This window comes from Mesorhizobium sp. 43Arga (genome assembly GCF_053714255.1).
The window spans coordinates 112,864-168,362 of record NZ_JBSKBO010000010.1; the positions used below are offsets into that span (position 1 = coordinate 112,864).

52 protein-coding genes and 2 tRNA genes (1 of these 54 running past the window's edge) are annotated in these 55,499 nt (G+C 63.2%); 18 read left to right on the forward strand and 36 right to left on the reverse strand.

Annotation, left to right across the window (positions count from 1 at the left end; genetic code table 11):
• The 6 genes in view from ACWGS8_RS28275 to ACWGS8_RS28300 are tightly spaced (each overlapping or abutting the next) and all read right to left on the reverse strand, a layout consistent with a single transcriptional unit that may run on beyond the window.
• Positions 1-456 carry the 5' portion of an RDD family protein gene (locus ACWGS8_RS28275; RefSeq protein WP_454584014.1) on the reverse strand. Its footprint begins 408 nt before the window's first position, so the window shows 456 of its 864 coding nt (coding positions 1-456); the start codon lies at positions 454-456; the stop codon falls past the left edge of the window.
• Positions 443-1,456 carry a stage II sporulation protein M gene (locus tag ACWGS8_RS28280; RefSeq protein ID WP_454584015.1) on the reverse strand — a complete coding sequence of 338 codons (1,014 nt, stop codon included), beginning with the start codon at positions 1,454-1,456 and terminating at the stop codon, positions 443-445. Before ACWGS8_RS28280 ends, ACWGS8_RS28275 begins: the two co-directional genes overlap by 14 nt.
• A complete protein-coding gene (locus tag ACWGS8_RS28285; RefSeq protein ID WP_454584016.1) occupies positions 1,453-2,757 on the reverse strand; it encodes a DUF58 domain-containing protein in 1,305 nt (434 codons plus the stop codon). The genes ACWGS8_RS28280 and ACWGS8_RS28285 overlap by 4 nt, the downstream gene beginning before the upstream one ends.
• Positions 2,754-3,710: an AAA family ATPase gene (locus ACWGS8_RS28290; protein WP_454584017.1), complete on the reverse strand. Its 957-nt coding sequence runs from the start codon at positions 3,708-3,710 to the stop codon at positions 2,754-2,756. Before ACWGS8_RS28290 ends, ACWGS8_RS28285 begins: the two co-directional genes overlap by 4 nt.
• Positions 3,697-4,911 (reverse strand): DUF4350 domain-containing protein, encoded by a 1,215-nt coding sequence (locus tag ACWGS8_RS28295; RefSeq protein ID WP_454584018.1) that lies wholly within the window; start codon positions 4,909-4,911, stop codon positions 3,697-3,699. Before ACWGS8_RS28295 ends, ACWGS8_RS28290 begins: the two co-directional genes overlap by 14 nt.
• Positions 4,908-5,591: a DUF4129 domain-containing protein gene (locus ACWGS8_RS28300; protein WP_454584019.1), complete on the reverse strand. Its 684-nt coding sequence runs from the start codon at positions 5,589-5,591 to the stop codon at positions 4,908-4,910. Before ACWGS8_RS28300 ends, ACWGS8_RS28295 begins: the two co-directional genes overlap by 4 nt.
• A gap of 92 nt (positions 5,592-5,683) precedes the next feature.
• Here ACWGS8_RS28300 and ACWGS8_RS28305 point away from each other — a divergent pair, with 92 nt between their 5' ends.
• A complete protein-coding gene (locus ACWGS8_RS28305; protein ID WP_454584020.1) occupies positions 5,684-6,466 on the forward strand; it encodes a hypothetical protein in 783 nt (260 codons plus the stop codon).
• A 627-nt stretch (positions 6,467-7,093) separates the two neighbouring features.
• Here the strand turns inward: ACWGS8_RS28305 and ACWGS8_RS28310 are convergent.
• From ACWGS8_RS28310 to ACWGS8_RS28325, 4 genes are all read right to left on the reverse strand, one after another.
• The gene (locus tag ACWGS8_RS28310; RefSeq protein WP_454584021.1) at positions 7,094-8,773 is read right to left on the reverse strand and encodes a hypothetical protein; all 1,680 of its coding nucleotides are present in this window, start codon (positions 8,771-8,773) and stop codon (positions 7,094-7,096) included.
• Between the two features lie 206 nt (positions 8,774-8,979).
• The gene (locus ACWGS8_RS28315; protein ID WP_454584022.1) at positions 8,980-9,660 is read right to left on the reverse strand and encodes an outer membrane protein; all 681 of its coding nucleotides are present in this window, start codon (positions 9,658-9,660) and stop codon (positions 8,980-8,982) included.
• A gap of 371 nt (positions 9,661-10,031) precedes the next feature.
• Positions 10,032-10,105 (reverse strand) — tRNA-Cys (locus tag ACWGS8_RS28320).
• 99 nt (positions 10,106-10,204) lie between these two features.
• Positions 10,205-10,825 (reverse strand): hypothetical protein, encoded by a 621-nt coding sequence (locus ACWGS8_RS28325; protein WP_454584023.1) that lies wholly within the window; start codon positions 10,823-10,825, stop codon positions 10,205-10,207.
• Between the two features lie 187 nt (positions 10,826-11,012).
• Between ACWGS8_RS28325 and ACWGS8_RS28330 the strand changes: the two genes are divergently transcribed.
• Positions 11,013-11,405, forward strand: a complete 393-nt coding sequence (locus ACWGS8_RS28330; RefSeq protein ID WP_454584024.1) for a hypothetical protein — start codon at positions 11,013-11,015, stop codon at positions 11,403-11,405.
• 117 nt (positions 11,406-11,522) lie between these two features.
• Here the strand turns inward: ACWGS8_RS28330 and ACWGS8_RS28335 are convergent, their stop codons facing one another.
• The 3 genes from ACWGS8_RS28335 to ACWGS8_RS28345 form a co-directional block, all read right to left on the reverse strand.
• On the reverse strand, positions 11,523-11,903 hold the full coding sequence (locus ACWGS8_RS28335) for a cupin domain-containing protein (RefSeq protein ID WP_454584025.1): 381 nt from the start codon (positions 11,901-11,903) through the stop codon (positions 11,523-11,525).
• Positions 11,904-12,086: 183 nt separating this feature from the next.
• Positions 12,087-12,160 (reverse strand) — tRNA-Gln (locus ACWGS8_RS28340).
• Between the two features lie 179 nt (positions 12,161-12,339).
• A complete protein-coding gene (locus ACWGS8_RS28345) occupies positions 12,340-13,272 on the reverse strand; it encodes a lysylphosphatidylglycerol synthase domain-containing protein (RefSeq protein ID WP_454584026.1) in 933 nt (310 codons plus the stop codon).
• Positions 13,273-13,686: 414 nt separating this feature from the next.
• Here ACWGS8_RS28345 and ACWGS8_RS28350 point away from each other — a divergent pair, with 414 nt between their 5' ends.
• Positions 13,687-15,048, forward strand: coding sequence for a Ppx/GppA phosphatase family protein (locus ACWGS8_RS28350; RefSeq protein ID WP_454584172.1), 1,362 nt, complete (start codon positions 13,687-13,689; stop codon positions 15,046-15,048).
• The gene (locus tag ACWGS8_RS28355) at positions 15,048-15,845 is read left to right on the forward strand and encodes an RlmE family RNA methyltransferase (RefSeq protein WP_454584027.1); all 798 of its coding nucleotides are present in this window, start codon (positions 15,048-15,050) and stop codon (positions 15,843-15,845) included. The genes ACWGS8_RS28350 and ACWGS8_RS28355 overlap by 1 nt, the downstream gene beginning before the upstream one ends.
• A 234-nt stretch (positions 15,846-16,079) precedes the next feature.
• Here ACWGS8_RS28355 and ACWGS8_RS28360 read toward each other — a convergent pair whose 3' ends face one another.
• Positions 16,080-17,501 (reverse strand): MFS transporter, encoded by a 1,422-nt coding sequence (locus ACWGS8_RS28360; protein ID WP_454584028.1) that lies wholly within the window; start codon positions 17,499-17,501, stop codon positions 16,080-16,082.
• Positions 17,502-17,596: 95 nt separating this feature from the next.
• The gene (locus tag ACWGS8_RS28365) at positions 17,597-17,746 is read right to left on the reverse strand and encodes a hypothetical protein (RefSeq protein ID WP_454584029.1); all 150 of its coding nucleotides are present in this window, start codon (positions 17,744-17,746) and stop codon (positions 17,597-17,599) included.
• A 39-nt stretch (positions 17,747-17,785) separates the two neighbouring features.
• On the opposite strand from ACWGS8_RS28365, the gene guaB reads away from it, so the two are divergent.
• From guaB to ACWGS8_RS28380, 3 genes are read left to right on the forward strand one after another with little or no spacing between them, the layout of a single operon-like run.
• Complete coding sequence (gene guaB / locus ACWGS8_RS28370) at positions 17,786-19,288, forward strand: IMP dehydrogenase (protein WP_454584030.1); 1,503 nt, start codon at positions 17,786-17,788, stop codon at positions 19,286-19,288.
• Entirely contained in the window at positions 19,239-19,856 is a 618-nt protein-coding gene (locus ACWGS8_RS28375; RefSeq protein ID WP_454584031.1) for a hypothetical protein, read from the forward strand. The genes guaB and ACWGS8_RS28375 overlap by 50 nt, the downstream gene beginning before the upstream one ends.
• Positions 19,857-19,892: 36 nt before the next feature.
• Positions 19,893-20,312, forward strand: a complete 420-nt coding sequence (locus tag ACWGS8_RS28380; protein ID WP_454584032.1) for an MAPEG family protein — start codon at positions 19,893-19,895, stop codon at positions 20,310-20,312.
• A 7-nt stretch (positions 20,313-20,319) separates the two neighbouring features.
• Here ACWGS8_RS28380 and ACWGS8_RS28385 read toward each other — a convergent pair whose 3' ends face one another.
• The 4 genes from ACWGS8_RS28385 to ACWGS8_RS28400 all read right to left on the reverse strand — a co-directional run bounded on the left by ACWGS8_RS28385 (position 20,320) and on the right by ACWGS8_RS28400 (position 25,298).
• Positions 20,320-21,354, reverse strand: coding sequence for an acyltransferase family protein (locus ACWGS8_RS28385; RefSeq protein ID WP_454584033.1), 1,035 nt, complete (start codon positions 21,352-21,354; stop codon positions 20,320-20,322).
• 14 nt (positions 21,355-21,368) lie between these two features.
• Entirely contained in the window at positions 21,369-22,520 is a 1,152-nt protein-coding gene (gene rnd / locus ACWGS8_RS28390; RefSeq protein WP_454584034.1) for a ribonuclease D, read from the reverse strand.
• Between the two features lie 75 nt (positions 22,521-22,595).
• On the reverse strand, positions 22,596-23,840 hold the full coding sequence (locus tag ACWGS8_RS28395; protein WP_454584035.1) for an MFS transporter: 1,245 nt from the start codon (positions 23,838-23,840) through the stop codon (positions 22,596-22,598).
• 225 nt (positions 23,841-24,065) lie between these two features.
• Positions 24,066-25,298, reverse strand: coding sequence for an MFS transporter (locus tag ACWGS8_RS28400; RefSeq protein ID WP_454584036.1), 1,233 nt, complete (start codon positions 25,296-25,298; stop codon positions 24,066-24,068).
• A gap of 121 nt (positions 25,299-25,419) precedes the next feature.
• Between ACWGS8_RS28400 and ACWGS8_RS28405 the strand changes: the two genes are divergently transcribed.
• Positions 25,420-26,178, forward strand: coding sequence for a DeoR/GlpR family DNA-binding transcription regulator (locus ACWGS8_RS28405; protein ID WP_454584037.1), 759 nt, complete (start codon positions 25,420-25,422; stop codon positions 26,176-26,178).
• 133 nt (positions 26,179-26,311) lie between these two features.
• Positions 26,312-28,108: an aspartate--tRNA ligase gene (gene aspS / locus ACWGS8_RS28410; RefSeq protein WP_454584038.1), complete on the forward strand. Its 1,797-nt coding sequence runs from the start codon at positions 26,312-26,314 to the stop codon at positions 28,106-28,108.
• Between the two features lie 118 nt (positions 28,109-28,226).
• Here the strand turns inward: aspS and ACWGS8_RS28415 are convergent, their stop codons facing one another.
• Complete coding sequence (locus ACWGS8_RS28415; protein ID WP_454584039.1) at positions 28,227-29,417, reverse strand: hypothetical protein; 1,191 nt, start codon at positions 29,415-29,417, stop codon at positions 28,227-28,229.
• Between the two features lie 327 nt (positions 29,418-29,744).
• Between ACWGS8_RS28415 and parC the strand changes: the two genes are divergently transcribed.
• Together parC and ACWGS8_RS28425 are read left to right on the forward strand one after the other, a co-directional pair.
• Complete coding sequence (gene parC, locus ACWGS8_RS28420; RefSeq protein WP_454584040.1) at positions 29,745-31,997, forward strand: DNA topoisomerase IV subunit A; 2,253 nt, start codon at positions 29,745-29,747, stop codon at positions 31,995-31,997.
• A gap of 281 nt (positions 31,998-32,278) precedes the next feature.
• The gene (locus tag ACWGS8_RS28425; protein WP_454584041.1) at positions 32,279-33,496 is read left to right on the forward strand and encodes an AI-2E family transporter; all 1,218 of its coding nucleotides are present in this window, start codon (positions 32,279-32,281) and stop codon (positions 33,494-33,496) included.
• Between the two features lie 160 nt (positions 33,497-33,656).
• Here ACWGS8_RS28425 and ACWGS8_RS28430 read toward each other — a convergent pair whose 3' ends face one another.
• From ACWGS8_RS28430 to ACWGS8_RS28440, 3 genes are all read right to left on the reverse strand, one after another.
• On the reverse strand, positions 33,657-34,553 hold the full coding sequence (locus ACWGS8_RS28430) for a DMT family transporter (RefSeq protein ID WP_454584042.1): 897 nt from the start codon (positions 34,551-34,553) through the stop codon (positions 33,657-33,659).
• 126 nt (positions 34,554-34,679) lie between these two features.
• Positions 34,680-35,444, reverse strand: a complete 765-nt coding sequence (locus tag ACWGS8_RS28435; RefSeq protein WP_010915563.1) for an arginyltransferase — start codon at positions 35,442-35,444, stop codon at positions 34,680-34,682.
• Between the two features lie 137 nt (positions 35,445-35,581).
• The gene (locus ACWGS8_RS28440) at positions 35,582-36,052 is read right to left on the reverse strand and encodes an RDD family protein (protein ID WP_454584043.1); all 471 of its coding nucleotides are present in this window, start codon (positions 36,050-36,052) and stop codon (positions 35,582-35,584) included.
• 212 nt (positions 36,053-36,264) lie between these two features.
• Between ACWGS8_RS28440 and sthA the strand changes: the two genes are divergently transcribed.
• Positions 36,265-37,653 (forward strand): Si-specific NAD(P)(+) transhydrogenase, encoded by a 1,389-nt coding sequence (sthA, locus tag ACWGS8_RS28445; protein ID WP_454584044.1) that lies wholly within the window; start codon positions 36,265-36,267, stop codon positions 37,651-37,653.
• A 23-nt stretch (positions 37,654-37,676) separates the two neighbouring features.
• On the opposite strand, the gene ACWGS8_RS28450 is transcribed toward sthA, so the two are convergent.
• The 5 genes from ACWGS8_RS28450 to ACWGS8_RS28470 all read right to left on the reverse strand — a co-directional run bounded on the left by ACWGS8_RS28450 (position 37,677) and on the right by ACWGS8_RS28470 (position 43,044).
• Complete coding sequence (locus tag ACWGS8_RS28450; protein ID WP_454584045.1) at positions 37,677-38,783, reverse strand: hypothetical protein; 1,107 nt, start codon at positions 38,781-38,783, stop codon at positions 37,677-37,679.
• Complete coding sequence (locus tag ACWGS8_RS28455) at positions 38,783-39,400, reverse strand: 5-bromo-4-chloroindolyl phosphate hydrolysis family protein (protein ID WP_454584046.1); 618 nt, start codon at positions 39,398-39,400, stop codon at positions 38,783-38,785. The genes ACWGS8_RS28450 and ACWGS8_RS28455 overlap by 1 nt, the downstream gene beginning before the upstream one ends.
• 14 nt (positions 39,401-39,414) lie before the next feature.
• Positions 39,415-40,986 (reverse strand): substrate-binding domain-containing protein, encoded by a 1,572-nt coding sequence (locus tag ACWGS8_RS28460; RefSeq protein WP_454584047.1) that lies wholly within the window; start codon positions 40,984-40,986, stop codon positions 39,415-39,417.
• 11 nt (positions 40,987-40,997) lie between these two features.
• Positions 40,998-42,077, reverse strand: a complete 1,080-nt coding sequence (locus tag ACWGS8_RS28465) for a toxic anion resistance protein (protein ID WP_454584048.1) — start codon at positions 42,075-42,077, stop codon at positions 40,998-41,000.
• A gap of 319 nt (positions 42,078-42,396) precedes the next feature.
• Positions 42,397-43,044 (reverse strand): alpha/beta hydrolase, encoded by a 648-nt coding sequence (locus ACWGS8_RS28470; protein ID WP_454584049.1) that lies wholly within the window; start codon positions 43,042-43,044, stop codon positions 42,397-42,399.
• 201 nt (positions 43,045-43,245) lie between these two features.
• Here ACWGS8_RS28470 and ACWGS8_RS28475 point away from each other — a divergent pair, with 201 nt between their 5' ends.
• Positions 43,246-44,424 carry an OpgC family protein gene (locus ACWGS8_RS28475; RefSeq protein WP_454584050.1) on the forward strand — a complete coding sequence of 393 codons (1,179 nt, stop codon included), beginning with the start codon at positions 43,246-43,248 and terminating at the stop codon, positions 44,422-44,424.
• A gap of 12 nt (positions 44,425-44,436) precedes the next feature.
• Here the strand turns inward: ACWGS8_RS28475 and ACWGS8_RS28480 are convergent, their stop codons facing one another.
• Entirely contained in the window at positions 44,437-45,513 is a 1,077-nt protein-coding gene (locus ACWGS8_RS28480) for a substrate-binding domain-containing protein (RefSeq protein ID WP_454584051.1), read from the reverse strand.
• A gap of 364 nt (positions 45,514-45,877) precedes the next feature.
• Here ACWGS8_RS28480 and ACWGS8_RS28485 point away from each other — a divergent pair, with 364 nt between their 5' ends.
• A complete protein-coding gene (locus ACWGS8_RS28485; protein ID WP_454584052.1) occupies positions 45,878-46,027 on the forward strand; it encodes a hypothetical protein in 150 nt (49 codons plus the stop codon).
• Between the two features lie 17 nt (positions 46,028-46,044).
• Here ACWGS8_RS28485 and ACWGS8_RS28490 read toward each other — a convergent pair whose 3' ends face one another.
• Both ACWGS8_RS28490 and ACWGS8_RS28495 read right to left on the reverse strand, forming a co-directional pair.
• A complete protein-coding gene (locus ACWGS8_RS28490; protein WP_454584053.1) occupies positions 46,045-46,404 on the reverse strand; it encodes a DUF423 domain-containing protein in 360 nt (119 codons plus the stop codon).
• Positions 46,405-46,439: 35 nt separating this feature from the next.
• Positions 46,440-47,693, reverse strand: a complete 1,254-nt coding sequence (locus tag ACWGS8_RS28495; protein WP_454584054.1) for a multidrug efflux MFS transporter — start codon at positions 47,691-47,693, stop codon at positions 46,440-46,442.
• Between the two features lie 117 nt (positions 47,694-47,810).
• Between ACWGS8_RS28495 and ACWGS8_RS28500 the strand changes: the two genes are divergently transcribed.
• Entirely contained in the window at positions 47,811-48,476 is a 666-nt protein-coding gene (locus tag ACWGS8_RS28500) for a GntR family transcriptional regulator (RefSeq protein WP_454584055.1), read from the forward strand.
• Between the two features lie 102 nt (positions 48,477-48,578).
• The gene (locus ACWGS8_RS28505; RefSeq protein ID WP_454584056.1) at positions 48,579-48,839 is read left to right on the forward strand and encodes a DUF982 domain-containing protein; all 261 of its coding nucleotides are present in this window, start codon (positions 48,579-48,581) and stop codon (positions 48,837-48,839) included.
• 55 nt (positions 48,840-48,894) lie between these two features.
• Here ACWGS8_RS28505 and ACWGS8_RS28510 read toward each other — a convergent pair whose 3' ends face one another.
• Entirely contained in the window at positions 48,895-49,041 is a 147-nt protein-coding gene (locus ACWGS8_RS28510) for a hypothetical protein (RefSeq protein ID WP_019857598.1), read from the reverse strand.
• A gap of 195 nt (positions 49,042-49,236) precedes the next feature.
• On the opposite strand from ACWGS8_RS28510, the gene ACWGS8_RS28515 reads away from it, so the two are divergent.
• Positions 49,237-50,208 carry a glycosyl transferase family 90 gene (locus ACWGS8_RS28515; protein WP_454584057.1) on the forward strand — a complete coding sequence of 324 codons (972 nt, stop codon included), beginning with the start codon at positions 49,237-49,239 and terminating at the stop codon, positions 50,206-50,208.
• Positions 50,209-50,327: 119 nt separating this feature from the next.
• On the opposite strand, the gene ACWGS8_RS28520 is transcribed toward ACWGS8_RS28515, so the two are convergent.
• Complete coding sequence (locus ACWGS8_RS28520) at positions 50,328-51,371, reverse strand: aldo/keto reductase (protein ID WP_454584058.1); 1,044 nt, start codon at positions 51,369-51,371, stop codon at positions 50,328-50,330.
• A gap of 278 nt (positions 51,372-51,649) precedes the next feature.
• Here ACWGS8_RS28520 and ppk2 point away from each other — a divergent pair, with 278 nt between their 5' ends.
• Positions 51,650-52,570 carry a polyphosphate kinase 2 gene (ppk2, locus tag ACWGS8_RS28525; protein WP_044550210.1) on the forward strand — a complete coding sequence of 307 codons (921 nt, stop codon included), beginning with the start codon at positions 51,650-51,652 and terminating at the stop codon, positions 52,568-52,570.
• A 233-nt stretch (positions 52,571-52,803) separates the two neighbouring features.
• Here the strand turns inward: ppk2 and ACWGS8_RS28530 are convergent, their stop codons facing one another.
• The 3 genes from ACWGS8_RS28530 to hemB form a co-directional block, all read right to left on the reverse strand.
• Positions 52,804-53,451, reverse strand: coding sequence for a dihydrofolate reductase family protein (locus ACWGS8_RS28530; RefSeq protein ID WP_454584059.1), 648 nt, complete (start codon positions 53,449-53,451; stop codon positions 52,804-52,806).
• Between the two features lie 191 nt (positions 53,452-53,642).
• Positions 53,643-54,185, reverse strand: coding sequence for a glyoxalase superfamily protein (locus ACWGS8_RS28535; protein WP_454584060.1), 543 nt, complete (start codon positions 54,183-54,185; stop codon positions 53,643-53,645).
• Between the two features lie 254 nt (positions 54,186-54,439).
• Positions 54,440-55,471, reverse strand: a complete 1,032-nt coding sequence (gene hemB / locus ACWGS8_RS28540; protein WP_454584061.1) for a porphobilinogen synthase — start codon at positions 55,469-55,471, stop codon at positions 54,440-54,442.
• Between the last annotated feature and the right edge of the window lie 28 nt (positions 55,472-55,499).

Sequence of the window (55,499 nt, forward strand, 5' to 3'; positions counted from 1 at the left end):
AATCGTCGACAGCGTGTCGGCGACGCCGGCGCCGCCGCGCGCGGCGATAATCGACAGCGGCAGGAAAACCTCGATCTCGCGCATCAGGTTGCGCGCGATGACCTGGTCGATGGTGAGACCCGCGCCGCTGCGCGAGGCGACCCGCACGCCGACGATCCGCTTGCCGGGCGTCGCGGCCCGCCGGCCCGCCTCGAAGGCGATGAAATAGACGTTGCGCAGCAGGAAGATGAAGATGATCCAGACGATGAAGAGCGGCTCCGCCTCCTTCACGCCAAGGCCGCCGAGGCCGAAGATGACGACGAGGGTGACTGCAATAGCGGCAGCGACGATGATCACCACATCGAGCAGGAAGGCCGAAGCCCGCGTACCGGCGTCCGCCAGCTTGACCCTGAGGTCGACACCTTCCGGCGTGATCAGCGGCCTTATCAGCTCGGCAGGGTTCCTAGCCGTTGCCATGCCGCACCATCCGGAACAGATAGAAATAGGCGATCCACAACGCCAGCATGCCGCCGCCAATGGCGTAGCGTGTCGCATCGCTGGTGATCGTCTGCCGGCCGATGCCTTCGAGCAGGCCGGCAAACAGAAGCATCACCATCACGCCGACCATGGCGGTCGCCGCCACCCGCCCGGCCTGGGCTGCGGCCGCCATCCGGGTCAGCTCCCCGGGAAAGGCGATGCGCGTGCCGATCCGCATGCCTGCTGCACCAGCCAGCGCGATGGCGAACAGCTCCGTCGTGCCGTGGATCGACAGCCAGCCGCCGAGCTCGAAGCCCAGCCCCTTGGCCGCATAGACCTGGAACAGCGCGCCCAGCATGCATCCGTTCATCAGGATGATCAGCACGCTCGGCACCGCGAAGGCGAAGCCGAGAGCAAAGGCCAGGATCGCCACCTGCGTGTTGTGGGTGAACAGATAGGCGGCAAAGCCGGACAGGAAATGGCTGGTGCCGCCATCGTAGAGCACGCTGCGCAGCACTTCGGCAGACGAATCCGGGTTGCGCCCGCCGGCAAGGCTGGGTGCGATGATGGCGTCGTACCAGCGCTTGTCGGAGGCGACCAGCCAGTAGCCGGCAATGGCGCCGATCACCGTCAATCCGACCGACACCCAGGTCTCGCGCCACAGATCGCGGATTGCCGCCGGCCAGTCACGCAGGAAGAAATCGCCGACGCGCTGTCTCAGTCCTCGTCGCGCGCCGTAGAGATAGAAATAGCCGCGCAGGCCGAGCGCCTCCAGATAGGCGATCAGCGCGCTGTCGAGCGACGTCGCACGGGCCACCGAGAGCGAGGACAGCGCCGAACGGTAAAGCAGGGGCAGTGCCAGCAGCTCGTCTTCCGAAAGCGTGCGCGGCGCGCGTTTTTCGACCCGAGCCAACAGCGCCTCGAATGCCTTCCAGTCGGCCTCGCGCTCCTGGCGGAAGCTTGCCAGCGACTGGCGTACGGCATCGGCGGGCAGCGTCATAGGAGGTTCTCCTCCTTGAGCTGGATATAACGCTCGACCAGCGCCGGACCGAGGCGCTGGTGGTCGGCCTCGATCACATGCGCGCCCAACAGCCGCAGCCGCCCGATCACCACTTGCCGCTCCCGAAGCAGGCCGCCGGCGGTGACCGCGCGGGCCACATCCCCGGGTTTCGTGGGCTGCAAGTCGGCCAGGGTCTCCAATTCGACATCCTTCATCAGCATGAACAGCACCAGATGCCGCTCGGTCAGCCGGCCGACGGTGCGCAGCATCAGCTCGGCGCTGATCGGGTCGACGAAATCGGTGAAGACGATGACCAGCGAGCGACGGTCTAGCTTGGCGGCCAATGTCGTCAGCGCGAGCGTGAAATTGGTCTCCTCGCTAGAATACTCGATCTCGGCCGCGCGCTTCTGGATCATCGTGAAACTCGGCGAGCCGCGCACCGCGCCGCTCGAGACACGAGGCGTGGCATCGAAGGAGAACAGGCTGACGAGGTCGCCGCCTTTGAGCGCGATGAAGGCCGACAGAAGTGCTGCCGTTACCGCCCGGTCGACTTTCGGCACCCCGTCGACCGGCTCGCACATCAGCCGGCCGCTGTCGATCGCCAGCACGATGTTGTTGTTTTCCTCGACCCTGAACTCGCGCGCCAGAAGCTTGCCGTGGCGGGCGCTGCGCTTCCAGTCGATCATCCGCCGGCCCATGCCAGGCTGATAGTCCTTCAGCGCCTCGAACTCGCGGCCTTGGCCGGCCCGCCTCTGCGCGTGGCCGTCGGCGAGCGCGGAGCGCTGTAGCAAGGTGATCGCCTCGTCGCGCGCGCTGCTGACGTCGGGCAGTACCGCCACCTTGCGGTCCATCGGCAGCACGACCTGGTTCCAGGTCAGCCCGAACGGACCGTTCCAGCGCAGCCAGACCCGGTCGAAACTGGCGATGCCGCGCCGGCGCGCCGTGAATTCGAGGTCGAGAGTGCCGCCTTTCGCCGGCAACGCGCCGCCTGTGCGACTGACCGGCTCCACCCGCTGATCGTGGCCGACGCGTGCTTGCAGCCTGCGCGCCCGCTGGCCGAGGCTGGCCGCGACATGCACGGTAAAGCGCCCCCCGACGCCGACCTGCGGCGGCGCCGAAAGACTGGCGCTGAGCGAGGCGCGCCCACGTCCCGCCGCCGCGTCGACAGCGAGAAATGCCAGCAGCGCGCAGATCCACAGCAGGCCCAGATACCAGACATGCGGCAGCGCAAGCGCGATGAGGAAGGCGGGGATCGCGCCCGCCGCTGCTGCCCACACCGCTCTGCCGGTCGGGTAGATCAACGCGGCGCCTCCGTCTGGTCGACGAGGTCGGAAACGATCTGCTCGACCAGCCGCCCATCGATCTGCGCCGCCGGTGACAGGATGACGCGATGGCGCAGTGCCGGTATAGCGAGCGCCTTGACGTCATCGGGAATGACATAGGCGCGGCCGTCGAGTGCCGCCCTGGCGCGTGCCGCGCGCGCCAACATGGCGCCCGCCCGCGGGCTGGCGCCGACCTCGAGGTCCGGGCTTTCTCGCGTGCGGCGCACCAGAGCGGCGATATAGCCGACGACATCGTCGACCAGCGTCACGTCACCAACCGTGGCAAGTGCCGCTTCCAGCGTCTTGCGGTCCGTCTGCGCCTTGATGCCGTATTGCGCGATATCGTGCGAGGCGGTGCCGCCGCCGTGGTGGACGATGATGGCGCGTTCCTCCTTGAGATCGGGATAGCTCACCCGATGCTTGAACAGGAAGCGATCAAGCTGCGCCTCGGGCAGGGGATAGACACCCTGGTGCTCGATCGGGTTCTGCGTCGCCACCACCATGAAGTTCTGGCTGAGCGCATGCGTGGTGCCGTCGAAAGTGACGGCATGTTCCTGCATGGCCTCCAGAAGTGCGGCCTGCGTCTTCGGCGGCGTGCGGTTGATCTCGTCGGCAAGCAAGAGATCGCAGAAGATCGGCCCGCGCGTCAGCGTGAACTGCCCGCTCTGGAAATTGTAGATGTTGGAGCCGACGATATCGCCAGGCATCAGGTCGGGCGTGAACTGGATGCGGCCATAGGCGATGCCAAGTGCTTGCGCGAAGCATCGCGCGGTCATGGTCTTGGCGGTTCCCGGCGGGCCTTCCAGCAATATGTGGCCGCCGGCGAACAATGCCGTCAGCATCAGATCCACCGTGTCGCGCTGCCCGGTGATCGCTTTCGCCACTTCTTCCCTGATCGCGGTCGCCAGGGCCTTCACATCATCGACGTTCACCGAGCCTCCTAGTCGTCCAGTCATGCAGCGCTTCCGCTGCTTCATGCATTTGCTCCGGGGTCCTGGCTTCGCTCGCGGCCTTGAAGCGGCGGCTGAACCCCTGCGTTTCGCTTCGGTCGCGGGAATCGAGCCAGCGGTCGAGCGCTTCGCCCGGCAAGCCTTGCGGCGCGCCGAGCAATGCGCCGGCACGCCCACGCATCAGCGTCGCATACCGATCGCCGAGCTGCCCGAGCCGCCCGGCGCGCTTCAGGAGCATCGCCGTGGTGTCGACAAGTGCCCGCTTGCCGAAGGCAATCGCCCGCGCCTCGGTGCGCGGCGGTCCGAACCGGCCGAGCCCATGCAGGAAGGCGAGGGCCGCCGCCGCCAGCACCGACAGCGTCAGCGCCAGGAAGGGCGGCTCGACCAGAAGCTTGGCAAGATCGTATTTCTGCCCGACGCCATGCAGCGTCAGATCGAACATCACCGCGCGCCTGGCCGGTTCGAGCATGGCGATGATGTCGAGGGCCGCCGCCGCCTTTTGCGGATCCTTCAGCGCCGCGTTGTTGATCAGATCGGGGTCGGTCAGGATGTAGAACGGCTCGTCGTCGAGCTCGGTGAGAATGGCCTTGCCGTCCCCCGCTGCGATCACGGGGTGGTCGTCCGCCACCCATTGCAGGTCTTCCGGCGCGGCGACCATGCGGCCTTCGACGTCGATCTGCCCGACCGGGCTCTTGCCTTCGCCAAGCTTGGCCTTGGCGATGCGGCCGAGCCAGTCGTTGACGACCGTATCGGGCAGCCGTTCGATCTTCGTCTCCCAGCCTTCATGGTCCTGCAGCGGAAGGGTAAGCCATTTGGGCAGCACGAACAGCGTGGCCTTGCCCGAGCGAAGCTCGATGATTCTTGCCAGCGCGGCCGGATCGCTGTGTGGTGCGATGGTGACGATCAGCAGGAATTCGGATGCCAGGCCAGAGCTGAGAGCCTGCTCGCTGCGGGCCATGGGTGGCGCCTGTCCATTGGCGAGCTTCAGCCACTCGACGAGCCCGGCATAGCCGGTGCCGCCCTTGGAGAGGGGCGTGCCGCCGCCTTCCGGCTGACGAAAGTCCGGCGCGTAGGTCGACAGCAGGAAAAATCCCGCCGCGGCCAGCAGACTTGCAAAAATGCCCCAGAACAGGGTTTTGCGGCTGAACGGTTCCTGCGCGGCCTCCACCGCCGGCGCACTCATGTCCAGGCATCCCTGAAGGCGAAGCGTTCATAGGCGCCGCGCGCCTGCCGCCAGCCTTCGGGACCGACCGGCCTGCGGGCAAACAGCGCTGCCTCGACGATGCGCGCGATCTCGCTGAAGGCGCTTCGTGCCCGCGCCGGCAACGATGTGGCGCTGGCGATGTCGCGGGAGGTGAGCGACGGGCGCAGGAAGTCGGGCAGCCGCCCGGCAATGTCGGCGACGCTGCGGCGAAGCAGAAGATGCACCGCCTCGTCATAGTCGCCGTGCGCGGCGAGCGCGTCGGCCTCGGACAGCAGGATCTGCGCCGCACTCGCGTCCGGGCCCCATGCCTCCTCCGCCTCAGCCTCCTTACGGGCGCGCCGCCACGGCAGGCGCCACGCCACGCCCTTCGCTTCGAGGGCAACGAGAACCGCGATAACCGCGACGCCGATGATCACCGCGCCCCAGAACAGGTAGATCATATAGGGGCCGATCTTCGCCAATACGTTCAGAAAAGGCCGCAGCCATTCCGGAGGCTCGGGCCGCACCAGCGCTGGCAGGTCAAACTGGATGGAATCGTCCGCAAGCAACTGCTTGTGTATCTTTGCCAGCCATTCGGCGTCCTGCGGCTGTCCGACTGTCACCCGCTCGCCCCTCTGCACCTGCGGTTCGACGCCGACACTGGCAACACGCCTGGACAATTGCAAGTCCACTGGACGAAGCCTTTTAATCTTGGCAGATTTACTTTCGAGGTTGGTCGTTTGGACGCGGCGGTGACCCCGGGGGAAACATCATGGCCACTGCGACACTGGGACAACCCGGCCGGTTCGAGATCGGCAGGGTGTTCAACAACACCTTTGCTGTCATAGGCCGCAACATCGGGCTTTGTCTTGGCCTTGCCGCGCTGTTCGCGGGCGTGCCGACGCTGCTCGTCCGGTTGTGGACCCAGCCGCAGATCGACGCGGTGCTGCAGGGCGATCCGGGCGCGATGGCGGATCCCCATGCGATGTTTCGCAATTCCTATCTCAGCCTTGTCGCCGGGCTGGTTTCCTTCGTTTTCACGCTGCTGCTTCAGTCCTCACTGGTCCGGGCGACCATCGAGGATCTGAACGGCAGGCGGCCGTCCTTCGGTGATTGCATCCAGATTGCGGTCCGCTTCCTGCTGCCGACGCTGGCGATCGGCTTCCTCGTCGCCCTTGGCGCCGGCCTTGCCATGCTGGCCCTGATCGTGCCCGGCATCATCCTGTGGCTCGGATGGTCGATGTCGGTGCCGGTCCTGATCCAGGAGCGGCGGGGTGTGTTCGGCTCGATGTCGCGCAGCCGTGCCCTGACCAAGGGCAATCGCTGGTCGCTGTTTGGCTTGTTTCTCATCCTGATGATCATCGCGATGGTCATCCAGTGGGGGATTTTGCTGGTTTTCGTCCTGTTTGGCGGGATTCTGGCGCAGCTGGGCGCCGCACTGGTGCAGACCGTCGTCGCCATGGTCCTGTCGATCGCCGCCGCGGTCAGCTATGTCGAGCTGCGCCAGGTCAAGGAAGGCGCAAACATCGACGAACTGGCGAAGATATTCTCTTAGGCGGATGCGCAGTTCGTCTGGAGGCGACAGCCCACTCAACGACAGCAGCTACGGTCCGATTGGACGCTCGTGACGAACCGGATCGGGGGCGACGAGGCTTGGGGGTATGAGGATAGGCCTGCAGGGTCCAACGCAATTGCAGCTTCATCAAAATGGATGGCGACTTTCGTCCGCGCCTGTGGTGGCATCCAACCCAGGTGGAGAGCGGACCGCCGGAGCAACAGGTCCATCCGCCGGTGAGTAGGCCAACTCCCTCATTGAGCGGCCTCTTTATAGGCTCCGACCGAGGAGAGTCGATATGTATGATCCTGCCGAGAGGAACAAAAGGCCGCCTCGTACCCAACCAGCCGATGATGAGCGGCTGGCGCGGCTCGAGAAAACGGCCAGGCTCAAGCGGCTTCGGTCCTACGCTTCCTGGCTTGCGCCTGATGCATGCGCCCAATTTCATGATGAGATCGACTGCTCTGCGCTAGTTGAGGAAAGCCGTTCATTGAGTCTGGCCTGATCGGCTGATGCCGCCGCGCTGCGGCCATAAATCCTGATGGAAGGCCCGGTCTGTGCGGTGGCGGCTCGGGCTTCCATCTCCTGAAGGTCGGCTTCGGATAGAAACATCCTCAGATCGCAATCTCAGTGACAGCAGCCGCGCTGCACGCTCGTCCGGCACAGGCATGACGATTTGATCGCCACATCCGCCTTGGCCAGTGCCGTGGCGAGCTTTGCCCGCAGGGCCGGCAGCGCCTCGCTCTCACCACGCCGCCGCAAACATTCAACCAGCCCATGCAGCGCCCAGACATTGTCCGGGTGCTGGGCGCAGCGCTGCACCTTGCCGCTGAGGCCAAGGTCGTCACGATAGACCTGCTCGGCCTCCTGCGCGTGGCCTTGGTCGAGAAGCAGTGCCGCCAGCGCATGGCGGGGCGGATGCATCCACGCCCATGGCTCGGTGTAGGAAAGGTTGTCATCCAGCTCGACAGCCTGGCGCAGATGGCCATAGGCCTCCTCGTGCTGGCCTTGATGATAGGCAAGCTCGCCATCGAGCAAGGCGGCACCGACAGCGAGCGAGGCACGGGTCGGGTTGCTGAGGAACCGCCGCTCGGCCGGAATGTTTTCCATATGCCGATGGAACCGCTCGCGCTCGCGCTCGGCCTCGGCGAATTGCCTCAGCGTCGCATGCGCGACGCCCTTGGCGTAGTGCTGCATGGCCGCCGTCAGTACATAGAGATCAGGCTCTTCGACCGCGGGTTCGTCGATAATCTCCTGCCAGCGGCCGAAGCGCACCTGCACATGCGATTTCATCGCATGATAGCCTTCCACCGTTTGCGTCAGCTTGGGCCGGTCCTGGATGGCGACCACGTCTCGCGTCACCAGGCTGCGCACCTTGTCGGCAGCCCACAGCGCCGGCCGGTACTGGCCAAGGAACATGCAGGTGAACATCATCAGATGCAGATCGTGACAGCAGCCGAGCAGATAATAGGTCGGCTCATCGGCATAGGCGAGATAGAGGTCGTTGGCGCGGACCGCCTTTTCGCTGGCGGTCTTCGCCTTCTCATAGTCGCCGCACAGCACATAGATGTGCCCCGGCATGTGGTTCATGTGCCCGGCATCGGGGCACATTTCGCCGAGCCGGTCAGCCGAGCACAAGCCGCGTTCCGGCATGGTGGACATTTCCAGGAGGTGGATGTGCAGGTGCGGGATCGCCGGATGTTGTGTGGCACCTGCCTCGTCGGCAAGCCGGATCGAGCGCTCGCAAACCTCCAGCGCTTCCAGCACGTCCGAATTCGGCGCCGGTTCACCAGTCTTGAGGTTCCACAGCCGCCGCACCGTGCGCATCATCAGCGCCTCGACCAGCAGCGCCATCACATCATGGTCGTCGGGAAAATCCCGGTAAACGCGCCGCATCGCGGCGGCATAAGCATCGTCCCACTGTTCGAATTCCCGCGGGCTCACTTTGTGCGGCTTCTGAAAGCGAGAGGCCAACGCCTCGATCAACCGCCGTTCGACTTCGCTGGCGCCGGCCGCATGGGCACGCGCCAGCTGGACATGCTCGAAACAGCGTTTCGTCGCGCTGTTGGCCTCGGCCTCGCCATGTTCCTTCCAGGTGAGGTTGTAAAAAGGCCCGGCGGCATAGGCGATGCCCCAATGCACAAAAGCGCAGCCCGGATCCGTCTCCAGCGCCTTCTCGAAGCACTTGATGCCTTCCTCATGGTTGAAGCCGTAGCACCATTTGAGCCCGAGATCGAACCAGCGCTGGGTCTCAGTCGAGCCGGTGGAGATGGGGCGGCGGTAGGCGCCGAGGTTGAAGCGGTCCATTTCCCAGCTCGTCTGCCTCATTGCCTTCGTCAGACAACCGCAGTCGGTGTGCCCAATGCTTTCTGACCCTCGGCACGATCCAGACTAACTTGCAGTTTGGCTATTTTCACCCGCACATACGCATCACCATATAATGGCGCCATTATACGGAACACGCACCGATATTTGGAACTGCTGTGCGGGTGACCTTAAACAAGATCTGCAAATCAGAATTTATAGGCGATCCCAATTCGCACCTCGTTGGTCTTGAGGTGTTCGTGCTCTTCCCAACCCGAGTCAGTGTTATCGGTTGCAGTCGTAACCTTGCCGAAATCTGTATAGCGATATTCGGCCTGGCCGACCCAGTTTTTGTTGAAAGCATAAGCGAGGCCCGCGCCGACCGTCCAGCCGGCCTTGATTGTCGACTTGGAATCCGTTGCCGGCCCGTCTTCGAACTTCGTGTGAATGTCTCCCAGCGCCAAACCGCCGGTGACATAGGGCAGCCAGCTGTCGAACGCATAGCCCAAGCGCGCGCGCAATGAGCCCTGGGCGACGATATGCGTATTGTCGTCACTTCCGAACGGCCAGTCCGGGTTGTGGCCGACAATTCCGGAGGCCTCGATATCGCCTTCGACGCCGCCGACGATACTGCCCGATTGCATGTTATAGCCGGCAAAAACACCGCCGGTGACCCCACGGAGCCTGAAGCTATCCGAATAATCCGAATCGCCGCTGGCGATGTTCTCGTCCTGGATATGGTCCTTCCCCCAAGCGTAACCGATCTGGCCGCCGATATAGGCGCCTGTCCAATCGTAGGTGGAAGCGACCGGAAGCTCGTTCACAACATCGGCCGCCATGGCCGAGGTAAGGGTGGCGCCTAGGATTGCCGCCGCCAAAATGTACTTCATAGCCTGCCCCTCATGGAGATTCGTCTAATGGAGTCATGCATAATATAAACTCTTTGTATCAGGCGCATTCCCCAACGGAATGGGATTGCATGGTCGAAGCGCACATTTTCCACAAAGCATGTTGCGACGGCGCAACAAAAGGCGTTTTGGAAGGGCGTTTGGCCTGTTCCAGACGATTGCTGGCTAGATCTTCGAGATTGCGGAAGCGCCGCGCTGCCACGGTCAGTCAGCCGCGGCTGGATTCCTTCGCCATCAATGCGTGCCAAGCATTGCAAACGCCATTGTGGCACCACCGCTGTTTAATAGGGTAGGGCTGACGTCTCTGGCAAGAAAGCCGCCCTGCCTTTGCCAGCGTGGGTGGCTTTTGAAAATGGAGGTCTAGATGGGAAATGAACCCATTACGTCGGTTTTGCAGACCGATGCGTCACCGTCCCGCCCTCAGACCATGCTGGTCTTATGGCCATCCCACCAACACGCGTCAATCTTGCTGTAGGCGCGGCCGTGCACGGTTTGGGTGACGGAGACTGTCGGTGGCGCACCGCCCTCAACTGGTCCCTTCGCTTTGCCAGCCGGCTAGCTCCGGCAGGTCGTCAAGCCAGCTTTTCTCGCTCACCGAGGCATCGCCGGCCAGCGGCGCAGCCTCTGTGGCGTTTTGAATGAGCCAGTCCATCCACTTCCGATAGGCAACCGGATCCAGTTGCGGCGGCAGCACCTTGGCCTTGGCCAGCATGCGTTTGCGGAAACTGGTTTGCCTGCGCAGTTTGGTCGTCGTGAACTTGATGACCTTGCCTTGATAGTCGACCGTCCAGCGGTCGCCCCCAAGACTGACAAGGCTGTCGATGGAGAAACCGGCATCAACCGGTCGATCCCGCCAAGGAAGCTCGATGGCATTCTTCCTGAGATCGAGTGCCCACCGCTTGTAGTCGGGCCCGGCACGCTGGGGCGGCAGCACACCGGCCTGTTCGAGCATCTTCCTTCGGAAGGTAGGCTGTTTCTTCAACTGGCCGGTTGTGAACTCGACGCGATGCCCACGAAACTCGACGTGCCAACGGATCCTTCCGTTGCCGACATACTTCACCAGCCTGTCGATGAGGAATTCGCCATCGGCCAGCGTCACGCAGCCTTGGCTGATGCTTTCGAGAATGAACTCGGTGTCAGTGACCATTACGCGGCCTCGTGGAGGAAACTTCTGCGGAGCTTAGCCATTGGAACGCACCTGCGGCCAATCTTTTTTGCCCTGAAAATCCCACCTGCTACGGCGCCACGAGCCCTTCCATCCTGACAAGAATGGGCAAACCGTCGTGTTACCGTCAGATGGTGTCATGTCATCGATCTGATAGCCATCGAAGCAAATGGGAGAGTTCGCCACGTCCAGGATCAACCGCCGCGCCTTGCTTTTCCACTCCGGCAGCGCAGCCGTCGCCTCGACGGTTGCGGCAACGGCACTCGCTACAGAGTCGCCGGGCCGAGACCAGGAACCGTCCGGCACGCTGCTCGAGCTGATTGAGGCGCACAGGATTGCATATGCGGCGTTCGGCAAGGCGCTGCACGACATAGGCGGCGACTCCGGCAAAGCCAGCCAGGAGGAGGAGAGGGCGCTGCTCGCCATCTGCGGCCATGCCGCGGTCGAGGAAGGCGATCGCCTGGCCAAGGCCCGGTATCTCCTGGAGATCGAGGCGCGCGGCGAACTCGACCTCCCGGAGCATATGCAGGCCGTTCTTCGTTCGACGATGTGGAAGGGATGAGGCGAGCGGCGCACAACCACGACAATGTCATCGCGCTGATGTGCGCGGCGGTCGTGGGCGCGCCGGCAGCCTCGCGGCCCCACGCGAACCTTTTGGCCAGCAGGTTTGCAGCCTGCCCTACGCCGGTCTGGCGTATTGCTCGGCGCTCATGACCTCGATGCAGACGAAGCGTTCGTTGCCTTCCACCCAGGCGTCGTGGCCGGGCGGGATCGTATAGGACGTACCCTTCGTGAACGTCTTCTGAGTCCCGTCATTCATCTTGACGGTGATGGTTCCGGAAACGACGTAGCCGACATGCGATACCTGACAGCTATCTGTCTTGACGACCGGCTTCACGCATTCGGACCATTTCCATCCCGGCTCCATATTGAGTCGCCCGAGCGTAAAGCCTGGAAGCCGCACCACCTCGACGCGTGTCTTGTCGGGCGACCGAACCTCATCCGGGTTGTCGTGAGATTTGGATTCAAATTTCGTGACATTCATTCCACCATCGGCCATGGCATCCTCCCATACGCGACGCGGAGCCCGATGCTGGCACCTTTCCATTATATTAGCAATTGCTTTTATATCTTGCGGAGGTCGACACAGCCCGCGCTCGCCACCTGAACGGGTGATCTGGAATGGCCTACATCAGGACATAAAGTTCTGTGTAAGCGACTGATTCAAACGATAAATAAAGAGTGGCTGGGGAACCTGGATTCGAACCAGGACTAACGGAGTCAGAGTCCGTGGGTCTACCGTTAACCTATTCCCCAGCAAGCGCGGTCATGAACCGCGCGGGCCGAACGGCTGAGCCGCTTGAGCGCTGCCTTGTAGCCGCCAGCGGAAAATAGTCAAGCCTGCTCTGCGGTTCAATCGCCAGCTTTTGTCAGCCGGTTTCAGATGCCAGGTTTTTCCCGAGGCGAAGGCGTGGACATGAAATCCAATCCGCGACTCAGCTTTCTGTCCGGCTGAACTGCGAGCGCTCGAAGAACAGCACCACCCCCAGGCCGAGAATCAGCGGGATGATCAGATAAAACAGCCGGAACACCAGCAACGCCGCCAGCACCCCGACCGGCTCCATGTCGGAAAGCCCGGCCAGGAACACCACCTCGAACACGCCGAGGCCGCCCGGCGCATGCGAGATCTGGGCGACCGAGAAGGAGACGAGGAAGACACCGAGAATGACGAAATAGCCGGGATTGTGCGCCTCGGGCAGGGCGAAGAAGATGATCGCGGCGGCGGCAAGCAGTTCGATCGGACCGATCAGCAACTGCCTGGCGACGATCGGCAGTGCCGGATAATGCAGCTGGAAGCTGGCGATCTTGAGCGGGCGCAGATGCAGCGCGCTGCCGAAGATGTACGCGGCGACGAGGACCAGCATCGCGATGCCCGCCGCTTCCGACAGGCCATGATGGGCGATGCCGGAAAAGCGGTCGATGATCTGAGGCTCGAACACCAGCACGAGGCCGGAGGCCAGAATCGTCGACAGCACGAACGTGATCCAGCAGACCGCCACCAGCACGCCGACATCCTGGCCGCTCAGGCCCCTAGTGCCATAGGCGCGGTAGCGGATGACGGCGCCGGAAAACACCGATCCGCCAATATTGTGCGAGAGCGCGTAGGTGGTGAAGGAGCACAGCGTCACGAACAACCACGAAACACGCTTGCCGATATGCAGCAGCGCGATGTGGTCGTAGCCGGCGAGCGCGGCATAGGCGATGACGGAACTCAGCGCCGCCAGCACCCAGCCGCGGGTTGGGATGGCGGCGAGTCCATCCCAGACATCGTCGAGCGAAATGCCGCGCAGTTCGTGCCAGAGCAGCAGCAGCGAGAAGATCACCGCGGCGATACCGACCACCGGCCAGAAATAGCGTCTCCAGTTCATTGCCTGACTGCCATGCGTTGCCTGTCCGCTTCCTTTTCGCTTGATGGTGGGAGGCCGGCTGTCCGGTGACTTCCATTCATTTCAGAAATGCCTCATTGAAGCCGGCTATTCAACAGCGAACACGTCTCGCGCCGGTCGCCGGCAAGATCTGCCCGCCAGCAAAAGCGGCGCAAACGGCAGGGATAAGGCAGCGGCTTCGACGAGACTTGTCCTCGCCTGCGTCCGCGCTACCAATCCAGCCTTGCGGGTACATTACGTACTGGGGCGAAAAGGCGGGTTCGCGCCCAGCCGGCAAAATTCGGCATGCGGCTCTTGGTGATCGGCCACGGCACTGTTAGTCTGGCGGCAACTTGAAACATGCCAAAGCGCCTGCTGCGTCCTTCATTGGTTCGCGCGACGCCGGAAGGAACGACAGTGGAAGACCGCGACACCGGCGCAGGCGCGTCGGAGGTGGGCGCGTCCAGCGCTTCCCCAGGGCCATCGGGCTCGGGGACAGCCGGTTGGCAGCAACGCCGCCCGACGGAGCCGCGCTCCGCCGGTGGGCAGGCGGGCGACACGACCCATCACCAGAAGGGCAAGCCCAAGAAGCGGCGCAAGCGAAGGCGCGGGCGCAAGGTTTTTGCGCGCGACGAAACGCATCCGCAGGGCAATCGATCGCCGGTGCCAGGGCAGGCCGACGCCCCGGCCTTGGAGGCGAAGCAGCCGACGGCGCCGGCAACCTTCCCCGCCGCTCCAGCGCCACGCCCCGAACAGGGCACGCGCCGGCCGCCGGTGCATGAGCTGCCGGTCTTCGCGGCCCTCGACCTCGGCACCAACAATTGCCGGCTGCTGGTCGCCGTTCCCACACGGCATGGCCAGTTCCGCGTCATCGACGCCTTCTCGCGCATCGTCAGGCTGGGCGAGGGGCTCACCGCCAATGGCCGCCTCGGCCAGCCTGCGATGGATCGCGCCGTCGAGGCGCTGAAGATCTGCGGCGACAAATTGCGCAGCCGCAAGATCAGGAAGGCCAGGCTGATCGCCACCGAAGCCTGCCGCTCGGCGGAGAACGGCGTCGAATTCCTCGAACGCGTCGAACGCGAGGCCGGCCTGAAGCTCGAGATCATCGACCGCCAGACCGAGGCGCGGCTGGCGGTGTCCGGCTGTGGCTCGCTGGTCGAGCGCAACACACAGGGCGTCGTGCTGTTCGACATCGGCGGCGGCTCTTCGGAGATCGCGCTGATCGATCTCACCGGCCGCCGCTCGCCGCGGCTCGCCAACCATATCGTCTCGTGGACGTCGCTGCCGGTCGGCGTCGTCTCCCTGGCCGAGCGCTTTGGTGGCCGTACCGTGACGCGCGAGATCTTCAACGCCATGGTCGATGACGTCGCCGGCCGTTTGGCGAGCTTCGACGGCCGCGACCGGCTGAGCCACCTCAAGGCCAGCCCGAATTTCCATCTGCTCGGCACGTCCGGCACGGTGACGACGCTGGCCGGCGTTCACCTTGATCTGGAGCGCTACGACCGACGTCGGGTCGACGGGCTGTGGATGGACCGCGACAGCGTCGACCGCATGGTGGAGAGGCTGGTCGGCTGGGATTTCCAGCAGCGCTGCGCCAACCCTTGCATCGGCGCCGACCGCGCCGATCTGGTGCTCGCCGGTTGTGCTATCCTCGAAGCGATCCGCGCCGTCTGGCCCTCGGAGCGGCTGCGCGTCGCCGACCGCGGCCTGCGCGAAGGCATATTGAGCGAGCTGATGGCCGATGACGGCGTCTGGCGCAATGATGGGCGTGGCCGATAATGACCAAGAAACCGGAAAACCCAGGATCGGCCGGCATTCGCGTGCTGAAGACGCGGATCAAGAAGAAAAGTGGCCTGAAGGAATCGTCGCGCCGCTGGCTGCAGCGCCACATCAACGATCCCTATGTCCAGCGCTCGAAGGCCGACGGCTACCGGTCGCGCGCGGCCTACAAGCTGATCGAAATCGACGACAAGCACCATTTGCTGAAACCCGGCATGAAGGTGATCGATCTCGGCGCCGCCCCCGGCGGCTGGTGCCAGGTCGCGGCCGCGCGCACGAAATCGACGGCGGAAAACCCGCATGTCGTCGGCATCGACTATCTGGAAATGGACGCCGTGCCCGGCGCGCCGGTGCTGTTGATGGATTTCCTCGATCCGGATGCACCGCAAAAGCTCGCCGAGGCGTTGGGTGGAGACCCGGATGTCGTGCTATCCGACATGGCGGCACCTACCACCGGCCACAAGCGCACCGACCACATCCGCACCATGCATCTGTGCGAGGTGGCTGCAGATTTCGCGCTGTCCGTCCTGAAACCGGGCGGCCATTTCCTCGCCAAGACCTTCCAGGGCGGCGCCGAGAACGAACTGCTGTCCATGCTCAAGAAGAATTTCCGCTCCGTCCACCACGTCAAGCCGCCGGCCTCGCGTGGTGAATCGGTCGAGCTTTATCTCCTGGCCAAAGATTTTAGGGGGCGAGAGTCCGGTTCGCCGTCAGGCGGATCGGAACGTCCAGTGGACGTTCCGAAGGACTCGAGCGCCCGGAGCCATAGCGAAGGGCCGGGAGACGCTGAAGCCTAAGCGGCCACTCACTGCCGGTTCGCCGTCAGGCGGATCGGAACGTCCGGTAGACGTTCCGAAGGACTCGAGCGCCCGGAGCCATAGCGAAGGGCCGGGAGACGCTGAAGCCTAAGCGGCCACTCACTGCCGGTCCGCCGTCAGGAGATCCGAAACGTCCAGTGGACGGTCCGAAGGACTCGAGCGCCCGGAGCCATAGCGAAGGGCCGGGGGACGCCGAACCCTAAGCGGACCGCCTCACTCGCCCGGCGATCTGACCGGCTCCAGTTCCTTCGGCGTCGTCAGCCGGCCATGGCCGGAGACGGCGTTGCCGGCATCGGGCGCCAGCCGCATGAATGACAGCGCCGCCGCCGCCGATACCGCCGCCACGATGAAGAAGGCGATGTGGAAATCGCCCAGCGTCAGCGAGCCGCCATGGATCGAGGTCGAGACTTCCAGAATGCCGCCGGCGAGCGCCACGCCGAGCGCGATCGACAGCTGCTGGAACACCGCCGTGATCGGTGTTGCCTTGCTGGTGTCTTCGGCCGACACTTCGGCATAAGAGAGCGCATTGACGCCGGTGAAGAACATCGAGCGGATGAAGCCGCCGATCAGCAATATGGCCAGCATCAGCACGTAAGGCGTTTCGGGGGTGAAGAGGCCGTAGATTGCAATCGATGCGGCGGCAACCAGCGAGCCGACGATCAGCACGCGGCGGAAGCCGGCAACTCGGAAAATCAGCGCGGTAACGAATTTCATGCCGATGGCGCCGACCGCCGATACAAAGGTGATCATGCCGGACTGGAACGGCGTCAGCCCGAAGCCGATCTGGAACATCAGCGGCAGCAGGAACGGCACTGCGCCGATGCCGATGCGAAACAGCGAGCCGCCAAGCACCGATGAGCGGAACACCTGGTTGCGGAACAATTCGAGCGCCAGCAACGGATTTTTGGCGCGCCGCGCATGCATGAGGTAGAGCGCGCCCGACAGCAGCCCGACCCCCACCGTGATGAAGCCGGTCGCCGGCGGCAGGTAGGGCAGGCTGACCACCGACAGGCCGAAGACCACGCCGGATGCCGCAAGCCCGCTCAGCACGAAGCCGATGAAATCGAGCGGCGGCGTCTCCATCGATTCGGTTTCCGGCAGGAAGCGCGTCGCCAGCCAGATGCCGACCAGGCCGATCGGCACATTGATCAGGAAGATCCAGTGCCAGGTGAAGTAGGTGGTGATGAAGCCGCCGATCGGCGGGCCGACCAGCGGTCCGACCAATGCGGGAACGGTCAGCCAGGACATGGCGGCGACCAGATCGCTCTTGGGCGTGGCCCGCACCAGCACCAGGCGCCCGACCGGCGTCATCATGGCGCCGCCAATGCCTTGCAGGAAGCGCGACACCACGAAGGCCGGCAGCGAACCGGAGAGGGCGCAGGCGACCGAACCGACGATAAAGACCGCAATCGCGGCGCGAAAAATGTTCTTGGCGCCGAAGCGGTCGGCCATCCAGCCGCTGATGGGAATGAAGATCGCCAGCGACACCAGATAGGCCGTCAGCGCCAATTTGAGCGCGATCGGGCTGGTGTGGATGTCGATGGCGATCGCCGGCAGCGATGTCGCTATGACGGTCGAATCCATGTTTTCCATGAACAATGCGACCGCCAGGATCAGCGGAATGGTGCGATTCACGAGCGTGACCGTTTCAAATCTTCTCTTCGGTCGGGGGCGAACCGATACACGGGGCGGTTATCATGGCTGGACACCGATGTCGTGTTAAATTGCTGTCACTTTTGTGCGACCGCAACCACGGGTGGCACAATCAAATGGTCGAAGACGCTGTTGTGCGTTGCAACGATCGGCTTTTCATCCGCGTCGCGACGTGTTACCAGCCAGCGCCAATCCTGAAAGGGAAGATGAGAGTCGGCGCTGTCCATTCCGGTCCAGCGCTTTTTCCGCATTCTAAAGGGCTGGCCATGGCAAAAATCATCGAAACGTCCACAGGCGCACTGGCGCTGACCTTTGACGACGTGCTTTTGCAGCCGGGTCACTCCGAGGTCATGCCTGGCGAAACCGATGTCCGCACCCGCATCGCCGGCGACATCGACCTCAACGTGCCGATCCTTTCCGCCGCGATGGACACCGTCACCGAGGCGCGTCTTGCCATCGCCATGGCCCAGGCCGGCGGCATCGGTGTCATCCACCGCAATTTCTCGCCGGCCGAACAGGCCGAGCAGGTGCGGCAGGTGAAGAAATTCGAATCAGGCATGGTGGTCAATCCGGTCACCATCGGTCCCGACGCAACGCTCGCCGATGCGCTGTCGCTGATGCGCACCTATTCGATCTCGGGCATTCCGGTCGTCGAGAATGGCGGCACTGGCGGCCACAAGACCGGCAGGCTGGTCGGCATCCTGACCAACCGCGACGTGCGCTTTGCCTCCGACCCGGCGCAGAAGGTCTACGAGTTGATGACCCGTGAAAACCTGATAACGGTCAAGGAGAATGTCGACCAGGACGAGGCCAAGCGGCTTCTGCACCAGCACCGCATCGAAAAACTTGTCGTCGTCGACAAGCAGGGCAATTGCGTTGGCCTGATCACCGTCAAGGACATCGAGAAGTCGCAGCTCAACCCGCACGCCACCAAGGATGCGCAGGGCCGCCTGCGCGCGGCGGCCGCCACCAGCGTCGGCGATGATGGCTTCGAGCGCGCCGAGCGTCTGATCGACGCCGGCGTCGACCTTCTGGTCATCGATACCGCGCATGGCCACTCGCAGCGCGTGCTAGACGCTGTCACCCGGGCGAAGAAACTCTCCAATTCGGTTCGTATCCTGGCCGGCAACGTTGCCACCGCCGACGGCACACAGGCGCTGATCGACGCCGGCGCTGACGCCGTCAAGGTCGGGATCGGCCCGGGCTCCATCTGCACCACCCGAATCGTCGCCGGTGTCGGCGTGCCGCAGCTTTCGGCCATCATGTCGGCCGTCGAGACGGCGCACAAATCGGGTGTGTCGGTGATTGCCGACGGCGGCATCAAATATTCTGGCGATCTCGCCAAGGCGCTCGCCGCCGGCGCCAGCGCCGCCATGATCGGCTCGCTGCTGGCCGGTACCGACGAAAGCCCGGGCGAGGTCTATCTGCATCAGGGCCGCTCCTTCAAGGCCTATCGCGGCATGGGCTCGGTCGGCGCCATGGCGCGCGGCTCGGCCGATCGCTACTTCCAGGCCGAGGTGCGCGACACCCTCAAACTGGTGCCGGAAGGCATTGAAGGCCAGGTCCCGTATAAAGGACCTGTGTCTGGCGTGCTGCACCAGCTTGCGGGCGGGCTAAAAGCCGCTATGGGTTATGTCGGTGGTCGCGACCTTGCCGATTTCCGCGAACGCGCCACTTTTGTGCGCATATCCAACGCCGGACTTCGTGAAAGCCACGCCCATGACGTCACGATTACCCGCGAAAGCCCGAACTATCCCGGCGGAGCCTGAACAATACGGGCTCGGGCGGAGCCTGACCGCTACGGTTCTGCGGCTGCCACGCCACGCGGCCGCGCTGTGTTTCCTGTCGGCGGCGGTTTTCATCGCCATGACGGTGATGGAATTCTTCTATTTCCGCCAGTTGAGCGGCGGCCTGCCGTCGCTCGACATGCGTTATTTCGGTTTCACGCCCGACGAAGGCATGGCCTGGCTGACGGCGCTCGGCCGGCGCGGAGGCGAGACCATTCTGGTCTGGCACTATCTGACCTTCGATCTGTTGTTCCCGGCCCTGCTGTCGCTGACCTTGGTGAGCCTGATCCTGGCCACCGGCCGGCGCCTGCAGAGCTTCCGCGAGCTTCCCGGGCAGGTGCAGTCGGTCTTCGCGCTGGTGCTGGTGCTGCCCTACACGCTCGCCGACTATGCCCAGAATGTAGCCGTGGCGCGGCTTCTGTCCGATTTCCTGTCGGCCAATCCGGATTCGCTATCGTTCGCTTCGGCTCTGATCGTCACCAAATTCGCGCTTCTCGCCATCCCGGCGGTCGTCATCGCCGCTTTCTGGCTGGTGGGTCAGAGACGCTAGACTAAGCTTGATGCCGGACAGGGCAGGGGAAATGTCATGAACCAGACGACGATCTTCTGGCCAGTTCTGGCGCATGTGGCTCTGATCTACATCGTCTATGTCGTGATGGGCAGGCGCAGATACTTTGCCGTTAAATCGGGCGAGGCCAGGGTCGGCCAATACAAGGTACGCTCGACCGAGCCGGCGCCCAGTGTCACGGTCGCCAACAATCTGATCAACCAGTTCGAATTGCCGGTGCTTTTCTACGTGCTGTGCCTGACGCTCCACGTCACCAACGGCGTAAACTATCTGACCTTGGCGCTGGCGTGGATTTTCGTCCTGACGCGCTATTTCCACGCCTGGGTGCACCTGACAAGCAACAATCTGCGGCTGCGCAGCCGTTCTTTCTTCGCCGGCGCGGTGGTGCTGGCGCTGGCCTGGATCTGGTTCGCGCTGCACCTGCTCGGCATCGTCTGAGGCAGGGTCACGCGGGGGTTGCAGCCCTCGACATCAAGCGCGCCGCATAGATTTCGATCCCCCGTCGAAACCTATGCTCGACCGCCCACGCGACGAATGCCGCAATGGCGACCACGGTGCAGAAGGCTATGCCGATCCGAAGATACGGGGAGCCAATCCACGGAGCCAGCCATCGTATGATCGCGACACCGACATTCTGGTGCAGAAGATACAGAGGATAGCTAATCAAGCCGATGTAACTCACGCTTCGCCAGATCTTGATATCGCGCAGCTGGACCCCGATGATCCCAAGAATTGAAAGCGCGATGACCCAGGCATTGAATCCCGAGCCGCCCCACAGTTTGACAACAACCACCAGGCATCCGGCTGTCACGACCGTCTGCACGGTTCGGGTCGATCGCCTCGCCGCGATGCCCATCAAAAAGAAGAGGCTGTAGGGGAACAGAAAATACGGCATGGCGATGCCCTTGAAGGGAAAAATCAGAGCCTGATGGTCTCTCCACAACCCTGAAAAATGTGCAATTGCGCCCAGAACGGTAAAGCAGGTGAAAAGGACGAGAACGCGATTTGGCCAGAGATAGAAGATGAGGCCGAACACAAAGTAGAATTTTGCTTCCGCAAGCAGTGACCAGTAGGCGCCGTCGACAAGCGGCGTTGGAGCAAACAGGGTTATCCAGCTTGCGTTTTTCAGGCCGTCGAGCACTGAAACCTCTCTGCCCGGAAGACCCAGAGCCGCAACCACGACAAGCGTGATCCCGATACAGGCGAAGAGCGCGGGCTCCAGCCGCATAAATCTCTGCAGCCAGAACATCCACACGGTTTCGGACCGCTCGGCTGTCATCGCGATGCAGTAGCCACTGATAATGAAAAACAGAAAGACGCCAACTATCCCTTGCCATGGCAGCGTCATCTGATGGTCGAACCCGATGTAGTCGGCGGGAAAGCGGGACGTATAGTGGAAGATCAGAACCAGCATCACGGCGATCGCGCGCAATGCGTCGATCGCCTCGTATCGCCGGTCCTCGTCCCGATCCGAACGCATCGGCTAGAAGGCCTCTAGAGGTCGAATACCGCTATTTTACGCTTGTCGAACTTTATGCCGATCTCTCCGCGCACCAGCTTCAGCGCGGCTTCGCCGAACACGGCGCGCCGCCAGCCCTGCAGCGCCGGCACGTCTGCATCCTCACCTTCGGCGGCGATGCGATCGATGTCGTCGCTGGAGGCCAGCACTTTCGAGGCCACGCCCTGCTTTTCGGCGACGATCCTGAGCAACACTTTCAACAGTTCGGCCGCGGCGCTTGAGCCTTCCGGCGGCTGAAAATTCTTCGGCAGTTTCGGCATCTGGTCCTTGGGCAAGGCCAGGGCGGTGTTGACCGCGCCAAGCAGCGCCGTCGCCGTCGAGGAGCGCTCCCAGCCCTTGGGCGTGGTGCGAAGCTTGGCAAGGGCCGCCGTGTCGCGTGGCGCCTGCTGCGCCACCTCGTAGATCGCGTCATCCTTGAGCACGCGGCCGCGCGGCACGTCGCGCTCGCGCGCCTCACGTTCGCGCCATGCCGCGACGGCCTGCACGATCGCCAGTTCCTGCGGCTTGCGCAGCCGCATCTTCAGCCGCTTCCAGGCGTCCTCGGGATGCGGATCGTAGGTCTCGCGCGAGGTCAGCACGTCCATCTCTTCGTTCAGCCAATGGGCGCGGTTCTCCCGCGCCAGTTCGGCGCTCAAATGCTGATAGACCTCGATCAGATGGGTGACGTCGGCCAGCGCGTAATCGAGCTGCTTGTCGGACAGCGGCCGGTGGCGCCAGTCGGTGAAGCGCGACGACTTGTCGAGCCGTGCGCCGGTGATGCGCTGCACGAGCTGGTCGTAGGAAACGCTGTCGCCGAAGCCGCAGACCATGGCCGCGACTTGCGTGTCGAACACCGGGTGCGGCACGAGATCGCCGAGATGGACGATGATTTCAATGTCCTGGCGCGCCGCGTGGAAGACCTTGACCACCGCCTCGTTGGCCATCAGCCGGAAGAACGGGGCGAGGTTGATGTCGGGCGACAACGGGTCGATCAGCGCGGTGACGCCAGGTGCCGCCATCTGGATCAGGCACAGGATTGGCCAGAAGGTCGTTTCGCGGATGAATTCGGTGTCGACGGTAACGAAATCCGACTTTTCGAAAGCGGCGAGAACGGTCTCGAGTTCTTTCTGGGTGGTGATGACGTGCATCAAATCGCTTTTGGCAGGAGTAAGGTCTTCCTAGATTTCAGCCGGGAAGGCTTTCGTCAAGCTTTGGCGCCGTCATCATGCGCTTCCCGGGCCCTCGGAATCGCCATTGCGTCTGGCCAGCCGCGCGAAAACGGTCGACGTGCGCAACAGCGCGGTGAATCGGCTGCGCTTGGCCACGGGCACGCCGGAGCGTGCCTGCATGCGGTAGAGGATGACGGCGATGAAGATCGCATAGACGGTGGCGCTGAACACGAACAGCGCGCTCGGCCCGAAATACTGCATCGCTGTCGAGGCGGCGAAAGGCCCGCCAATGGCGCCGAAGGAGTAGAACAGCATCAGCGCCGCATTGATCAGCACGAACTCGCCCGTGTCGGCGCGGTCGTTGGAATGCGCCGCCGACAGCGAATAAAGCGGCATGGCGAAACAGCCGAAGATGAAGATGATGATGAAATTGAGCAGCGGATTGCTGCCGGCGATAAACACCAGGGCCAAGGCGGAAAGCATCGCGCAGCAGGTCGTCAGCAACAACACCCGGCGTCGGTCCCAGCGGTCGGAGAGATAGCCGAGCGGATACTGGATGATGGCGCCGCCGAAGATGCCGACGCTGACGAAGGTGACGACATCGGCAACCGACATGCCGATCTGCTCTGCATAGACCGGCGACAGCGTGCGAAAGGCGCTGTTGGTGACACCGACGGCGATGCAGCCGAAGCAGCCGAGCGGCGAAATGCGCCAGACGCGCGCCAGGTCGAGCTTGACCTCCTCCGGCGGTGTCGGGTTGGAGCGGTCGCCGAGCGAGACTGGTACCAGCGACAGCGTGATCATGATCGACATGATGGCGAAGATGGTGAAGCCGCCGGCGCCGAAGACCGGAATCAGGAACTGGGCCGATGTCACCGAGCCGGTATCGACCATCCGGTAGATCGCCAGCACGCGAGCGCGGTCCCTGTTGGTGACGCCGGAATTCAGCCAGCTCTCGACGATGGTGAACAGCCCGGCGAAACAGAAGCCGCCGGCAAAGCGCACCGCGCACCACATCACCGGATCGCGGACCAGCACCAGCAGCAGAGTGCCGGCCGAGGCGATGGCGGCCAGTGCCGAAAACGCCCTGATATGGCCGACCGCCTTCATGATGCGGGTGATGGCCAGGCAGCCGAGCAGGAAGCCGGCGAAATAGAAGGTGCCCATCAGGCCGATGGCGGAAGCGGAAAATCCCTCCTGCGCGCCGCGCAGCGCAATCAGCGTGCTCTGCAGCCCATTCCCGCCGAGCAGGATGCCTGCGGCGAGAAGAAGCGGAATCAGCGGGCGGATGGAGGACATGAAGCAGGCGATCACGTATCGGTGACCCCTTCTTGAACCATTGCCTGGGTCAATGCCAGCGGCAATTGCCGCTGGCAGGATCAATCGCGGTTCTCAGCGCCCCCACTATACTATGTTGCCTGGTTTGGAGCGGACGTAGGTCCGTATGGTCCACCTGCCGGCGTCAGTTTCGCGACGCGATCTTAACTGGCCGGCCGTCCCGTCCGCGGCCAGGGAACCCTTCAGTCACCCCTCTGCCGCCCGCGCAAATATCTTGTCCCCCGTCGGCTCGAGCGGCTCATCCACTGGCGCGGCCGGTTTGTCGGCGGCCGGCCGCCGGCCAAGCGATCCCGCGGTCAGCAGGCTGAGGATAATGAACGGAATGCCGATGCCAAAGGCCGACCGGATGCCCCAATGATCTGAGACGAAGCCGAGCAGCGGTGGTCCGAGCAGGAAGGCGACGAAGGAGATCTGCGACAGTGCCGCGACATTGATCGCCGCCGGCCGATCCGTCCGTTGGGCGGCAGCCGAGATCGCCAGCGGGAAGAGGGCGCTGGTGCCGATCCCCAGAAGCGCAAAGCCCAGCATGGAGAAGAACGGCGCGGGCGAGAAAAAGACAATCAGCACGCCGGTCGCCATCATCGCCAGCAGCACCCGCGCCACGCCGCGTGGCGAATAGCGGTCGACAAAACTGTCGGCGAAGAAGCGCGTGGTTGCCTGGGAAAAGGCGAACAGCGCCACGGTGAAACCGGCGACGAAGGGGCCGGACTCGAACACCGTGCGCATATAGATCGCCGACCAGTCGATGCTGGCGCCTTCCATCAGCATCGCCGAGAGTGTCACCGCGACGAGAACAAGGATCGGCGGGGTCGGCCGCGCCAGCTTGGGTGCCTTCCCGCCGGTGCTGGCGAAGCGGCTCGGCGCCGGCTGGTAGCCGCCGAGGAACAGCGCCATCGAGATCGCGACGATTGGCACGATCAGCGCCAGATGCAGTTGCGGCGATATGCCGAGATGCGCGAGAGCCGCGCCGAACAGGCCGGCGCCGAAAAAGCCCATACTCCAGAACGAATGCGCGCGGTTCATGATGCGACGCTTGACCAGGAATTCGGTCCGGTCGGCCTCGACATTGAGCATGATCTCGACGCTGCCGATCATCAGGCCGACTGGAAAGAGCATGAGGAAAAGCGCGAGCGGCCCCGGCGCATGCACCGCGAGGGCATAGGCGAGCGCCAGCAGTGGTACCAGGATGAGCAACGCCCGGCGGAAGCCGACGCGCTCGAGTAAAGGCGTCGCCAGCGTCAGCGCCGTCAAGGTGCCGATCGGCGTTCCGATCAGGCTGAGGCCGAGCGTGCCGTCCCCAATGCCCATGGCGTGCTTGATGTCGGGCAGGCGCGGAAAGATGTTACCCATGGCGAAGGAATAGATCGCGAACCCGGCATAGACGCGGTGTTGCGGGGCAAAGTTGAGACCAAGGCTCATGGCAGCGCTTTCAAAGGAAGGGTGGCTGGCTTGTGCGACAGCCCGGGCCGACCACTCCTTGCATAAACGTGCAGAACATGCAATAACGTGCACAGAGAAATAAGATCAGGCGAAACAGGCAATGCTGACCGATCAACGGCACCAGCTTATCCGCGACCGCCTCGCGGCGGAGGGGAGTGTGCTTGCGGGCGAACTGGCGAGCCGCTTCGGCGTTTCGGAGGACACGGTGCGCCGCGACCTCAGGGAGCTGGCGAAAGCCGGGCACTGTCGCCGGGTCTATGGCGGCGCGATTGCGGCGGCGCCCTTTGCCGCGGCCCCCATCGGCCTGCGCGGCGGCCATGCGGTCGAGGAGAAGGCGCGGCTGGCGAGCACGGCCGTGGCGTTGCTCTCCAGCGGACAGACCCTGTTCATCGACGGCGGCAGCACCAACACCGCCATCGCCAAGGCCCTTCCCCGCGACCTTGAACTGACCATTGCCACCAATTCGCTCGGTGTCGCCTTGGCGCTGTCCGACCATCCCCTGGTCGAACTGACCGTGCTTGGCGGCAGGTTCGTCCGCGATCTTGGAACCTGCGTCGGCGCCGACACGCTGGCCGCCGTTGCGCAGCTTGGCACCGACCTGTTTTTCCTTGGCTCCTGCGGCCTGGATGCCTCACGCGGTGTGACGGCATTCGATTCGGCCGAGGCCGAGGTCAAGCGGGCCATGGCCAGGAACAGCGCCGGCATCGTCATCGCCGTCACCAACGACAAGCTGGCCACCGCGGCGCCTTATCGCGTCGCCGGCGCCGAAGCGATCCGCCATCTGGTGGTCGAAAAGACCGCGCCGGCCGCGATCCTCGCCGATTTCGAACGCCAGGGCGCTGAAATCCACTTCGCCTGAATGCCCGGCAGCATGCCGGACGTCGGGATTGCCCGCTTGCCTTGACAAATCCGGCCTCCCATGCGCTTTTCGCGCAAATTTTGGGCCGGGCTTTGATGCTTTGGCCTGCCACCCAGCACCCCGGACTTTACCAATGACAACGCACCGTTACCGCAGCCATACCTGTGCCCAGTTGAGAAAGAGCGACGTCGGGTCGTCCGTTCGCCTGTCGGGCTGGGTGCATCGCGTGCGCGACCATGGCGGCCTGCTGTTCATCGATCTGCGCGACCACTACGGCCTGACCCAGATCGTTGCCGACCCCGATTCGCCGGCCTTCAAGGTCGCCGAGACCGTGCGCGGCGAATGGGTCATCCGTGTCGACGGCGAGGTCAAGGCGCGCCTGCCGGAGACGGTCAACGCCAACCTGCCGACCGGCGAGATCGAGATTTTCGCCCGCGAGATCGAGGTGCTGTCTGCGGCCAAGGAATTGCCGCTGCCGGTGTTCGGCGAGCCGGACTATCCCGAGGATATCAGGCTGAAGTACCGCTTCCTCGACCTGCGCCGCGACACGCTGCACAAGAACATCGTGGCGCGCACCAAGATCATCGCCGAGATGCGCAAGCGCATGGGCGATGTCGGCTTCACCGAATTCTCGACGCCGATCCTGACCGCGTCGTCGCCCGAGGGCGCGCGCGACTTCCTGGTGCCGTCGCGCATCCATCCCGGCACTTTCTACGCGCTGCCGCAGGCGCCGCAGCAGTACAAGCAGCTGATCATGGTGTCGGGCTTCGACCGTTATTTCCAGATCGCGCCCTGCTTCCGCGACGAGGATCCTCGCGCCGACCGCCTGCCCGGCGAATTCTACCAGCTCGACGTCGAGATGAGCTTCGTCGAGCAGGACGATGTGCTGTTGACCATGGAACCGGTCATGCGGGGCGTGTTCGAGACCTTCGCCAACGGCAAGCCGGTGACGCAGAAGTTCCAGCGCATTCCCTACGATGTCGCCATGCGCAAATACGGCTCCGACAAGCCGGACCTGCGCAACCCGATCGAAATGCAGGCCGTCTCCGATCATTTCCGCGATTCCGGCTTCAAGGTGTTCGCCAACATCCTTGCCAACGATGCGAAGGCCGAAGTGTGGGGCATTCCGGCCAAGACCGGCGGCAGCCGCGCCTTCTGCGACCGCATGAACTCCTGGGCGCAGGGCGAGGGCCAGCCGGGGCTGGGCTATATCTTCTGGCGCAAGGAGGGCGACAAGCTCGAAGGCGCCGGCCCGCTCGCCAAGAACATCGGCGAGGAGCGCACCGAGGCGATCCGCCAGCAGCTCGGCCTTGCCGACGGCGACGCCGCCTTCTTTGTCGCGGGTGATCCCAAGAAGTTCGTCTCCTTCGCTGGTGCCGCGCGCACGCGCGCCGGCGAGGAGCTGAATCTCGTCGACCGCGAGCGTTTCGAATTGTGCTGGATCGTCGACTTCCCGTTCTTCGAATGGAACGAGGAGGAGAAGAAGATCGACTTCGCCCACAACCCGTTCTCGATGCCGCAGGGCGGCATCGATGCGCTGAAGGGCGAGGATCTGCTCGGCATCAAGGCTTTCCAGTACGACATGGTCTGCAACGGTTTCGAGATCGCCTCGGGCGGCATCCGCAACCATCTGCCTGAAACCATGGTCAAGGCGTTCGAGACGGTCGGGCTGGACCGCGCAACGGTGGAAGAGCGCTTCGGCGGTCTCTACCGCGCCTTCCAGTATGGCGCGCCGCCGCATGGCGGCATGGCCGCCGGCATCGACCGCGTCGTCATGCTGCTGGTCGGCGCCAAGAACCTGCGTGAGGTCACCATGTTCCCGATGAACCAGCAGGCCTACGATCTGTTGATGAACGCGCCGTCGGAAGCTTCGCCGCAGCAGCTTCGCGAACTGGCACTGCGTGTCGCACCGATCAAGAAAGACGCTTGATCGCGAACTTCGGGCGGCACTTTAGACAACCGCCAGAACCGATTCTTTCGATTCGATAATCCCACAAAAAAGCCCGGCATCGCTGCCGGGCTTTTTTGTAGATCTTGAGGGCGTTCGATCAGTCCTCGTTCGCCTTGACGCTGACCCCGAGCGTCTTGGGCAGGTCGAGCGGGTTGGACATGGCGCCCGCCATGATCAGCGCGAACGGCACCGATGCCGGCGGTTCGGCCGAAATTTCGAGGCTCTTCGGATCGTCGAGATATTTGCTGACCGCCGCGGTCACCTGCGCCGTCAGTTCCGGATTGTTGAGCTGCGCCATGCCGAACGGCACGATCGCCTTGGCCTGGTTGGCGACGTCCTTGGCCGACATGCCCTGCTGCTTGCCGACATATTCCAGCACCTTGCCGGTCAGCGAATCGTCGTCGAAGCGGATCGAGGCGCTGTTGAACGAAAGCTGCTGCAACAGGCCGAGCATGGCCATGCCTTGTGCCGAATTGTCGGCGCCTTGAGGCTGCGCGGCCATCTTCTTCTGCATTTCCTGCAGCGACTTGATGAAGTCGATCGTGTAGCCGCCGAGGTCGAAGGTCATGCCGAGCGTGCCGGCATTCTCGACGGAGATGTCGTATTTCGACAGTTCCATCTTGCCGTCCGAGGGCTGCCAGGTGCCGGCCATTTCGAGATTGCCCGAAATATTCTGGTAGCCGAGCGCGTTGATGACTTCCTTGGATTTGGGGTCGTCGACCAGTGTCAGGTCGGCGTTGAACTTTTCCGTGTTGGCGGTGAATTCCATCGCCTTGCCGTCCGCGGGCGGCGTGATCTCGACGGCAAGTCCGTCCATCGAGAAGGCGGTCTTGTCGGCGACCTTCACCGTCATGTTGGCGAGTTCGGCGGATTTGTACATCATCAGCGAACCCAGCGGGCCGGTGGCGCCATCGGCCGGAACCGTCATGTCATGGATGACGAAGGGGCTGAGGTTGAGGGTGACGCCGTCCTTGGCGTGTTCGAAGGCCGAGGTGGAGACGGTGGCGATATCGAAGCCGCCATTGGCCGGGGTCACACCCTCGAGCTTGACGTCGCCGATGGTGAGGGCTTCCTTTTCCGCCGCCGGCTTGATGGCAACGCCCTGCAGCACCATGCTGGTGTTGTCGCCGGTCACCCCGGTCCAGGAGATGTCGACGCCCTGGGCCGCCAGCGCCGCCTTCAGCCGGTCGGCAACCGCCGCGTCCTGGGCAAGGGCCGCATTCAGCGGCAGTGTGAACAAGAAGGTTGAAAGAGCGAATTTCCGGAGAGTTGAGCGTTTGATTGTCATCGCAAGGTCCCTGAGAGTGTCCTGAAATTGTTTTTCAATTCTCTGCACCATCACCATTCCGTGACGAACTGGACGGGAAAAAGGCGTATCCCGGTACCATGGTCGAAAATCACAGTGAAAGGCAAACTCGATCCCACCGTCTTGGCGCAAATCGGTGAATTTGTCATGAAGAGCCGGTTGCCCGATATCATCACGCTTGGCCATAGAGGCCTGATGTAACAGGCTGATGTTGGTCGACATCCCCAGGCGTACGGTTTCATGTTGCAGAACGGCCGGTAAATCTGTCGGCCTCTTGCCGCGAATCGCCCGCTCGGCTAGTCCCAGCCCATGGGAAAAAGGCTTTTGCCGCCTCAAGATGGCGGTGGTGATCACATTGAACCGGTCGATCTGAAGAAGGCGCTGGAAGAGCGCTATCTCGCCTATGCGCTGTCGACCATCATGCACCGGGCGCTGCCCGACGTTCGCGACGGGCTGAAGCCGGTCCATCGCCGCATCATGCACGCCATGCGGCTGCTCAGGCTCAACCCCGACCAGGGCTTTGCCAAATGCGCCCGCATCGTCGGCGAGGTGATGGGCAAGTTCCATCCGCATGGTGACCAGTCGATCTACGACGCGCTGGTGCGGTTGGCGCAGGATTTTTCCATGCGCTATCCCCTGGTCGACGGGCAGGGCAATTTCGGCAACATCGACGGCGATAACGCCGCCGCCATGCGCTACACCGAAGCGCGCATGACCGACGTGGCGACCGAACTGCTTGCCGGCATCACCGAGGACGCTGTCGACTACCGGCCGACCTACAATGAAGAGGACGAGGAACCGGTGGTGCTCCCCGGCGCCTTCCCGAACCTTCTGGCTAACGGCTCGTCCGGCATCGCGGTCGGCATGGCGACATCGATCCCGCCGCACAACGCGGCCGAACTCTGCGACGCGGCATTGCACCTGATCGAGCACCGGGATGCGCCGGTGGCCAAGCTGATGGATTTCGTCCAGGGTCCGGATTTCCCGACCGGCGGCATCATCGTCGACAGCCGCGCCTCCATCCTCGAAGCCTACGAGACCGGCCGCGGCGGTTTTCGCGTGCGGTCGAAATGGAGCCAGGAGGACCAGGGCAGGGGCACCTGGAGCATCGTCGTCACCGAGATTCCCTATGGCGTGCAGAAGGCGCGGCTGATCGAGAAGATCGCCGAGCTGTTGATGGCGCGCAAGCTGCCGCTGCTCGAGGACATCAGGGACGAAAGTGCCGAGGACATCCGAGTCGTGCTGGTGCCGAAGAGCCGTTCCGTCGATCCGGGTATCCTGATGGAATCGCTGTTCAAGCTCACCGAGCTTGAGAGCCGATTCCCGCTCAACATGAATGTGCTGTCGCGCGGCAAGGTGCCCAACGTGCTGTCGCTGAAGGGCGTGCTGCAGGAATGGCTCGATCACCGCCGCGACGTTCTGATCCGCCGCTCGAAACATCGCCTGGGCGAGATCGAAAGACGGCTGGATATCCTGGCCGGCTACCTGATCGCCTATCTCAACATCGACGAGGTGATCAAGATCATCCGCGAGGAGGATGAGCCTAAGCAGGTGATGATGGCCCGCTGGTCGCTCACCGACACCCAGGCCGAAGCCATCCTCAACATGCGCCTGCGCGCCCTGCGCAAGCTGGAAGAGTTCGAGATCCGCAAGGAATTCGACGGCCTCACCACCGAGAAGAAGCAGATCGAGGCGCTGCTGGCGTCCGATGCCAAGCAATGGTCGACGATCAAGTGGGAAGTCACCAGTCTGCGCGAAAAATTCGGCCCGGAGACCGAGCTCGGTAAGCGCCGCACCCAGTTCGCTGATGCGCCCGAACACGACCTGACCGACATCGCCCACGCCATGATCGAGCGCGAGCCGGTCACCGTGGTGGTTTCGGAAAAAGGCTGGCTGCGGGCGATGAAGGGGCATCTGGCCGACCTTTCGACGCTGACCTTCAAGGAAGGCGACAGCCTCAAGCTCGCCTTCCATGCGCAGACCACCGACAAGGTGCTGGTCTTCACCACCGGCGGCAAGTTCTACACCATCGGCGCCGACCGGCTGCCGGGCGGGCGCGGCCATGGCGAGCCGATCCGCATCATCGTCGACATGGACAATGACCAAGACATCGTCACCGCGTTCGTCCACGATCCCAAACGCAAGCTGCTGCTCGCCTCCTATGACGCCAATGGCTTCGTCGTGCCGGAGGAGGAAGTCGTCGCCAACACCCGCAAGGGCAAGCAGGTGATGAACGTCAAGGCGCCGGACGAGGCCAAGCGTTGCGTACCGGTCACCGGCGATCACCTCGCCATCGTCGGCGAGAACCGCAAAATGCTGGTGTTCGCGCTTTCGGAAATTCCCGAGATGGGCCGCGGCAAGGGCGTGCGGCTGCAGAAATACAAGGATGGCGGCCTGCTCGATCTCAAGCCGTTCACCTTGGAGGCAGGCCTGTCCTGGCAGGACTCGGCCGACCGCACCTTCACAAGGTCGCGCGAGGAACTGGCCGAATGGATCGGCGCCCGGGCCTCGGCCGGCCGCATGGTGCCGAAAGGTTTCCCGAGGACGGGCAAGTTCGGGTAGCTAAGCGTCTCTTCCTTCCCCCCCTGTGGGCCCAAGGGGCGGGCGAGACCGTTGGCTCGCCCCGGGGGTGGCCGAGCGAAGCTCGGTTGGATGAGGGGTGTTCCAGGGAACGCCAGCGTCTCACTCCGCTGGAACACCCCTCGACCGTCTCGGCGCTGGGCGCCGATCCACCTTCTCCCACTAGGGGAGAAGGAAAGTACTCCCCCTAATTTGGAGTATCGTCACGATTGCTGCACTATATCGGTGCATAACGGGGAAGGGTGTTTGAGAGAGACGGGCGTTTGAAAGAATCCAGGTCCCAGAAACCGGAACGGCAGCAGCGCCTGTTCGGCCTGTCGACGCCGCTGCGGTCGGCTGTCATTCCGCCGCTGTCGGCGGCGCGCTGGCTGCTGGTGCTGATTGTCGCCGCCGGCGTCTATTTCTTCCACGGCTTCCTGTTCCCGGTGCTGGCGGCGCTGGTCATCGCGTTCGCCAGCTGGCCGCTTTACCAGCGGCTGCTGGCCGGGGTCGGCGGCAACCGCACCATCGGCGCCACTCTGGCCATCCTGTTCATCCTGGCCTTCCTGGTGATACCGATTGCGCTTGCCGGCACCTACGCCATCAACGAAGTGCGCGAGTGGGTCGGATGGGCGATCGAGACCAACCGGCACGGGGCGGTGACGCCGCACTGGATCGCGACCATGCCTGTCCTGGGCGACTGGCTGAACGAGCAATGGACCACCAATTTTGGTCATCCCGGCGGAATTGGTGAGCTGATCCAGCTGATCAGCGGCGCCAATATCGGCAGCATCTATCGCGGCGCGCTCGCCGCCGGCGGCAGTGCCTTTGGGCTGCTCTTGACGCTGCTGTTCATGATGATCGCCCTGTTCTTCGCCTATCGCGATGGCGAGCATTTTGCCGGCCAGGTCGATCGCCTAGGCGAACGCATCCTGCCGACGCGATGGGAGCGGATTTCGCGTGTCGTGCCGGCGACCATCTCCTCGACAGTGACCGGCATGACCGTCATCGCGATTGGCGAGGGGTTGGTGCTGGGCATCGCCTACTGGCTGGCCGGCGTGCCGTCGCCGGTGACGCTTGGCGCCCTGACCGGCGTCATGGCGCTCATCCCCGGCGGCGCACCATTGTCCTTCACCCTTGTCTCGATTTATCTCGCCGCCAGCGGCTCGCCCATGGCCGGCCTGGCGCTGTTCCTGTGGGGCGCGGTCGAACTGTTCATCGTCGACAAGACACTTCGCCCGAAGCTCGTCGGCGGGCCGATAAAACTGCCTTTCCTGCCGACCTTTTTCGGTCTGATCGGCGGCGTCAAGACGATGGGCTTTCTCGGCCTGTTCATCGGCCCGGTGCTGATGGCGCTGCTGGTCGCCATCTGGCGCGAATGGCTGCGCGAGGTGGAACTGGTCGACGAACTCGCCGCCGGCTCGGCGGCCGAAATCGAAGGCGGGCCGCCGCAGATCGAGATCCTGCCGGAACCCGGCGTGGCGAAGAAGGCCAACGCCTGATCCCGAAACGCAGTTAGCCCAGGCGTGTTGGGATTCAGGTCAGGCCGAGTCGAAAATGGTTGATAACGAGAACCGGAGCGGAGCGTACTTTTCGTACGTGAGCAGCGGAAGCGCAGGAAGCCGCCTTTTGCAGGCCGGCATCAGCTGAATATCGACACGCCTAGACCGGATGGTGCACCGCGAAGTCACCCCGGCGCTTGCGGCCATCATGCAACTGCCAGAGCGAATGGGCGACCAGCGTCACGATCAGGATCGCGCCACCGATCAGGCTGTTGCGGGTCGGCGTCTCGGCAAAGATCATCCACACCCACACAGGCGCCAGCACGGTTTCGAGCAGGTAGAACATCGCCACTTCCGGCCCCGAAATGTATTTCGGCCCGGCGGCGAGACAGAAGAACGAGATCGGCATGATGACGGCGCCGTTGAAGATGATCCACCAGGGCGCGTTCACGTGAAAGCCTTCGCCTGACACCATGAAGGCGGCCAGGGTCATCGGCAGCAGGACGCCGACGAGCGAGGTGAATCCCATGTCCTTGCCGCTGGCGCGCGAGATGGAGATGGCGACCGCAACGAAGAAGGCCGAGCAAAGCGCCATGAAATCGCCGAACAGCTTGCCGGTGCCGACCGATCCGCCGACGATGACCAGCACGCCAAGGATCATGATCAGCATCGCCGCGATTGTCACCAGCCGAGGTCTTTCCCGCAGGAATATCCAGGACAATAGCCCTGCGAACACGGTGTTGAACGCTAGGATGAAAACCAGATCGGCGGTCGAGGTGTGATAGACGGCGGTGACGAAGGTGATCCCTGTCAAGCCATAGCATATCGCCACGATCAGGCCGGACCAGCCGGGGATGAGCGGCGGAGCGTTCCGGCTCAGCGCCCGCCAGACCGACCAGATGACCATGGCGGCGACGAATGTGGTGCAAGTGCGCAGCAGCATGATGGTCCACGCGCCGCCGTCGGCGAGGCGGATCAACGGTATGTCGACAGTCAGCGTCATCCCGCCGATGGCGGTTATCAAAAGGCCCTTCTGGTGATCGTGGTGAGAGGACATGCAGGAACTTTCGCAGGAAATGCAGGCCGACGGTTGACCGGTGCAATGGCGCACTTCGCCAGCCGCCCGGCTGAAAGATCAGCATCCCCTGCCTTGAAACTGTTTAAGCGCGGATCGTGGAAAAACTCAGCGTGAAACCGCTTCGTTGGTGTAGCGCTCCCAGCCCTTGGGGCCGAGATGCTCCTGCGGCATGAAGCGCATCTTATAATTCATCTTGCGCGAGCCGTTGACCCAGTAGCCGAGGTAGACATGGGGCAGGCCCATCGCCCTGGCGCGGGCGATGTGATCGAGGATCATGAACGTGCCGAGCGAACGCTCCTCGAATTCGGGATTGAAGTAGGAATAGACCATCGACAGGCCGTCGGCCATCTTGTCGGTGAGCGCCACCGCGATGAGTTCACCCTGGCCCTTGCCGGTGATGAAGGTGTCGGGCCCGCGCCGCCGGTATTCGATCACCTTGGTGTCGACATGGGTATCCTCGACCATCATGGCGTAGTCGAGCACCGTCATGTCAGACATGCCGCCGCGGCGATGGCGGGCGTCGAGATAGCTGCGGAACAGCGAATATTGCTCGGTGGAGGGCTCGGCATTGTGCATGGCGCCGACGAGGTCGGAATTGTGCTGCAGCACACGCTTCATGTTGCGGCTGGCGGTGAATTCCTGGGCGAGGATGCGCACCGAAACGCAGGCGCGGCAGGTCTCGCAGGCCGGCCGGTAGGCGATGTTTTGCGAGCGCCGGAAGCCGCCTTGTGTCAACAGGTCGTTCATCTCCGACGCCTTGTCGCCAACCAGATGCGTGAACACCTTGCGCTCGAACTGGCCGTCGAGATAGGGGCACGGCGACGGCGCGGTCAGGAAGAACTGCGGCGACTGGGTCGGATGCTGCGTCATCTAAGTCTTGGAAACACTCCTTCGAGTCGCTCTACCTTTGGCGCGGAAAGCAAAAAATTCAACAGGATTGTGAAGATGCGGGCATGCGAACGCCTTCACATTGCGCCGACAAGGCGGGAAAGCCCCGGAAAACATCTTTAGCGGCCGCTACGGCTGACCACCGTGCCGAGCAGAAGATCGTGCAGCGTGCGCTTGCGGTCGGAGAACAAGGTCACCAGCAGCACCAGCGGCGACAGGATGACGTTGCCCGCCCAGAACAGCACGGAATGGACGACCGCGGTCAGCCCATCGATCGGCCTTCCGTCGAGACGATCGAGGCGGATGCCCATCATCTTCATGCCCGTGGTCGCCTGGTCGGCGCTGCCCAGCGTGTTCCAGATGTAGAGAATGGCGACGGTCGGCACCAGGACGCCGAACAGCATCCAGCCGAGACCGAGGGTCAAAAGCCCGAGGAAGAACACCAGTATGGCGAAGGGAATAGTGAGCAGCGCGACGATGACGTAGTCGAGCACGAAGGCGAGGATGCGCCGTGTGCGCACGCCTTCATAGGCCCTGACATCGTCAAGCCGGGTGTTGATGATTTCGCCGTCGAGAACGCGCGCGTTCATGTCATTTCCTCGTAACAAGGCCCGACATAGGGTGCGGGCCGCTCGTAAATGAAATGGTAAAGGCCTGTGTCGGAATCAAGGTCGGGGCTCTCTCCGGCGCGCAGGGCAAGAGCGAGGCGGGACACAATCCGAATCGGTTGAATTTGCCGTGCGGATGGCATTAGCTTGCTGCGGCGCAACAAAGGCGCTCAAGGGCAGAGGGACGGGGCACTATGGACTATGACATGCTGGTCATCGGCAGCGGCCCCTCCGGCCGCCGCGCCGCGGTGCAGTCGGCCAAGCTGGGCAAATCGGTGCTGGTGGTCGACCGCGGCCGGCGTCTTGGCGGCGTCTCCGTGCACACCGGCACTATCCCCTCGAAGACGCTGCGCGAAACCGTGCTCAATCTTTCGGGCTGGCGCGAGCGCGGCTTTTACGGGCGCGGCTACCGGGTTAAGCAGGACATTTCCGTAGGCGACCTGATCGAGCGCCTGCACAAGACACTCGACCATGAAGTCGAGGTGTTGCAGCACCAGTTCATGCGCAATACGGTCAAGAGCGCACGCGCGGCGGTGAAATTTCTCGGCCCCAACAAGGTCAGCCTGACATCGGACAATGGCGATTACAGCGAAGTCGGCTTTGCCAACGCGCTGATCGCGGTCGGTACCAGGCCGCACCGGCCGCGCGATGTGCCCTTCGACAAGACCCGCGTCTTCGACAGCGATGAGATGCTGGAGCTCGACCGTCTGCCGCGCACGCTGACGGTCATCGGCGGCGGTGTCATCGGCGTCGAATACGCCACGATCTTTTCCGCGCTCGATGTGCCGGTGACGCTGGTCGAGCCGCGTCACTCCATCCTCGATTTCGTCGACCGCGAGATCGTCGACGATTTCATCCACCAGATGCGCGATCGCGGCATGACGATAAGGCTTGGCAGCGCGGTGAAGGAAATCCGCTCCAAGCCCGAAACGGCCGAAGTGGAACTGGCCGATGGCCGCACCATCCGTTCGGAAGTCGTGCTCTATGCGGCCGGCCGCACCGGCAATGTCGGCAGCCTGGGGCTGGACGTGGTCGGCATCGAAGCCGACTCCCGAGGCCGCATCAAAGTCGATCCGCAGACGTTCCAGACCAACGTCCCCAACATCTACGCCGCCGGCGACGTCATCGGTTTCCCGAGCCTGGCCTCCACCTCGATGGAGCAGGGCAGGGTGGCTGCCTGCCATGCTTTCGGCGTGCCCTTGCCGCCGCCACCGGAAACCTTTCCCTATGGCATCTACGCTGTGCCGGAAATCTCGACGGTCGGCCAGTCGGAAGAACAGGTGCGTGAGAGTGGTGCGGCCTATGAGGTTGGCGTGGCGCGCTTCCGCGAGACCTCGCGCGGCCACATCATGGGCGTCAACACCGGCTTCCTGAAGCTGTTGTTCTCGATCGAAACGCGCCGCCTGCTCGGCGCGCACATTGTCGGCGAGGGTGCCACCGAACTCATCCATATCGGCCAGGCCGTCATCAATCTCGGCGGCACCGTCGACTTCTTCGTCAACAACACCTTCAACTACCCGACGCTGGCGGAAGCCTACAAGATCGCCGGGCTCGATGCCTGGAACAGGATGGGGCGAGGCTGAACCGGCTTCCTTCCTGGAATTGCTCAGCCGTCCATCTGGTCGAGCAGCGCCAGCATGACGTCGGCCGACGGCATGGGCAGTACCGCCTCGATCTCAGCCGGCCTTACGCCAGCGATGGCGTCAGCGTCGCCCGCCACGGTGCCGAGCGGCCCGCGAAATCCGTGCTTGGACCAGGCAAGCTGTTGCAGCTTCGGGCTGGTCAGCGCCTCCAGCAGCCGGTCGACCGCCGGGTCGATGACGATCAGCGGATGCGCGGAGTAGACGGTCGGCCTGGGGTAGAGGATTTCGGGCTTGGCCCCCATGCCGGCCTGTACCCTTTGCCAGCGCGCCGGGTCGGCGAGCGCCCATTCGACCAGCTGGTTTTCGTAGCCGATCACCATCGGCTCGGCGCCAAGGCCACCGGCGATGTACTGGTCGAACAGTTTTCCTGACGATGACGATTTCAGGCCCATGCTGCGGAAGATCGCCTTGGCCTGGTCGCCGTGCTGAGCCAGCAGCTCCTGCGTCGCCACGTCGCCGCTCATCAGGCTCAGCACAAGGCCGGCGAACATGAAGCCGGAATTGGAGCGGTTGGGATCGGTGGAGACGATGCGCGCCCGGCCATAGAGGTCGCCGATGCCGAGATCCGACCAGTTCTTGCCGGCAAGAATGGCGTCGAGCAAGGCCTTGAGATCGAGCTGGTTGTAGCCGCCCTTGGCGGCGACCGTGACCAGCCCGCTCTTCTTCAACCCTTCGACCACCGGTCCCCAGGTGTAGACGACCAGCGGCGAGTTCAGCACCACCTGATCGTTGCGGATCGCGACACCGCTCTTACGGGCGAGATCGACCATGATCGAGGAGGATGGCCACAGGAACTGTGGCTTCTGCGACAAAAGTGCTGCTTCCCGCACCATCTCGACCGAGCCGGCGACACGCGCGTCGAGTTCCAGCCCGTAGCCGCCGAGCGCATGGGCCACGTCCGGATCGGCAAGAAAAGCCTGCTTCTCGCCTCCGATGAAGCCGAACAGATGCGCCTTGTTGCCGAGATAGCCGCGGAATTCGGGGCGATCCTTGAGCGTCAGATAGCCGCCGGTGCCGGCGGCGGCCGCACCCAGCAGACCCAGTCCAAAAGCGCGGCGCGAAATGGCCATCAGCGACCAATATCCTCTTTCAGCGACTCCTGAATGAGTCGCAGGTCTACGTCGAGCGTACCGAGTTCGGAGTCGGCAAGGCTGTCGGCATAGTGCACGAACCCGTCTTGCAGCTTGGTGATGACCGCGCCGACATTCGCCAGCCGCGCCTGGCTGGGCGCACGCCGGTTGGCCAGCGTTGCGTAGCCTTCCGCTACCTCTGCCGCCTGCGGCACGTAGTAGGTGAGGAAGCGCCGCACCGAAGGCGCGCTGTCGGGCTTGGCCTCGACCTTGGAAATCACATCGGCGGCGATGTCGGAGAGGTTCTTCACCTTCGCCTTCATCTCCTTGTCGGCAATCGTGCCTGCAGCGGCGGCAAGCCGGTCCGCGGCCGGTTGGGCCTGTGCCAGAAGCTCGCGGGCGAACGCGACCCGGCTGCCGGAGAACGAATTCAGATCGAGGCCTTCGAACAGCTGGCGCGGCGCCAGCACGAACACCAGTCCGGCAAAGACCAAAGCCGCGATGACTGCCGACACCAGGAACGGAAAATCGGTAAGCAGGCTCAGCCCGATCAGCAACGCCGCCGAGACAAGGCCCGCCACGATCCAGTTCCAGTCGTTGCCGAACAAGCCACGCATCCTAGCCGCGCATCTCAGTTGTAGCCGCGGGCGGCGCGGAAGGCGCCCGCCAGATCACCGCTGCCGTCGAATACGCGCGCCGAAGTCACCTTGGCAAGGCTGTCGAGCTGGCTCTTGTCGGCATCGCCGAAGGTGATGCCGAACACCGGCACGCGCACCGGCGCCTTGCGCCATTGCTGGAGGAAGAAGTCGGCGCTGCCGTCGGTCCTGCCATCCGTCATGATGATGATCGCCGGCAGGTATTTTGGCAGATCCGGCGTCGCGGTGATCTGCTGCAGCGCCTGTTGGGCGCAGGCATACATGTCGGTGCCGCCGCCGGCGTGCTGGTCGGCGACGGCAGCCAGCAACTGGGCCTGCCCGGCCGCATCGCCGGTCGCTGCGAAATGGGCGCGGACGACACTGTCGAACGGCAGCACAAAAATGTGGTCGGACGGGGTCCACTGTACCAGCACCTGGCTGGCTTTTTCCGGCGTGAACAGGAACTGTGCGGCGGCCTGCAGCTGTTTCTCGCCCTTGTCCTCCATCGAGCCGGAGAAGTCGAAGCACAGTGCCGTCAGCGATGGCTTGCGCAGCGCCTCTTGGTAGAGGTCGAGCGCCTTGCGGATAACCGCCGGCTCCGGCATGCGGATCGACGTCACCAGTTTGCCCGGGTCGAAATTCCAGTCGGGTTCGGCTGCGGCCTGGATCGCCGCGCCGCCAAGCGGCAGCCGTCTGCCGGTGTCGGCGATGCGTTTGCGCACCGCGTCCGATTGCAGATAGGCGAGCAGGTCGGTGAAGAATTTTTCCACCTCCGGGCCGCGCCCATGATCGATGAAGCCGAGCGGAGAATCGCCGACCGCGACGCCTTCGGCCGGATAGACGGCATAGAGCGGCTCCTTGCCCATCTGCTTCAGCCTGTCGTTGGTCTCCTTCAGCGTCGCCTCATAGTTCCACATCGCGTCATAGACGGTGCCCTTGCCGGCGCTGTCGACATAGAGATCGGCGAGCCAGCCCGACGAGCCGGACGAACGCTCGACGCCCTGCAGCAGTGCACTCACCGTTTCACGCACGTTGGGATTGTCGAGATCGCCGGGCTCGATCACTTCCTTGCCGCCGAGCGCGCTGGACAGCATCGCCAGATAGGCGCTGGCGCCGGAATTGGACTGCGTCGCCGAGGTCATCAGGAATTTGAGCTTGCCGTCCTTCACCGCGGCCAGGATATCCTTCATGAAGACCGGCTTGCCGACCCAGCCAAGCTCTTCGGCCTTGGATTTGCGCACCCCCAGAATGACCGGCATCTGCGCGATCGAGGTCAAATTGCGCACCTTGCGGCTGGAATCGAACAGGTCCACCCACACACTCGAAGCCGGCCAGACCGCGTCCTGGTCGAGGCCTGCAGGCCGCTGCAGGCCAAGGCCGATGTCGAGCGAGCCTTCATAGGCGAAGGTGCAGGTGGCGCCTTGTTTGGCACAGAATTCCTGTACGATCGGCTCCAGCACCGTGTTTTCGGAACCCGAGACGATCGAGAATTTGACGTTGCTCGAATTGCAGGCGGCCAGAAGCACCGCGATGGCCAGCAGCAGAACGGACGTCAGCGTCTTCGGCATGGCGGTTCCGATCAGGCCTGGGTCAGCGCTTTCTTCAGATCGAGCGTCATCTGGTCCATCTGCTTTTCAGCGTCGGCCCGCTTCTGGCGGCCCTCCTGCTGGACCTTCAGCACGCCCTGCACCGTGTCGATGAGGTCGCGATTGGCCTGCGCCAGCGTTTCGACGTCGACGATGCCGCGCTGCGCCTGTTCTTCGATCGAGATCGCCTGGTCCTTCATCATCTTGGAGGTCTGGCGGATCATCTCGTTGGTGGCGTCGGTCACCGTCTTTTGCAGTTCGAGCGCCGATTTCTGGTTGGTCAGCCCAAGCAGGATGACCATTTTCTGCTTCCAGGCCGGCACGGTCAGCGCCGACGTCGCCTGTAGATTCTCGATCAGCGTCTCGTCGCCGGATTGGACGATGCGGATCTGCGGCAATTGCTGGATACCGAGCTGGCGCGCCTGCACCAGGTAGAAGACGCGCTTTTCCAGACGGTCCAGCGCCTGCACCGCGTCCTGGTAGGTCTGCGCCTCCAGCGTGCCGCCAACGTCGCCGCCGGCCGAATCCGCTGCGGCCTTCAGTTTGGGCAGCTCGTTGGTTCGATAATCGTCGACGAATTTCTTGCCCGCCTGCACATAGGCATCAAGCTTGACGATGGAGTCCTTCGTCTGCTCGTGCAGGTCGTCGAGCACGGCGATATCGCGTCGCAGCGTGTCCTTGTGGCGGTCGAGTTCCAGGCCGATGCGGTCGATCTGCCCCGCCACGTCCTCGTATTTCTCCTTGAAGCGCTCGAGCCTCGCCTTGAAGGAGGAAAACAGATTGCTCAAAAACCCCTGATCCTTCAGCGAAGCCGGATCAAGGTTCTTGGCTTTCATGATGATGTCGGTCAGCAGGTCGCCGGTGTCGCCGAGATCGCGGTTGCGCAACTGGGACAGGATTTTGTCGGCGTAGTCGCTGACGGCCTGCTGGGCGCGGTCGCCGAAGACCGAAATCGCGGCGCGGTCGCGCACGTCGATGCCGGTTTCAATCCTGGCGATTTCGGCCGGATTGGCCGCGATGACAGGCAATTGCGAAGTGTCGTCGAGCAAAGTGATGCTGTTCTTGTCGGCCATGCAGACCTCCCCTCAGTGAACAGTATCTCGATAGAGCGGATGTAACAGACATATGTCGCCGCTGTGGACAATGGAAGCCCCGGGCCATTTCGTTGGTGAATAGTTACTTTTGTCGCACTTATTCAGCCGCTTCCTGCAGCGGTTCGGCTCGCCGGGCGCCGAAGAGCAGAGGCAGGCACAGGACATAAAGCGCCGCGCCCGCGACCCAAACCGTTCCTGGAAAGACTGCGGGCGTGCGGACTTGCTCTGCTGATTGCCGGAGCGGAGACAGGGATCGTGGCCGAGTCTTGATCGGGACGGCACCCGCCGGTTCAGCCTATCAGCTCATATGCAGCCATTGCCTGACGATCGCCGCGTCCGGATCGCCGATATCATGGCCTGACGCAATGATCCGGGCGTCGACCTCGGCGTGGTGCCGGCTGAGCAGCGTCACCAGCGCCGGCGCGAACGGCCCGTAAGTCTCGTCGGCGGCTCCGGCGATGAGCAGCGTCCGTATTCCAGCGAGATCCGTCGCCGGCACATCGTCGAGCACCGGCATAGGTCTCAACAGCGCAGCCCGGCGGACGATGCCTGGATGAAGCAGCATCAGGCTGGAAACCAGATTGGCGCCGTTCGAATAGCCGAGAAAAGTTGCGTGATCGAGATTAACCCCATGGCGGCTGGCGGCCTCGCTCGCGAATGTCGCGAAAGCCGCCGTTTCGGCAAGGATGCTTTTCTGTTCGAAGCGCGTCGGGTCTATTCGCTCGAACCAGCGGAAACCGCCTTCCTGGGGGATGCGGCCACGCGCCGCGACCAGCGTGGCTGTGGGCGCGATCCGTCTCGCCAGCGGCACCAGAGTGGTCTCGTCCACACCCGATCCATGCAGCAGGAACAGACACTCACGGTTCTCCTTGCCGGCGCCCAGGAGGCGATAGGGAAAGGGCAGATCCATGAGCAGCGGGCTGTTTTCGATGCCGTCGCCGATCATCCCGCATCCCCTTGATTATATGAGGTTCTGCTCATTTTGCCGGCTTCAAAACGCAATATTTTCATGCTCCGCGAAAGTTGATTGAACCTGGCGCATTCCGGCCCGTTTATGCGCCGATATACTCCGCGTGGGAGGAATCGAAGCGGTGCGCCGGGGGTCGCATTGCTGGACATGAACAACCAGCTTTGAGGCCTTTTGTCGATGACTACCCCTATTTCGCCCGAACGCGATACGCGTATCGATGTGTTGCGCGCATTGGCGTTGCTGACCATTTTCATCGATCATGTGCCGGGCACGGCGTTCGAGACCCTGACCTACAAGAATTTCGGTTTTTCGGACGCGGCCGAGGCATTCGTGCTGATTTCCGGCATTTCTGTCGCGCTCGCCTACGGCACGAAGTTCCGGCCGGGTGGCCGGCTTCTGGCCACGCTGAAGATGTGGCGGCGCGCAGGCATGCTCTATGTCGCCCATATCGTCACGACGATGGTGGTGATCGCCTTGTTCTGCACGGTGGCCGTGTTCACCAGGCGGCCGGAACTGCTGGAACTCATCAACATCGAGCCATTGATGAAGAACACGCCGGAAGTGCTGGTCGGCATCGTCACGCTCGGCCATCAGCTTGGCTACAACAACATCTTGCCGGTCTATGCCGCGCTGCTTCTGATGGCCCCGGCCTTCGTCCTGTTCATCAGCTACCGGCCCGTCGCGGCACTTGCCGCCTCCGGTGCGCTGTGGCTCGTCGCCGGCATCTGGCAGATCGCCCCGCCCAATTATCCCGAGCCCGGCTTCTGGTTCCTGAACCCGCTGTCCTGGCAGTTCCTGTTCAACATCGGCGTCGCGGCCATGCTGCATGTCAGGCGCGGCGGCGTCATTCCGGTCAACCGCTGGCTGGTCGGCGCGGCCGCGGCCTATGTGGCGACGGCGCTGGTCTGGGTGCACAGCCCGCTCTGGGGGCAGATAACCTGGTTCAAGCTTCCCGTGGTCATCGGCGGCTTCGACAAGACCTTCCTGTCGCTGCCGCGTTTGTTGCACATTCTGGCGGTCAGCTACCTCATCGTCGTCTTGCCGGCGCTGTCGAATCTGTTCCGCACCGGCCCTGATCACCCGCTGGCGATACTGGGAAAACGCTCGCTGCCGGTCTTCATCGCCGGCACGGTGATCGCCATGCTCGCGCAGGTGATGAAACTGATCAATCCGGGCGGGTTTGCCTATGACACCCTGCTGCTTTCGGCCGGCATCGCCATGCAGTTCGCGCTCGCCTTCTATCTCGAATGGCTGTCGACCATCGGTGGCTCGGGCAAGGTTCGCGCGCCGCAAAAGGATGTCACGCCGGTGCGTGCGCCTTTTGGCATCTCCGCGGTGGCGAGGGTTAATCGCTGAGGGCCGGGCGGTTCAGCCGCGCGGCGGAGCCGACGAGGCCCGCACGATCAGTTCGACAGGCAGTTGCCGGCGATTTGTCGTGCCGTCGTTTTCCAGGATCGCCTTGACGGCGAGACGGCCGATTTCGGCAATCGGTTGGGCGACGGTGGTCAATGGCGGCTCGGATGCCGCGGCTTCCGGAACGCCATCGAACCCGACGACCGAAACATCGTTGGGGACGTGGAGCTTGCGCGCTCTCAGCCATTCGAGTGCCACCAGGGCCATCCTGTCCGACATCGCCAGAATCGCCGTGGGCGGTTCGGCGGCGCCGAAGATCGCCTCGAGTGCCGCGATCGTGCTGGTCACATCGTTGGCGGTCTCGTAGACGGGTACTTTGGATGTGTCGACGCCTACCCGCGACAACTCCTGGAAATAGCCGGTGAGCCGGTCTCGCGTCCCCACATAAACCGCGGTTTGCACCTGTTCGGGGGAAACGGGGCCTGTCCTGCCGTCGACAAACTCGAGCGCCAGCACGGCAAAGCGGCGATGTCCAAGCTCGGTGAGATGGCGCGCCGCCATGGCCGCGCCAGCGACATTGTCGATGCCGATTGTCGCGACCGACCCATCCTCGGAAGCGAGGTCGAGTGCCACGAAAGGCAATTTGCGCTCGCGTGCCAATTGCACCAGGCGTGAACCGCCTTCGATACAAAAGACGATGAAGCCGTCGACCAGGGCGCTCTGGATGTTCCAGGCAAGCTGCTCGTTGTTGGCGGCCGAGACCAGCGAGATGCCTGCCCCAGTCGCGTCGCAGGCCTGCGAGATGCCCGCCATCATCACACGCGCGAAGGGGTCGTCGAAGAAGTAGGAGAGGGGTTCTGCCGTCGCGACGCCAATGGCGTTGACCTTGCCCGCCCGCAGCAGACGGCCCTTGGGGTCCGGTCCGCCATAGCCCATCGCTTCGGCCGCCGCCCTGACCCGTTCGCGGACTTCCTCGCGCACGATCTCGGGACGGCTGAAGACATTGGATGCGGTGCCGTGCGAAACCCCGGCGGCCTTGGCGATGTCGGCCAGTCGAACGGGTCTTCGATTGTCTGCGGTGAGTGACGCCATTGGGCATGCCTCCTGACATGCATTTAGCACGTTCCGGATTTGCATCTAGCACTTTCGTTGGATCGATTCAAATTTTGCTTGACCGGAAATGCCTAGAGGCATATGTTTGAATCGATCCAAGCTGCAGATTTGTTCTGCTGAATGACAAAGGGAGGTGCACCATGCATCCCGTCAACTATCTGTTCGAGGACATCTATCGCAACCACTGGAGTATCGCGTCGGGCGCCAAAGGCTCCAGGCGCCGGGGCAGGGCCGGCCCATGGATTCGCGACCTTCGCTTCCTTGTGGAGCGCAGGCGAAACTGACGTCGCTTCTATTTGTTCGCCAATTGGATCGATTCAATTCAATTCAAGGGAGAAAAGCCATGCATCCCATCAAACATCTGTTCGAGGACATCTATCGCAACTACTGGGGCATCGCCCCGGCTACCGAGCGGCCGAAGGTGCGGCGCCTGACGAAGCCGGCCGCGCGCAATCGCGATCTTTGGGCTCGTACCGAGCGCCCCAGGGATTGATACCTGCATAGTTGGTCTCAGGAACGTGGACGCACCAGGGCGGAAATCGCTATCCCCAGCCAGCCGACGATGAGCAGTGTGCCTCCGATCGGCGCCGACATTGGAAACAGTCTCGATCCGAGGAAATCGCGGGCGAGGAGATCGCCCGCGAAAAGCAGGAGCCCGACAAGCAGGACGAGGCTCGCAATGCGCAGGCAGCGATTCGCGCCGACGAGGCCGATGGCGAGGAAGACCGGCGCGTGCATCAAGAGGAATGAGGCGGCGGTGCCCGTGAAGGCGCCACCGCGGTGCGCGGCCGCTGCCGACAGCGCCACGCCCGCGGTTCCGACTAGACCGCCGGCAAACACATGGAGACGGCTGGGTTCGGCGGAATTCATGTCGGCCGGCTCCTCTCGCAACAATCTGGAGCCGCTCAGGACTCACTTGACTCCAGCGCCATATGGCGCAAGCGCCGCGACTGGACAATCCAGTTGTAGACGGCGCCGCCGGCCATCAGCGCCGATGTCCCGAGGAACACCGCCCGCATGCCGAAATGACCGCCGACGAAGCCGCCGGTCAATGGTCCCGCAACCTGCCCGACATACTGCGCCGAGATCGCCAGGCCAAGCACGTTGCCGCCGACGCCATCCGGGATGTTGTGGCGGATGACGCTGGTGATGCAAGGCAGCAAGCCGCCGAGCGCCAGACCCATCACGAAGCGCAATCCGATCAGTTGCCAGCCATTGGTGATGAAGGCCTGCGGAATGAGCAGCAGGGCCGAGACGGCCAATGCCCCGACGACGACGTTCCAGTGGCCGACGCGGTCGGCGAGCTTGCCGAGCCAGGACGCCGACAGGATGGTGCCCAGCGCAGCCGCCGACATCACCACGCCGGCGACCATGGTCACCCGGCTCTGATCCTCGATGAGCTGCTGCACATAGACGGTGATGATCGGCTCGATCGACATGTTGGCGAAGGCCAGCAGCATGCCGGTTGTCAGCATGGCCACGACCGGTCGCTTGTCCGGAATCCGTGACCAGCCGCTTTTCGGCCTGGTGCCCGATTCCGCCTTTGCCGGCTTTGGGCGCGGGGTCTCCTTGATGAGGAAGGTCGTTGCCAGGAAGGCAAGGAAGATGACGCCGCCGGACAGAAGGAAGGTGGCGCGAATGCCGATCACCGGCGGCAGCACACCGCCCAGCAGCGGGCCGACCAGCGAGCCGGCCGTTATCCCCGCCGACAGGACACCCAGCGCCCAGCCGGAACGGTCCTTGGGCGTCTGCATGGCTACCAGTATGGTCGACCCCGAGGAATAGCCGCCGGCAAAGCCGATCAGCAGGCGCAGCAGCACCAGTTGCCAGACCGTCTCGACCATGCCGGTCAGCGACATGCAGATCGCCATGCCGAAGCTGGCGCGCACCAGCATCACCTTGCGGCCGTAGTGGTCGCCCAGCCGCCCCCACAATGGCGCGACCAAGGCCGCGGCGAAGAAGGTGGCGCCATAGGCGATGCCGGACCATTGCACGATGGCGGCATGACCCTGCGCGCCGAGCTGTTCCACATAAAGCGGCAGGAAGGGCAACAGGAGGGTCATGGCGATGAGCGTGCTGAACGAGCCCGCGAAACAGACGGCGAGATTGCGCCGCCAGTGGATATTGTAGCCGCTCTGTTGCGTGTCTTCCTGTGTCATGTCCTGCCTGCTCGATATCAGCGCTTGTCGCGGATACCACTTTGGGATACCAAGATGGTATCCGTCATGAACTCCAACCCAGCTGCTGTCAATGCGGCTTCGGAACAAGGAAGCGCTATGTCGCAGATGCAGAATGTCGAACGGCAGTTGCGCGAGATGATCCTGGGGCTCGAGATCGGTCCAGGCGAGAAACTGACAGAGCGTTGGATCGAAGGCCGCTTCGGCGCCTCGCGCACGCCGATCAGGGCAGCACTGCTGCGGCTGGAGACCGAGGGGCTGGTGGGCAGGGATGGCCGCGGCTGGACCGTATCGCCCATCAATCTGGCAGAGCTCGAGCAGATCGCGGTCTATCGCGAAGCGGTCGAGGTCGCGGCGATCCGGCTGACATGCATGCACGCCGAAAGCAGCGCCATCGACGTGATCGAGGCGATGCTCGATTCCTGCGACGACAATACGCCGCGCGAGGAGTGGCATCGTGTCGGCATGGATTTTCACATCGAGCTGGCGCGCCTGTCGGGCAACGAATTCCTGTTCAGGGCCGTGCGTGACGCCATGACGCGCCTGTCGCGCGCCCGCTGGCTGGAAGTGCGTGATGAGGCGGCCCTTGGTCGCGCCTGGGCCGAACACCGCGCCATTCTGGCCGCGGCACGCCTTGGCGATGCCGATGAAGCGGCCCGGCTGCTTTCTGCCCACATCGTCGGCAGCCGCGACCGGCTGGTGACGTCGCTCGCCAACGACCGACGCGGCCTTCGCGCCAGGGGATTTGCCGTCGTGGCTGCTTAGCGCCGCTGTAGGGCAGGGCGCTCGCCGGCAAAAACAGGCGGCGCCTGACGCCAAGCCCACTTTCGGCCTCGCTTCACGGACGCCGATGGCGTAAGAGCGGCGATGGAAAACAACCGATTTGAAACACCCGTGACCGTAAAGTCCGTCACGGCGGGCAGCACTCAGCTCTTGCGTACGGCCCGCGAGGCATCCGAATACCTCCTCAACAGCTGGCCCGGCAAGCGCAGTCCCAAGCATCGCGCGGCGCTGCAGGCCTGCCACGATGCGCTGGCCGGCGACAAGCCGGCCATGATCGCGCGGCGCGCCTTTATCGCCGCGGCGCGCGAAGTGGACGTTTTTGTCAGCGACAAGGCTCCTGCCTGACGCAGAGCCATTAGGCTGGATTGAGGCAAGGCCCGCATGTGCGGGCCTTTTGCCGTCATTCCGCCGTTTCGTTTTCGATCTCTGCCTCGGGCTTGGAACGTTCGCGCGCGGCAACCTTGGCCGCCAGCTTTTCGGCCTTCTTCGCAGCCTTCTGCCGGTCGCGTTCCTTGCGTTCCTGATCGTAGTTTGGTGCTCGCGCCATGTCGGCTCCTTTTGACTTGCCTTGCGGCTCTGACCCTGCCTAGGAGCATTAGCCGTCAAACACAACAGCTGAAACGACAGTGTGCGCGCGCGGCCCCGGCGATCGGGGGGCTTGCCAGATCGGCGCCATAATGATGTAGGAAACGCGGGCGCCAGCGTATTTGAGAGCTGCCCGTTTGTTTTGACCAAGTGAATCATGGCTACAATTGCGCGGACGTCGGCAAGGGTTTTCTACTATGCGCGAAACATCGTGCGCGATGTCATTCCGCAAGCCCTGTTTCGCCGCAGGCTGGCCACTCGCCTTGAACAGGCCATGCTTTCCGACGATGCGGCACGCCGGCGGTTGAATTACTACAACAAGCTGCAGGCTGGTTTCGTGCCAAGCGCCAACGCGGTGCGCATCAGCAAACTGCCCTTCACGCCGACCATGTACTACTACGACCTGAAGGAATTCGCCCGCTATTTCGATCCCGGATTGCTCATCGACGTCGAATTCGGTGACGTCAGGGATGTGCCGAAGGTGCCGGCGATCGTGAAGGATCGGCCGATCCGCGATGACGACCAGAACGCGGTCATCATGAAGCTCGACAAGTTCCGTCACTTCCAGATGCCCGCTGACACCATCCCGCTCGCCGACAAGTTGCCCATGGTGGTCTGGCGCGGCGACCTCAACAATCCGATCAGGACACGGTTTCTGCAAGCGGTGCGCGACCTGCCATTCTGCGATGCCGGCTCGCACAAGCCGAACGCACCGGCCGAATATGCCAAGCCCTTTCTCAGCATCAGCCAGCATCAGCGCTACCGCTACATCGTCTCGCTCGAGGGCAATGACGTGGCGACCAACCTCAAATGGATCTTGAACTCGAAGTCGCTTTGCCTGATGCCGCCGCCGACATACGAGACATGGTTCGCGGAGCGGCAGCTCGAGGCCAATGTCCACTATGTGCCGCTCGATCCGGATTTCGCCGATCTCGGCGAAAAGGTGCGCTATTTCGAACGGCATCCGGCACAGGCCGAGCGCATCATCGCTGCGGCCAACGCCTATTGCCGGATATTTTCCAATGAGCGGGACGAGCAGGCGATTTCCCTGCTCGTGCTCTACAAATATTTCGTGCTCAGCGGCCAGATCGAATCCGATCCCGAACTCTGGCGCTTCATCGAGGGCTAGCGCGCCTCCGCCGAGAGCAATTCCAGGAAAAGTGTGAAACGGTTTCCGTACGGAATTGCGTCAAAACAAAGAGTTAGAGCGGTTCGCCGTTTACGTGAAACGGCGAACCGCTCTAATGGTCAGATCACGCTGCGGTCGAGAACCATGTCGGCGGGTCCGAAGCGATCCTTTGCCGTCAATTGCTGGTGCCAGTAGGGGTAGAGCAAGGGCGGGCGGCTGACCGCGTCGAGGCGCTGGCGTTCCTCAGGGTTGAGCGCCAGGCTTGCGGCCGCGAGATTGTCCTTGAGCTGGGCATCGTTGCGGGCGCCGATCACCAGCGAGGAGACGGCGGGGCGGCCGAGCAGCCAGGCAAGTGCCACCTGTGCCGCCGATACGCCGCGGGCCTTGCCGATCTCGACCAGCACATCGACGATCCGCCAGAGCCGGTCCTCGTCGCGGATCGGCGGCTCGGACCAGCCGGCGAGTTGCCGTGCGGTCGGGCTGTCGCGGTGGTATTTGCCGGACAGCAGGCCGCCGGCGAGCGGGCTCCAGACCAGCACGCCCAGTCCCTGGTCGACCGAGATCGGCAGCAGTTCATATTCAGCCTCGCGTGCCTCCAGCGTGTAGTGGATCTGCTGGGTGACGAAGCGCTGCTGGTGACGGCTGTCGCTGATGGACAGCGCCTTCATCACCTGCCAGCCGGACCAGTTGGAGCAGCCGATATAGCGCACCTTGCCCTGGTGGACCAAAGTGTCGAGCGCCGCGACCGTTTCCTCGATCGGGGTAAGCCCGTCCCACTGGTGGACGAAATAGATATCGATGACGTCGGTCTTCAGCCGCTTCAGGCTCTTCTCGCATTCGCGGATCAGGTGGTGGCGCGACAGGCCTTCGTCGTTCGGCCCGCTGCCGATCCGCATGCGCGCCTTGGAGGCGATCAGCACGTCGTTCCTGCGCTTGCCGCCGAGCGCCTCGCCGATGATCTCCTCCGACAGGCCGTTGGAATAGACATTGGCGGTGTCGATGAGGTTGATGCCGGCGTCGATGGACATGTCGATCATGCGCCTGGCTTCGGCAAGATCGCTGTTGCCGACCGCGGCGAAGGGCCCGGTGCCGCCGAAGGTCATGGTGCCCAAAGTCAGTGTCGAAACCTTCAGGCCCGAACGGCCAAGGGTGCGGTACTCCATGTCAGTCCTCGCGATTGTGTTGAATGGGGGCGGGGCCAAAGGGCAGCCCGGAATGCAGCGGGGATTTGTAGGACAATAGGGCCGGCTTGTCGCCATGCCATGGCGATGGATCGATTGGACATGGGCCCCAGCGGCCGCTATATCGCGCCTGGGCTGCAATAAAACCGTCACTGCCGGTCTATATTGAAGTCGGCTCAGGTGTTTCCCTTCCCGGCTGCTGGCCAGCAATTTGGGGCGCCGCACGGGAACCGACAGGGCTTGCAAGCGGAGCAGTGCAAATGACTGAGCTAAGACAGAATTCTCCCGCCAAGGACTGGCTCGAAGCCGAACTCGCCGACACGCTCGACGAAGATTATGAGCTCGAAATGTCGGAGCCGGCGCTGTCGATGGAGATCGCCAAGATCTACAAGAACGCGCATCCGCCTTCGATCGACCGCATGCAATATTTTCGCGACCTGATCACCCTGCAGTCCGAATTGATCAAGCTGCAGTCCTGGGTCGCCTACCACAAGAAGAAGCTGGTGGTGATTTTCGAGGGCCGCGATTCCGCCGGCAAGGGCGGCGTCATCAAGCGCATCACCCAGCGGCTCAACCCGCGTATCTGCCGTGTCGTCGCGCTGCCGGCTCCGACCGAGCGCGAAAAGTCGCAATGGTACTTCCAGCGCTATGTCCCGCATCTGCCGGCAGGCGGCGAGATCGTGCTGTTCGACCGCTCCTGGTACAACCGCTCCGGCGTCGAACGGGTGATGGGTTTTGCCGATGCGGGCCAGGTCGAGGAATTCTTCCGCGACGTTCCCGAGTTTGAGCGCATGCTGGTGCGATCCGGCATCACCGTGGTCAAATACTGGTTCTCGATCACCGACGAGGAGCAGCAGATGCGCTTCCTGATGCGCATCCATGACCCGATGAAGCAGTGGAAGCTATCGCCGATGGATCTGCAGTCGCGCGTGCGCTGGGAACAGTACACCAAGGCCAAGGAAGAGACCTTCGCTCGTACCAACATTCCAGAGGCGCCCTGGTTCATCGTCGAGGGCAATGACAAGAAGCGGGCGCGGCTGAACTGCATCGATCATCTGCTCAAGCAGATGCCGTATGAAGAGGTGCCGCACGAGGAGATCACGCTGCCGGAACGCGTCTTCAATCCTGAATACGAGCGCCAGACGCTGCCGCGCGAGCTTTACGTGCCGGAGAAATATTGAGAACTTTTTCCCTCTCCCCGTTTCACGGGGATGTGAGAAGTGGTCTGCGCAGCAGACGAAAAGCCAACTGCCTGGCTTTTCGAACGACGAACGCCGAAGGGCGGATGAGGGGCAGCGCTGGCGTTGATGAATTTATTGCCGTCGGACGCTCTAACTTCCAAACGTCAGCGCTGCCCCTCATTGCCCTACCGGGCATTTCTCCCCCGCATGGTGACGGGGAGAAAGAGCCGCAACTACGCCCGCTTGATCACCACATGCGTGGCAAGCGGCGTCGCCACCTGCTCGGTGCATTGATAGCCGAGCTTCAGCATGTCCAGGCCGGCGAAGAGGTTCTCGCCCTTGCCAAGCAGCACCGGCGAGATTGCCAGATGCATCTCGTCGATCAACCTCTCCCGCAGATATTGCCGGATGGTGGCGACGCCGCCGCCGATCCGCACGTCCTTGCCGCCGGCGGCCGCCTTCGCCTGCTCGAGCGCCGAATGGATGCCGTCGGTCACAAAATAAAAGATCGTGCCGCCTTCCATCGTGATGGGCGCCCGCTCGTGGTGCGTCAGCACGAAAACCGGCACATGGTAGGGAGGGTTGTCGCCCCACCAGCCCTTCCAGCTGTTGTCAGGCCATTCGCCGCGGATCGGCCCGAACATGTTGCGGCCGAGGATCCAGGCGCCGATATTTTCGAAACTGCGCGCCGCGAACGCCTCGTTGATATCGGTGGTGCCGCCATCTTGTCCGAGCACCATCTCACGGAAAGTGCGAGTGTCGACAAACCACTTGTGCAAGGATTCCCCGCCGATGCCGAGCGGATTTTGCAGATCCTGATCGGGACCGGCGCCATAGCCGTCGAGCGACAGGGTGAATGCGTTGACACGCAGCTTGGACATGAAAGTCTCCTCGATAACCAGTTGTATTTTGCAATCAGTTGTTGTGTAGCAAACTGATTGCGAATTGCAAGCGCTATTTTCCAAGGCGAAAGGCAAGTACCCGGGCCTCGCCGCCAGGCGATGTCCGTATTGTTTCGTGATGATCGGTTCGACGGCAACTGGCGGCCGCCGGAATGGGCCGCCCCATCAGCTCATTCACCAGTGAGTTCCATGAAGCGGATATGGTTGCTGAACGGGTCGATGACCTCGACCGTCAGCCGCCCGTCCCCATGTTCCAGGCCGGGTTTCATGTAGCGGTAGTCCTTGCCCGCAAGTTCCTTGTGGAAGTCGCGAATGCCTCTCATGTAGACGACCATATTCCCGCCGGGTGTCGCGTCGCCGGCATGTTCGGACAGGTGCAGGATAAGGTCGCCGCGCGAAACCTGCGTGTAAAGCGGGAAGTTGTCGCCGTAGCGATGCTCCCAGTCCACGCTGAACCCGAGGAAGCCGAGGTAGAATTCGTGGGCCTTGGCAACGTCGAAGATGCGCACGATCGGCGCCGTCCGTTCGAAGACGATCGTCTCCTGCCTGCCAGGCGACGCCTCGATCTTCGCCGACAGGATGTTCCAGCTGGCTAGTCCGAACTGGCGCGCGACGATGTCCAGCGCCTCGCTGTGGTTGATCGTCAGGTCGCGGTCGGCAAGCGCTTCCCGCATGGCTTTCGCCATGGTCCTGGCATCACGATAGGCAAGCATGTCCGTTTCCTCGGGTCACGGCGATGTCTTCGTCAGTGCCCCCCATTGCCGACGCCTTCGCCCGACGGTGAAACGGTCAGGAAGCATCCTCTGGAGGCGTTCGCCATACCTCCTGGCGAGTTGCGGGCTGCCGGCCGCCTGCGGCCGTGCCGGCATCATAGCCGCAGCTGCCGGTTTTTGTCTGCGGGAATACAAAAGAAACGCCAACCGGTCGAAAGAGTGGTGACATCTACTGAAAGGCTTTACCGCCGGGACTATCCCTTCAGCATTTCGGCCACTTCGGGGGCGAAATAGGTCAAGATACCGTCGCAGCCGGCGCGCTTGAAGGCGAGCAGCGATTCCAGCATCGCCTTCTCGCCGTCGATCCAGCCATTGGCGCCCGCCGCCTTGATCATCGAATATTCGCCCGACACCTGGTAGGCGAAGGTCGGCATCTGGAATTCATCCTTCAGCCGCCGGATGATGTCGAGATAGGGCAGGCCAGGCTTGACCATCAGCATGTCGGCGCCTTCGGCGATATCCTGTTCGGCTTCGCGCACCGCCTCGTCGGAATTGGCGTGGTCGATGTAATAGGTCTTCTTGTCGCCCTTGAGCAGGCCGGCGGTGCCGACCGCCTCGCGATAGGGGCCGTAGAAGGCCGAGGCGAACTTGGTCGCATAGGACATGATCGCCACGTCCTGAAAACCGTTGGCGTCGAGCGCGTCGCGGATGGCGCCGATGCGGCCGTCCATCATGTCGGACGGGGCGATGATGTCGGCGCCGGCCGCTGCCTGGATGACGGCCGCCGCCGCGACCTGTTCGACCGTTTCGTCGTTGACGATAATGCCGTCGCGCAGGATGCCGTCATGGCCGTGGCTGGTGAATGGATCGAGCGCCGCGTCGGTGATGATGCCGATCCCGGGCACCGCGTCCTTGATCGCGCGGGTGGCGCGGTTGATGATGTTTTCCGGGTCGAGAATGTGCGAGCCGGTCTGGTCGCGTAAGGCCAGTTCGATATTGGGGAAGGTGGCGAGTGCCGGAATGCCGAGCTTGGCCGCGCGTTCGGCCTCCTTGACGGCAAGATCGACCGACAGGCGGAAGACGCCCGGCATGGCGGCGATCGGCTCGCATACGTTCTTGCCCTCGACAACGAAGATCGGCCAGATCAGGTCGTCGACCGTAAGCCGGTTCTCCTGCACGAGCCTGCGCGACCAGTCGGCCTTGCGCATGCGACGCAGGCGGCGGCTGCCGGTGACGTCGTCGACGCTGCGCGCGCCGGCCGGCTTTGTCGGGGTGAATTTGTTCATGGCCAATACTCCGGATCAGCGAGTTTTA

Coding starts and splice junctions, on each gene's coding strand:
- ACWGS8_RS28480 (WP_454584051.1), bottom strand. CDS start 45,513: ATGGCGTCACTCACCGCAGACAATCGAAGACCCGTTCGACTGGCCGAC.
- ACWGS8_RS28335 (WP_454584025.1), bottom strand. CDS start 11,903: ATGGCCGATGGTGGAATGAATGTCACGAAATTTGAATCCAAATCTCAC.
- ACWGS8_RS28530 (WP_454584059.1), bottom strand. CDS start 53,451: ATGTCCAAGCTGCGTGTCAACGCATTCACCCTGTCGCTCGACGGCTAT.
- ACWGS8_RS28355 (WP_454584027.1), top strand. CDS start 15,048: ATGACCAAGAAACCGGAAAACCCAGGATCGGCCGGCATTCGCGTGCTG.
- ACWGS8_RS28330 (WP_454584024.1), top strand. CDS start 11,013: ATGGGAGAGTTCGCCACGTCCAGGATCAACCGCCGCGCCTTGCTTTTC.
- ACWGS8_RS28495 (WP_454584054.1), bottom strand. CDS start 47,693: ATGACACAGGAAGACACGCAACAGAGCGGCTACAATATCCACTGGCGG.
- ppk2 (WP_044550210.1), top strand. CDS start 51,650: ATGACTGAGCTAAGACAGAATTCTCCCGCCAAGGACTGGCTCGAAGCC.
- ACWGS8_RS28440 (WP_454584043.1), bottom strand. CDS start 36,052: ATGAACGCGCGCGTTCTCGACGGCGAAATCATCAACACCCGGCTTGAC.
- ACWGS8_RS28515 (WP_454584057.1), top strand. CDS start 49,237: ATGGCTACAATTGCGCGGACGTCGGCAAGGGTTTTCTACTATGCGCGA.
- ACWGS8_RS28380 (WP_454584032.1), top strand. CDS start 19,893: ATGAACCAGACGACGATCTTCTGGCCAGTTCTGGCGCATGTGGCTCTG.
- ACWGS8_RS28385 (WP_454584033.1), bottom strand. CDS start 21,354: ATGCGTTCGGATCGGGACGAGGACCGGCGATACGAGGCGATCGACGCA.
- ACWGS8_RS28325 (WP_454584023.1), bottom strand. CDS start 10,825: ATGGTCACTGACACCGAGTTCATTCTCGAAAGCATCAGCCAAGGCTGC.
- ACWGS8_RS28520 (WP_454584058.1), bottom strand. CDS start 51,371: ATGGAGTACCGCACCCTTGGCCGTTCGGGCCTGAAGGTTTCGACACTG.
- ACWGS8_RS28305 (WP_454584020.1), top strand. CDS start 5,684: ATGGCCACTGCGACACTGGGACAACCCGGCCGGTTCGAGATCGGCAGG.
- hemB (WP_454584061.1), bottom strand. CDS start 55,471: ATGAACAAATTCACCCCGACAAAGCCGGCCGGCGCGCGCAGCGTCGAC.
- ACWGS8_RS28475 (WP_454584050.1), top strand. CDS start 43,246: ATGACTACCCCTATTTCGCCCGAACGCGATACGCGTATCGATGTGTTG.
- parC (WP_454584040.1), top strand. CDS start 29,745: ATGGGAAAAAGGCTTTTGCCGCCTCAAGATGGCGGTGGTGATCACATT.
- ACWGS8_RS28375 (WP_454584031.1), top strand. CDS start 19,239: ATGACGTCACGATTACCCGCGAAAGCCCGAACTATCCCGGCGGAGCCT.
- ACWGS8_RS28280 (WP_454584015.1), bottom strand. CDS start 1,456: ATGACGCTGCCCGCCGATGCCGTACGCCAGTCGCTGGCAAGCTTCCGC.
- ACWGS8_RS28395 (WP_454584035.1), bottom strand. CDS start 23,840: ATGTCCTCCATCCGCCCGCTGATTCCGCTTCTTCTCGCCGCAGGCATC.
- ACWGS8_RS28345 (WP_454584026.1), bottom strand. CDS start 13,272: ATGAACTGGAGACGCTATTTCTGGCCGGTGGTCGGTATCGCCGCGGTG.
- ACWGS8_RS28295 (WP_454584018.1), bottom strand. CDS start 4,911: ATGAGTGCGCCGGCGGTGGAGGCCGCGCAGGAACCGTTCAGCCGCAAA.
- guaB (WP_454584030.1), top strand. CDS start 17,786: ATGGCAAAAATCATCGAAACGTCCACAGGCGCACTGGCGCTGACCTTT.
- ACWGS8_RS28400 (WP_454584036.1), bottom strand. CDS start 25,298: ATGAGCCTTGGTCTCAACTTTGCCCCGCAACACCGCGTCTATGCCGGG.
- rnd (WP_454584034.1), bottom strand. CDS start 22,520: ATGCACGTCATCACCACCCAGAAAGAACTCGAGACCGTTCTCGCCGCT.
- sthA (WP_454584044.1), top strand. CDS start 36,265: ATGGACTATGACATGCTGGTCATCGGCAGCGGCCCCTCCGGCCGCCGC.
- ACWGS8_RS28450 (WP_454584045.1), bottom strand. CDS start 38,783: ATGGCCATTTCGCGCCGCGCTTTTGGACTGGGTCTGCTGGGTGCGGCC.
- ACWGS8_RS28500 (WP_454584055.1), top strand. CDS start 47,811: ATGTCGCAGATGCAGAATGTCGAACGGCAGTTGCGCGAGATGATCCTG.
- ACWGS8_RS28510 (WP_019857598.1), bottom strand. CDS start 49,041: ATGGCGCGAGCACCAAACTACGATCAGGAACGCAAGGAACGCGACCGG.
- ACWGS8_RS28315 (WP_454584022.1), bottom strand. CDS start 9,660: ATGAAGTACATTTTGGCGGCGGCAATCCTAGGCGCCACCCTTACCTCG.
- ACWGS8_RS28430 (WP_454584042.1), bottom strand. CDS start 34,553: ATGTCCTCTCACCACGATCACCAGAAGGGCCTTTTGATAACCGCCATC.
- ACWGS8_RS28505 (WP_454584056.1), top strand. CDS start 48,579: ATGGAAAACAACCGATTTGAAACACCCGTGACCGTAAAGTCCGTCACG.
- ACWGS8_RS28365 (WP_454584029.1), bottom strand. CDS start 17,746: ATGGACAGCGCCGACTCTCATCTTCCCTTTCAGGATTGGCGCTGGCTG.
- ACWGS8_RS28455 (WP_454584046.1), bottom strand. CDS start 39,400: ATGCGTGGCTTGTTCGGCAACGACTGGAACTGGATCGTGGCGGGCCTT.
- ACWGS8_RS28535 (WP_454584060.1), bottom strand. CDS start 54,185: ATGCTTGCCTATCGTGATGCCAGGACCATGGCGAAAGCCATGCGGGAA.
- ACWGS8_RS28470 (WP_454584049.1), bottom strand. CDS start 43,044: ATGATCGGCGACGGCATCGAAAACAGCCCGCTGCTCATGGATCTGCCC.
- ACWGS8_RS28310 (WP_454584021.1), bottom strand. CDS start 8,773: ATGGACCGCTTCAACCTCGGCGCCTACCGCCGCCCCATCTCCACCGGC.
- ACWGS8_RS28485 (WP_454584052.1), top strand. CDS start 45,878: ATGCATCCCATCAAACATCTGTTCGAGGACATCTATCGCAACTACTGG.
- ACWGS8_RS28490 (WP_454584053.1), bottom strand. CDS start 46,404: ATGAATTCCGCCGAACCCAGCCGTCTCCATGTGTTTGCCGGCGGTCTA.
- aspS (WP_454584038.1), top strand. CDS start 26,312: ATGACAACGCACCGTTACCGCAGCCATACCTGTGCCCAGTTGAGAAAG.
- ACWGS8_RS28460 (WP_454584047.1), bottom strand. CDS start 40,986: ATGCCGAAGACGCTGACGTCCGTTCTGCTGCTGGCCATCGCGGTGCTT.
- ACWGS8_RS28405 (WP_454584037.1), top strand. CDS start 25,420: ATGCTGACCGATCAACGGCACCAGCTTATCCGCGACCGCCTCGCGGCG.
- ACWGS8_RS28415 (WP_454584039.1), bottom strand. CDS start 29,417: ATGACAATCAAACGCTCAACTCTCCGGAAATTCGCTCTTTCAACCTTC.
- ACWGS8_RS28435 (WP_010915563.1), bottom strand. CDS start 35,444: ATGACGCAGCATCCGACCCAGTCGCCGCAGTTCTTCCTGACCGCGCCG.
- ACWGS8_RS28465 (WP_454584048.1), bottom strand. CDS start 42,077: ATGGCCGACAAGAACAGCATCACTTTGCTCGACGACACTTCGCAATTG.